Here is a 57,671-nt window from a genome sequence, read left to right as displayed (position 1 = left end):
CAGGGTGCGCACGAAGCCGACCGGGATCGGCTCGTCCTCGCCGGGCGCCTGCCGGTGGTCGAGGTAGACCTGCTGCTCCGGGCACATCACCACGTCGTGCCCGGCCTGCGCGGCGGCGATCCCGCCGCCGTAGCCGCGCCAGGACGACACGGCGGCGCCGGGGGCCAGGCCGCCCTCCAGGATCTCGTCCCAGCCGATCAGCCGGCGGCCGCGCTCGGCCAGCCAGCGGTCGAAGTGCCGGATGATGTGGCTCTGCAGCTCGTCCTCGTTGGCCAGGCCCAGCTCGCGGATCCGCTCCTGCGCGGCGGCGCTCTCCTTCCACTGCTCCTTGGGGCACTCGTCGCCGCCGAGGTGGATGAACTCGGACGGGAAGAGCTCCAGGACCTCCTCCAGCACCCCCTCAAGGAACCGCAGGGTGGCCTCGGAGGCGTTGAGCACATTGGGGCTGACGCCCCAGTCGGTCCACACGCCGAGCTCCGAGGTGTCCACCACGTCGGTGTTGCCCAGCTCGGGGTAGGCGGACACGACGGCCTGGGTGTGGCCCGGCAGGTCGATCTCGGGCACCACCGTGATGCCGCGCTCGGCCGCGTAGGCGACGATCTCGCGCAGGTCGGCCTGGGTGTAGAAGCCGCCGTGCGGGCGGTCGTCGCGGCGCTGGCCGGCCCGGTAGCCGACCATCGAGCGCTCGCGCCAGGACGCCTTCCCGGTGAGCGCCGGGTAGCGCTTGATCTCCACCCGCCAGCCCTGGTCGTCGGTCAGGTGCAGGTGCAGCACGTTGAGCTTGTGCGCGGACAGCTGGTCGATGAAGCGCAGCACGTCGGCCTTGGGCAGGAAGTGCCGGGCGACGTCCAGCAGCGCGCCGCGCCAGCCGAACCGGGGCGCGTCCTCGATGTCCACGCCGGGCAGCACCCACTCGGAGCGCAGCGGGGCGCGCCGGTAGGCGTCCGGGCCGAGCAGCCGGCGCAGTGTCTGGGCACCCCAGAGCGCGCCGGCCGGTCCGCCGGCGGTGATCACGGCGTGGCCGGGGCGCACCGAGAGCCGGTACGCCTCGGCGGCCAGCGTGTCGTCGTGGACCAGTTCGACGCCCTCGCCGGGCCGTCCGGGGGCGAGCGGCAGGCCGGTGGCGGCGGTCAGCGAGGAGCGCAGCCACCGTTCGGCCCCGGCCAGCTCGGGCGGCGCGGTGAGGGTGGTCGTCCGGTCGAGCGGGAAGTCCTGGTCCGGGAGGCGGACGGAACTCACGGGGGCGGGAATGAGGTCCATTGCGACATCCTCCCCCGGCCCGGAGGACTGGCATAGACCACCCCGGAATCGCCGTGCAATGCAAAACGGCGCCGCGGAGCGCGGAACGGACGGCCTACTGCTTGCCGCCGTCGTCGCCGCCCTGCGGCTTGCCGATGCCGTCGTAGATCTCCTTGCACATCGGGCAGACCGGGTACTTCTTCGGGTCGCGCCCGGGCACCCACACCTTGCCGCAGAGCGCCACCACGGGGGATCCGGAGAGCGCGCTCTCCATGATCTTGTCCTTCTGGACGTAGTGCGCGAAGCGCTCGTGGTCGCCGTCCCCGTGGGACACCTGCGGGACGGGCTCGACCAGGGTGCCGGTGCCGAGGCCGCGCTCGGGCTCAAGAGTGCTCATGGGTGCCAAGTCTATGGGCGCCCCGCGAAACCGGGCCAGTGTCGCGGCGCCCTGCACATGTCACGGTCGCGCCGGCCGGCCCCGCCGCCCCTCAGTTGAGCGTCGGATCGTCCGGATAGCTCGCCAGCAGGGCCAGCGGGCCGCGCTGGCGGCGCAGCACCGCGCGCCAGAGCCGCTCCGGCTCGGGGCTGGAGATGTCCCCCGGCTCGCAGTCCACCAGGTACCAGGCCCCGCTGGAGACCTCCGTCTCCAGTTGCCCCGGCGCCCAGCCCGCGTACCCGGCGAAGATCCGCAGCGCGCCGAGCTCGCCGGCCAGCACCTCGGGCGGCGCCTCCAGGTCCACCAGGCCGATCGCGCCGTGCACCCGCCGCCAGCCGAGCGGCTCGCCGGTGCCGGGCTCCCCCGGCGCCACCGCCAGGCCGAGCGCCGAGTCCAGGGCCACCGGGCCGCCCTGGAACACCACCGCCGGACGGCCGACCAGCACGCCCCAGCCGTCCAGCACGCTGCCGACCTCGACCGGGGTCGGCCGGTTCAGCACCACGCCGAGCGCCCCCTCGGCGTCGTGGTCGAGGAGGAGCACCACCGCCCGGGCGAAGTTCGGGTCGGTGAGCACGGGCGTCGCGACGAGCAGACGGCCGGTGTGGGACCGGCCTGCGTGCGAATGGGCCGCCGTCATGCCCACATGATCCCGCAGAACGCCCCGCGACGGACACCCGAGGACCGGCGGGCCGGGGAACGCGCCACGAACACCCGTACGGACGCGCCGACGCGCGCCGCGGGGCCCGGGGAGAGCACCATCACGGGAGAGGCTCACGGGAACCGTCGGCACGACCACTACCATCTACTGATGGTGGACGCCCGTCCACGGTGCCGATTCGGTCACGCCGGGGGCCCGACGCGCCCGTGCAACCGTTCCACCGCATGGCTCGTCGCCGAGCCGCACCCACTCCTCTGGCACCCCGGATTGCGAGAACGATGACCGACGACGTCCTGCTGGTCCACGGCGGAAACCCGCTCGAAGGCGAGATCCGCGTCCGCGGTGCGAAGAACCTGGTGCCCAAGGCCATGGTCGCCGCCCTGCTCGGGCAGGGCCCCAGCCGACTGCGCAACGTCCCGGACATCCGCGACGTCAAGGTGGTCCGCGGCCTGCTCCAGCTGCACGGCGTGACCGTGCGCACCGGCGACGAGGACGGCGAGCTCATCCTCGACCCCTCGCACGTGGAGAGCGCCAACGTCGCCGACATCGACGCGCACGCCGGCTCCTCGCGCATCCCGATCCTGTTCTGCGGCCCCCTGCTGCACCGCCTCGGCCACGCCTTCATCCCCGGCCTGGGCGGCTGCGACATCGGCGGCCGTCCGGTCGACTTCCACTTCGAGGTGCTGCGCCAGTTCGGCGCCACCATCGAGAAGCACCCGCAGGGCACCTACCTGGTCGCCCAGCAGCGTCTGCGCGGCACCAGGATCGAGCTGCCCTACCCCTCGGTCGGCGCGACCGAGCAGGTGCTGCTCACCGCGGTGCTCGCCGAGGGCGTCACCGAGCTGCGCAACGCCGCCATCGAGCCGGAGATCGTCGACCTCATCTGCGTGCTGCAGAAGATGGGCGCGATCATCACCCTGGGCACCGACCGCACCATCCTGATCACCGGTGTCGACGAGCTGGACGGCTACAACCACCGGGCGCTGCCGGACCGCCTGGAGTCGGCCTCCTGGGCCTGCGCGGCGCTGGCCACCAAGGGCGACATCTACGTCCGCGGCGCCCGCCAGCTGGAGATGATGACCTTCCTCAACACCTTCCGGAAGGTCGGCGGCGCCTTCGAGGTGGACGACGAGGGCATCCGGTTCTGGCACCCGGGCGGCGAGCTCACCGCGATCGCCCTGGAGACGGACGTGCACCCCGGTTTCCAGACCGACTGGCAGCAGCCGCTGGTGGTCGCGCTGACCCAGGCGACCGGTCTGTCGATCGTGCACGAGACGGTGTACGAGTCCCGGCTGGGCTTCACCGGCGCGCTCAACCAGATGGGCGCGCACATCCAGCTCTACCGCGAGTGCCTGGGCGCCACGCCGTGCCGCTTCGGCGCCCGCAACTTCCTGCACTCCGCGGTGGTCTCCGGCCCGTCCAAGCTGATGGGCTCCGAGCTGGTCATCCCGGACCTGCGCGGCGGCTTCTCGTACCTGATCGCGGCGCTGGCGGCCGAGGGCACCTCGACCGTGCACGGCATCGACCTGATCAACCGCGGCTACGAGAACTTCATGGACAAGCTGCGCGACCTCGGCGCCCACGTCGAGCTGCCGAGCGAGCGGGTCGGCGAGGAGCTGGTCGGCGCCTGACCGGCGCCCCCGCCGACGGCGAGAGGCCGGGCCCCCGCGACGGGGACCCGGCCTCTCGGGCGTTCAAGGGGTGGTTCAGGCGCCCTTGGCGGCTTCCTTCAGCTTGGAGCCGGCGCTGACCTTGGCGCTGTAGCCCTCGGGGATCTGGATCGGCTCGCCGGTCTGCGGGTTGCGGGCGGTGCGAGCGGCACGGTGGGTGCGCTCGAAGGTCAGGAAACCGGGGATGGTGACCTTCTCGTCGCCCTTGGCGACGACCTCGCCGACGATCTCGGCGAAGGCGGCCAGAACGGCGTCGGCGTCCTTGCGGGTCACCTCGGCGCGCTCGGACAGCGCGGCCACCAGCTCACTGCGGTTCATGTGTACTCCTGTGGTCTGTTCGCTTGCGGTGTGCGGGGGCCCATCGGTGCTCCCACCGGGGGGCACCCGGATGGGCCGCAGGTCCGCACACTGTGCTCATGCAGGCAATGCGTGGTCGCGAGCCGGGTCCGCACCCAGTGCCGCGCGCCGTGCCTTCGAAGGCCCGCCTGCCTGCCCGGATACGAATCCTGCCCCGACCGGCCCCGAGAATGCCAATCGGGCCCCGGCGGTACAACCCGAACAGCGCCCGCCCGCCGGAGGTGTGACGCTCCGTCGGCTCCGGCGGACCGGGCGCGGGCGGCGGTCGGGAGGACGCGCCGGAAGACCAGGGGGACGTTCCGTACTTGTCGGACACGCCTGCCCCGTGCAGGGCTACCGTACGCCCTAGGTCCGACAAGCCCAAACACGCCCCTCGCCCTTGTGTCGCAAGGGTTCGGGGCGGGAAGGGGCGGGTACGACCGTCAATCGGCCATTTGACCGATACGCGACACATTGCCACCGGCCGTCGTGGAAGCTCGACGCCGGGCCCGGCGCAGGGGCCCGGCGGTGCCGTCCGGCGTCAGAGCTTCACGGCGGGGAAGGAGGCGGTGTCGAGCGTGCCGACGATGCCCGGGGTCGGCCGGGGCGGCACGGGCGCCTCCGAGGCGGCGGCCAGGGCCGCCTCGCGGACGGCGGCGGCGACGGTCTTGGCGACGTCCTTGTGGAACACGCTGGGGATGATGTAGTTCGGGTTGCGCTCGTCGTCGCCGACGGTGGCGGCCAGGGCCCGGGCGGCGGCGATCATCATCTCGGTGTTGACCGTGCGGCTCTGGGCGTCCAGCAGGCCGCGGAAGACACCCGGGAAGACCAGCACGTTGTTGATCTGGTTCGGGAAGTCGCTGCGGCCGGTGGCGACCACCGCGGCGGTCTGCCGGGCCACCGCCGGGTCGACCTCCGGGTCCGGGTTGGCCAGCGCGAAGACGATCGCGTCCTCCGCCATGGTGGCCAGGTCGTCGCCGTCCAGCACGTTCGGGGCGGAGACGCCGATGAAGACGTCGGCGCCGGCCACGGCCTCCTTGAGGCTGCCGGTGCGGCCCGAGCGGTTGGTGTGCTCGGCGATCCAGCGCAGGCTGTCGTTGAGGTCGTCGCGGCCCTCGTGGACCACGCCCTTCACGTCCGCCACGGTGGCGTGCGCGACACCGGCCGCCATCAGCAGCTTGAGGATCGCGGTACCGGCGGCGCCGGCGCCCGACATCACCACCCGGATGTCGCCGATCTCCTTGCCGACCACCTTGAGCGCGTTCATCAGCGCCGCCAGCACCACGATGGCGGTGCCGTGCTGGTCGTCGTGGAAGACCGGGATGTCCAGGGCCTCGCGCAGCCGGGCCTCGATCTCGAAGCAGCGCGGCGCGGAGATGTCCTCCAGGTTGATGCCGGCGAAGCCCGGGGCGATCGCCTTGACGATGGCCACGATCTCGTCGGTGTCCTGGGTGTCCAGGCAGATCGGCCAGGCGTCGATCCCGGCGAAGCGCTTGAACAGGGCCGCCTTGCCCTCCATGACCGGCAGCGCGGCGGCCGGGCCGATGTTGCCCAGGCCCAGCACGGCGGAGCCGTCGGTGACCACGGCGACGCTGTTGCGCTTGATGGTGAGGCGGCGGGCGTCCTCGGGGTTCTCGGCGATCGCCATGCAGACCCGGGCGACACCCGGGGTGTAGATCATCGAGAGGTCGTCACGGTTGCGGATCGGCAGCTTCGAGGACATCTCGATCTTGCCGCCGAGGTGCATCAGGAAGGTGCGGTCCGAGACCTTGCCGATGGTGACGCCGTCGATCGCCCGGAGCTTCTCGACGATCTCCTCACCGTGCGCCACCGAGGCGGCGGCGACGGTGACGTCGATCCGCAGCGCCTCCAGGCCGGAGGAGGTCACGTCGAGGCCGGTCACCGAGCCGCCGGAGGACTCCACCGCCGTGGTGATCGCGCTGACGGCGTTGCCGCTGGCGGGCACCTCCAGCCGCACCGTGATCGAGTTCGAGACACTGGGCACCGTCGCCATCGACGTTCCTTCTTCCGTCCGTCCGCGAGTTCAACAGTCCGTTGAAGACCTCGCATGCGTCTGCTAGACGTCGATGGTCGCACCAATTCGGGCGTAGTCAGAAATAACGTTCATTGAGTGTGCGGACCCGACAACTTCTTGCCTCCACCGCCCGATGCGTTACATTGGACGGGACACCGGCTCGATCCAAGCCCCCGGGCCCAACCTTCGTCCCTTCGAGGGACCACTTGCCGCGAGGCGAGCATGGCGGGTCGGTGTCGTAGCTTCTGAAGGCCCCTCACCCGCCGGGTGGGGGGCCTTCGCCGTGGTCGCGGCGCGTCACGGCGTACGGCCGGCCCGGGGCGGGCCGGCCGTACGAACCGTCAGTGGCGCGGGTCAGTCGCGCAGCAGCGCGGGCACCCCGGCCGCGTCCGGCAGGTCGTCCGGACCGGACAGCACGGTCAGCCGCTGGGTCGCCCGGGTCAGCGCCACGTACAGCACCCGCAGACCCGCCTCCGACTCACCGGCGATCCCGGTCGGGTCGGCCACCACGGTCGCGTCGTACTCCAGGCCCTTGGCCTCCAGACTGCCCAGCGCCACCACCCGCCCGCCCAGCCCCTCGGCCCAGCCCGCGGCCTCGGCCCGCCGGTCCATCGGCACCACCACGGCCACCGTGCCGTCCACCTCGCCCAGCAGCCGCTCCAGCTCGGCCCGGACGCCCGCGCCGAAGGCCTCCGGCGACGGGTCGGTGACGGCCGCGAAGCGCGGCTCGACGCCCACGTGCCGCACCGCGCTCGGCGACGGCGTGCCCGGCGCCGCCAGCGCCAGCACCTTGGCCGCCACCTCGGCGATCTCGGCGGGGTTGCGGTAGTTCACGGTCAGCGTGAAGCGGCGGCGCGGCTTGCCGGACAGCACCTCGTCCAGCGCGGCCTGCGCCTCCTCGGGGAACGGCCAGGAGGACTGCGCGGGATCGCCGACGATGGTCCAGGTGGCCATCCGGGCCCGGCGACCGATCATCCGCCACTGCATCGGGGTGAGGTCCTGCGCCTCGTCGACGATCACGTGCGCGTACTCGACGCGCTCGACGGGCAGGCGCTCACGCTGCCGGGCGGACCGGTCGGCGAAGGTGGTGACCTCCTCCAGGCCGCTCAGCAGGTCCACCGCGTCCACCTCGCGGACCTTCACCCGGGCCGGCTCGCCGAGCAGCACCTGCAGCTCGTCCACCAGCGCCACGTCGTGCGCCGACAGGGCGCCCTCGCCGCGCTCCGACAGGTGCCGCCAGGACGCCGCCAGCAGCCGCGCCTCCTCCGGGGTGACCGCGCGACGGGCGATCCGGTTGATGTGCCGGGACTGCTTCAGCGTGCCGAGCACCCGGCGCGGGGTGACCGCGGGCCACCAGGCGTCCAGGAAGTCCAGGAACGGCGCCTCGTCCGAGACGTAGTCGTCGAAGGCCTCCTTCTCCTCCTGGCGCTGCTCGCGGGCGTAGTGGTCGGCGGGCTTGGGCAGGTGGCGGACGGCCTGCTGCCAGAGCGCGTCCAGCAGCAGCCGGCGGGCGCGCGGGCGCAGCAGGTTGAGCGGGGTGCCGCCGGAGCCGATGACGTTGCCGCGCACCGCCTTCAGCCGGCCCGCGTCCAGCCTGAGCACCTCGCCGCGGGCGACCACCTTCAGCTCCTGCGGCGCGCCCAGCTCCAGCACGCCCCGGGCGGCCCGGCGCAGCAGCTGGACCATCCGGGCCGAGCCCTTGATCCGGGCCGTCTCCGGGGTGTCGTAGGTGCCGGCCTCGATGCCGTCGACCAGCGAGCCGACCGCGCGGATGGCGACCTGGCCCTCCTCGCCGAGCGAGGGCAGCACGCCCTCGGTGTAGGAGACCAGCAGCGGGGTCGGCGAGACCACCAGGATGCCCCCGGCGTACCGGCGGCGGTCCTGGTAGAGCAGGAAGGCCGCCCGGTGCAGCGCGACGGCGGTCTTGCCGGTGCCGGGGCCGCCGGTGACCAGCGTGGCGCCGGCCGCGGCGGCGCGGATCACCTCGTCCTGCTCCTTCTGGATGGAGGAGACGATGTCGCGCATCGAGTGGCTGCGGGCGCGGCCCAGCGAGGCCATCAGCGCGCCGTCGCCGACCACCGCCAGCTCCTCGCCGTCCAGGGTGGGGGTGAGGTCGGGACGCAGCAGGTCGTCCTCGACGCCGATCACCTTGCGGCCCTTGGAGCGGATCACCCGGCGCCGGATGACCCGGCCGGGCTCCAGCGGGGTGGAGCGGTAGAACGGCGCTGCGGCGGGGGCCCGCCAGTCGATCACCAGCGGGCCGTACTCCGCGTCCAGCACCCCGAGCCGGCCGATGTGCAGGGTCTCGGCGACGGCCGGGTCGGCCGGGTCGAGCGGGGTGTTGGAGGGGATGCCGTGCTCCTCCGGGGCGTCGGGCCGCTGCAGGTCGATGCGGCCGAACAGGAAGTCCTCGAACTCGTTGTTGAGCCGCTGGAGGTGGGCGCCGGCCCGGTACACCTGGGCGTCGCGCTCGGCGAGCGCGCCGGGGGTACCGACGTGCACGCGCTTGGCGGCGTCCTCCAGGATGTACTCGGCCTCGGCGAGCTTCTCCTCCAACCGGTGGTACACCGTGTCGAGGTGGCGCTGCTCACCGGCGATCTCGCGCGCGCGCACGGTCTCGTGGTCGGTGGCGGTGGTGTCCGTGGTACTGGTGTCCGTGTTGCTCTGCATGGCCTCGGTGGTTGCGGCGGAATCCGGCTCCGGGAAACGAGCGGACGGACGATCCTACGCCCCGGCCCGGGGAAACGTGAAGGCCGCCCTCCGCAACGCGGTGGACGGCCTTCACTGTCAACATGGGGTGGTGGAGATGCCGGGAATCGAACCCGGGTCCAGTGGAGTTAATTCAGGGCTTCTCCGAGCGCAGTCCGCTGTGCTTTTCTCGGCCCTGGCGGTCACACGGACAAGCCGCCAACAGGCCCAGCTGCTGTTTGATTTCCCCTCCACCCCCGCAGCCCGGGTGGACGGTTGAGTTCCCTAGATTATGCCAGGGTCCGGGTCGGGAACTCCCCGGTCTGACACCCAAGCGCTATCGGTGCTTATTAGGCAGCGAGAGCGAACTGCTGGGAATCGCGCTTAGAGTTGGCGATTATTTTTTTGCGACACGTGGTTAACGAGATCATTGCCGCGTTCCTCGGCTCGCTTCCCCTGTTTCAACATCCCCTGTCGAAACCGATCATCCCCATGTTTTGTTGAGAAACAACGCGGACGGAAGCCCGTCCGTGGTGCTGGGCCCCATGGTACGCGAGGCGACCAGCGAGGGTCCAGCCGATTAACGCTGGCGTCGCCGGGCCGCCGCCACCGCGCGCGCGGTCTCGCGGGTGTCCTGCTTCTCCCGCAGGGTCTGCCGCTTGTCGTACAGCTTCTTGCCGACCGCGAGGGCCAGTTCGAGCTTCACCCGGCCGTCCTTGAAGTACAGCGACAGCGGGACGAGGGTGTGGCCGGCGTCCCTGACCTTCGTCTCGATCTTGCGGATCTCCAGCTTGTGCAGCAGCAGCTTGCGCTTGCGCCGGGCCGCGTGGTTGGTCCACGTCCCCTGGGTGTACTCGGGGATGAAGACGTTGTCGATCCACGCCTCGTGGTTCTGGATGTAGGCGTAGCCGTCGACCAGGTTGGCCCGCCCCTCGCGCAGTGACTTCACCTCCGTGCCGGTGAGCACGAGACCGCACTCATAGGTGTCGAGGATGGTGTACTCGTGTCGCGCCTTCTTGTTCTGCGCGATCAGCTTGTGTCCGGTTTCCTTTGCCATAGCGCGGTCATTCTCGCACCTCGGCCCGGTTCCGAGCAGCCCCTTTACGCGCGGCTGCCGAGACCGGCCAGCACCCGCAGGGCGAGCGCGGCGGCGTCCTCGGAGGCGCCCGCCGGGACGTCCGGGGCCAGTCCGGTGCCCTCCGGGGAGCGGCCGGCCGGGGTGAAGTAGCGGCCGACGGTCAGTTCCAGCACCGCGCCGTCGGCGAGCCGGCTGGGCTGCTGGACGGTGCCCTTGCCGAAGGTGCGCCCGCCCACCACCACGGCCCGGCCGCGGTCCTGCAGGGCGCCGGTGAGCAGTTCGGCGGCGCTCATCGTGCCGCCGTCGACCAGCACCACCAGCGGGGTGTGCTGGTCGCCGCCGGGCGGGGCGGTCAGCTCCCGGGTGCCGCCGCGGTCCTGGTACGAGCCGACCGGGCCGCCGTCCAGGAAGACCCCGGCGGTGTCGGCGGCCTCGTCGACCAGCCCGCCGGAGTTGCCGCGCAGGTCGAGCACCACGCCGGCCCGCGCGCCGCGCACGGCGGCGCGCACCTGCTCGGCCACGCCGGAGGTGAAGGCGCGCACGGCGATCCGCGCCACGCCGCCCGCCAGGTGCTCGACGGTCACCTGCTGGCTGTCCAGCAGCGCCCGGCGCAGCCGGACCTCGCGCTCCTCGCCGTCGTCGCGCCGCACGGCCAGGACGACCTCCGAGCCGGGCTGCCGCTCGGCTCCCTCGCGTCCGCGCAGCCGGGCGACCACCTCGGTGACCGGCAGCCGGTCGGCCTCGTCCTCGCCGATCCGCAGCAGCCGGTCGCCGACCGCGATCCCGGCGGCGGCCGCCGGCCCCGCGGCGCGCACCTGGGAGACGGTGGTGACACCGTCCTCGCCGCGGCCCACGGACAGCCCCACGCCCAGGTAGCGGCCCCCCAGGCCCTGGCTGAACTCGGCGTACTCCTGGGCGCTGTAGTACGCGCCCCAGCGGTCGCCGGCGGCCCCGATCAGGCGCTCGGCCTGCTGCTCGGAGAGGTCGGCGCCGGCCGGGTCCTGGCCGGCGCCGACGGTCGCGGCGGCGGCCTGCGCGGTGTCGGCGGACGGCGGACGCCCCGTCGTACCCGGTTCGCCCCAGGCGCCGGTGGCGGCCCCGGCCAGCAGGACCACGCCGAACACCACGCTGAGGGTGGCCACCTGACGCGCCGCGCGGGGAGTGACTGGCATGGTCCGGAGTCTAGGACCTCACGGAAACGCCCCGGCCCGCGAAGCGGTGCCGACGGAACGCCGACGGCCCCGGACGGCGCAGTGCCGTCCGGGGCCGTTCGGGACCGTTCGAGGCCGTCCGGGCCGTCGGGGCCTAGACCTTGAGGTACTTGCGGAGGGTGAAGAAGGCCGCGATGCCGGCCATGCCCATACCCACCACGACCAGCAGCGGTATCACCGCCAGCACCGAGGACAGGCCGATGAAGTGGATGAACTGCACCCGCTCGGCGAGCCAGTTCTGCACGAAGAAGTGACCGCCGAGCAGCAGGCCGGAGGCCATCACCGCGCCGAGCAGCGCGGAGAACGCCGCCTCCGCGATGAACGGCATCTGCACGTAGAAGTTCGAGGCACCGACCAGGCGCATGATGCCGGTCTCGCGCCGCCTGCTGTACGCCGACACCCGGACGGTGTTGACGATCAGCAGCAGGGCGACGAAGAGCATCAGCACCATGATGACGAAGGCCGCCGTCTGGAGGCCGTTCAGCAGGCCGAAGAGGTTCTCCAGGATCTTCCGCTGGTCCTCGACCGACTTGACGCCGGGTTTGCCGGCGAAGGCGCTCTGGATGACGTCGTACTTGGTCGGGTCCTTGAGCTTGACCCGCCAGGACTGCGGGATGGCCTCCGGGCCGAGGACGGAGATGAGCGGGTTGTCCGGGTTCATCTCCTTCCAGTGCTTGTACGCCTCGGCGGAGTTCTCGAAGGTCGAGGTCTGGACCACCGAGTCCATCTTGTCCAGCTGGGTCTTGATGTCGGCGATCTGCTGGTCGGTGGCCGCGCCCTTGTCGCACTGGGGCGAGTTCCGGGCGTCGGCCTTGGTGCAGAAGTAGATGCTCACCTCGACCTTGTCGTACCAGTACCCCTTCATCGAGTTGACCTGGTCGCGGACCAGGAGGGAGGCACCGGCGAGGGCGAGGGAGAGCGCGACGCTGACGACGACCGCGATGGTCATCGTCAGGTTGCGGCGGAGACCCACACCGATCTCCGACAGGACGAACTGGGCGCGCATGCGTTCAACAACTCCAGGGTCGGTACTGCTGGTCGGGCGAGGCGGGCGGGCGGCCCACGGGGTCAGCGCCGAAAGGTCAGTGCTGGTACCCGTAGACGCCGCGGGCCTGGTCGCGGACCAGCAGCCCCTTGTCGAGTTCGATGACGCGCTTGCGCATCTGGTCGACGATGGCCTGGTCGTGGGTGGCCATCAGCACGGTGGTGCCGGTGCGGTTGATCCGGTCGAGCAGCTTCATGATCCCGACCGAGTTCTGCGGGTCGAGGTTGCCGGTGGGCTCGTCCGCGATCAGCAGCATCGGGCGGTTGACGAACGCCCGGGCGATCGCCACGCGCTGCTGCTCACCACCGGACAGCTCGCCCGGCATGCGGTCCTCCTTGCCGCCGAGGCCGACCAGGTCGAGCACCTCGGGCACCACCTTGTTGATGGCGCTCTTCGGCTTGCCGATGACCTCCAGTGCGAACGCGACGTTCTGCGCGACCGTCTTGTTGGGCAGCAGGCGGAAGTCCTGGAAGACGGTGCCCAGCTGGCGGCGCATGTGCGGCACCTTCCAGTTGGACAGCTTGCCCAGGTCCTTGCCCAGCACGTGCACCTCGCCGTTGCTGGGGCGCTCCTCGCGCAGGCAGAGGCGCAGGAAGGTGGACTTGCCCGAGCCGGACGAGCCGACCAGGAAGACGAACTCACCCTTCTCGATCTCCAGCGAGACGTTGTCCAGGGCGGGACGGTTCTGCTTGGGATAGGTCTTGGAGACGTTGTCGAATCTGATCACGGCTGCATCACGGAGGCCATCCTAGGCGGCGCCAGTCCTGGGTCGGTCCGCCCCTCGGCATGCCCGGCCCGGGGCGGGCGAGGGGAGCGGTACGGCCGCTCCCGGCTTGGGACCATACGCGAACGGGCGCCCGGCCCGCAGGTTCCGACCGCGACAGCGCCGCGCAGCTGGGGGAGAATGACCGGATATGCCCCGAAAATTGGGAGCCATCTCACAGCCCGGGGGCCGGAACGCCGGGAACCTGGCACAGTGGAGGGTGCGGTCGGGCCCGACCGCTCCGCCGCACGGGGCACGAGAAGGAACCAAGGCCCGGTCCGGTGCGTTTGCAGTAGCAGCGAGGAGGAGATCGCATGACCTGCGACCATCTGGTGTGCGCCCACTGCAACGGCCGCGTCAGCGAGGGCCGCTGCCCCGCGTGCCGTGCCACCCGGGCCCGGCTGCAGGAGCAGCAGGGTCCGTTCGCCGCGCTCACGCCCGCGATGCTGCTGGCCGTACTGGCCGGACTGCTCGCGGTGGCGCTGATCGCGCGGCAGGCGCTGGCCTGAGAGACGAGAGCGAAGGCCCCCGACCGGTGAACCGGTCGGGGGCCTTCGCTCGTTCCGTCGTACGGGGGCGCGGGGGGCCGTCCCCCGTGACCGCTTACTGCGCGGCGGTCTCGCGCTGCTTGCGCCAGCGGATGCCGGCCTCGATGAAGCCGTCGATGTCGCCGTCCAGCACGCCCTGCGGGTTGCCGACCTCGAACTCGGTGCGGACGTCCTTGACCATCTGGTACGGGTGCAGCACGTAGGAGCGCATCTGGTTGCCCCAGGAGCTGCCGCTGTCCTTGAGCGCGTCCATCGCCGCGCGCTCCTCCTGGCGGCGCCGCTCCAGCAGCTTGGCCTGGAGGACGTTCATCGCGGACGCCTTGTTCTGGATCTGCGAGCGCTCGTTCTGGCAGGAGACCACCACGCCGGTCGGGATGTGCGTGATGCGCACCGCCGAGTCGGTGGTGTTGACGCCCTGGCCGCCGGGGCCGGAGGCGCGGTAGACGTCGATGCGCAGCTCCGACTCGTCGATGTCGACGTGGTCGGACTGCTCGACGACCGGGAGCACCTCGACACCGGCGAACGAGGTCTGCCGGCGGCCCTGGTTGTCGAACGGGGAGATGCGGACCAGGCGGTGCGTGCCCTGCTCGACCGAGAGGGTGCCGTAGGCGTACGGGGCCTTGACGGTGAAGGTCGCGGACTTGATGCCGGCCTCCTCCGCGTACGAGGTGTCGTACACCTCGGTGGGGTACCCGTGCCGCTCGGCCCAGCGCAGGTACATGCGCATCAGCTGCTCGGCGAAGTCGGCGGCGTCCACGCCACCGGCCTCGGCGCGGATGTTGATCAGCGCCTCGCGGGCGTCGTACTCGCCCGACAGGAGGGTGCGGACCTCCAGCTCCTCGACCGCCTTGGCGACGGCCGCCAGCTCGGTCTCGGCCTCGGCGCGGGTGTCCGCGTCGTCCTCGGCCTCGGCCAGCTCGAACAGGACGCCCAGGTCGTCGATGCGGCCGCGGAGGCCCTCGACCCTGCGCAGTTCGCCCTGGAGGAAGGAGAGCCTGCTGGTCACCTTCTGCGCGTTCGCCAGGTCGTCCCACAGGTCGGGGGCGGCTGCCTCCTCCTCCAGACGCGCGATGTCGGCCCGGATCTTGTCCAGGTCGAGGACGGCCTCGATCGACCCCATGGTCGTTTCGAGGTTCTTGAGCTCTTCGGAAGGATCGACGGCTGCCACGCCCCCAGGGTAATGGTTCCCGGGAGGCTTCTGACGACCGCGGGTGCGTCCGGCCCGCCCGTGACCGGCCGACGACCCGTCCACGACCGGCTCGGCCGGGCCCCGGAGCGCGCCCCGGGCTGCCCGCCGGGGGTCCGGCTACGGGGCCCGCGGCGCCGCGGAGGCGGTGGCCGGACGCGGCCCGGGGCCGGCGTCCGGGGCGGTGGCGGCGAAGGCGGTCCAGGCCGCGGCCGCGCCGGCCAGCAGCAGCACCACCGCCACCAGCACCGCCAGCACCCGGCGGCGGCGCAGCAGCGCCTGGCGGTCCCGGCGGTGGGCCGCCCCCGGGGCGGTCCGCTGGGCCCGCGACTCGGCCGCGTAGGAGGCCAGCTCATTCGCGGAGGGGCGGCGCAGGCTGGTGTGGGTGTCCCGGGTGGAGTCCGGGGCGACGCCGGGCACCAGCGGGACGGCCGGGCCGCGGCGGCGCTTGTGGGTGCCGGGGGCGGCGTCCACCTCCGCGTACACGGCCTCGCCCGGGGTCAGCTGCTCCTCGACGGGCGCCCGGCCCTGCTGCGGGACGGCCAGCACCGGCAGCCCCGCCAGGGCCGGCAGCTGCTCGCGCAGCCGGGCGGCCAGCTCGGCGGCGCGCAGCCGGGAGGCCGGGGCCTTGGCCAGGCACTCGGCGATGATCCGCCACAGGCCGTCGGGCAGACCGGGGATCGGCGGCACCTGCTCGGTGACGTGCCGGCGCAGCACCGCACCGGTGTGGCCGCCGCCGAACGGGGTGAAGCCGGCCAGCAGCTCGTACAGCACGGTGGCGAGGGCGTAGATGTCGACGGCGGCGCGCGGCTCCAGGCCCTCGATGATCTCGGGGGCGAGGTAGTCGGGGGTGCCGATGATCCGGGTGGCGCGGGTGCGGCGCGGGGCGTCGACCAGCCGGGCCACGCCGAAGTCGGTCAGCTTGGCACGCGGGGCGCCGCCCGGGCCGGGGGCGGCGGTGAGGTCGAGCAGCACGTTCTCCGGCTTGACGTCCCGGTGCACGATGCCGGCCGCGTGCGCGGCGGCCAGGCCGTCGGCGACGTCCGCGATCACCGAGGCGGCGATCTGCGGGGGCAGCGCACCGTCGCGCTCCAGCCGGGAGCGCAGGTCGGTGCCCTGGACCAGCTCCATCACCAGGGCGAGGTCGCTGCCGTCCACGACCATGTCGCGCACGCCGACCACCCGGGGGTGGTCGAGGCCGGTCAGCGCGGCGCGCTCCTGGACGAAGCGCCCGACCAGCACCTGGTCGGCGGCCAGGTCCTCGCGCAGCAGCTTGACCGCGACCGGACCGTCCGGGCCCTCGCCGAGCCAGACCGTCCCGGCCGAGCCGCGGCCGATCACCTGGTGGACGGTGTAGCGGCTGCCGATCTTGCGTGCCAATGCTGCTCCGTGGGCGGCGGGAGCGCTCCGGGAGGCTCCGGAGCGCTCGGTGGGGCGGGACAACAGCGACCAACCTACGCGCCCGAACACCCTCCGCGGGTCGTCCGGGGGTGCTCGGCGGGTACCGGGCGGCAGGAATTCCCGCGAATTGTCGACAAAGCGTCAATCCTGCCGACGGGAGGCTCGGACTCCCCGTCAGACCACGACGGCCGGCAGCGTCCAGCGCTGGCCCGCCGACCCGTCGCAGCCGGCCAGGTCGGCGCCGCCGCCCGGCGCGGTCCCGGCCGCGGGGTCGCGCAGGCAGCCCGCGGCGCCCTGGTTCCAGAGCGCGCCCGCCAGGCCGACCAGCCAGACGTGGTACGGCGAACCGTTGCAGGGGTTGAGCGACGCGGCGTTGCCGTCGGTGCCCAGGCACTTGCCCGCGTGCCGCAGCGTGCCGTCGGTCTCCACGGTCCACTGCTGCTCGGGCGAGCCGTCGCAGGCCAGCAGTGCGACCGGCTCCGGCCCGCCCGCGACGCTGCCGGGCAGGTCGGCCAGGCACTGGCCGCCGGGCGCGCCGACCGGGCCGGTGGGACGCCCCGGCCGGACGTCGGTGGCGAAGGAGTCGGTCCGCAGGCCGGCACCTCCGCTCCAGAGCTCGAAGCCGGCCTCGATCGAGACCAGGTACCACTCCGGCCTGACCACGCCGCGGGCCACCGCGTCCCGGACGAAGGCCCGCAGGTCGAGATCGGTGACCGAGTCGACCGGGGTCTGCGCCTGGTAGGCGACCATCGGCCACTGCCGGTCGTTGGCGGCGATGGTGAGCTGCCAGCTGGTCCAGCCGGTCCCGCCGACGTACGCGGTGGACCCGGTGGGACCGGACCCGGCCGGACGGCGGTCCAGCCAGATCATCAGCTCGGCCCCGTCCGGCTGGCCGTTGGCCTCGGGGGTGGCCGGGGAGGTGTGGAACCACAGGTCGTAGGCCACGTTGAAGTCGCCCGAAGCGGGCAGCGTGGTGGACCAGCTGCTGGTCGCCCGCCCCAGCTCGGAGACCCGCAGCGGCAGCGCGCTGCCGGTGGAGCAGGTGTTCCAGTGGCAGCCGTCGAAGATCTCCGGGTAGGCGACCGGGCCGGCCGGCGGACTCGCGGCGGCGTCCGAGGAGTGCACGGTGAACCCGGCGCCGCCGTCGGTGGCCAGGCAGGTGTTCGTCCCCGGGCCGTAGGCGTTGTTGTCCACCACGTACCGCCCGCCGGCCACCGGCACCGTCTCGTACCGGCCGCAGTGCACGCTCTGCGCCGTCTGCGCCGCCACCGCCGGACCGGCCGGCAGCAGCGCCCCCAGCACGGCGAGCAGCAGGCCGGGCAACGCCGCTCCCGGCCGTCCGGACCTGTGTCGCACCCTCATCGAAAGCCCCCTCCGCGATCCGCCGGTCCTGCGTGTCCGTCAGTTCTTGGTACTGCCGAACAGCTCCGTCACCCAGTCCTTCGCGCTGGAGAACCAGTCCTGGACGTTGGCCCAGTAGTCCGGCAGCGGGGTGAAGTTCCACAGCGCCAGCACGGCCACCGCCAGCACCAGCAGCACCATCAGGCAGCCCTTGAGGCAGCCCAGGCCCGGGATGTACATCCGGTTGCGGCTGCGCGGACGCGGCTCGCGGCGCGGAGCCTCCCGGGGTGCCTCGCGCGGCGGCTCGGCGCGGCGCTGCGGGGGCTCGCGGTGCTGCGGCGCGGGCGGCTCGGCCCGGCGCGGCGGGGCGGCCGGGGCCGCCTGCCGGGGGGCCAGGTGCTGCGGGGCCGGGGCGGGCGCGGAGCGGTGGCCGCCGGGCGGGGCGGCCGGGGGCTGCTGCTGCGCCCGCTGCGGGCGGCCGTACGGCGGGGCCGGCTGCGGGGGCTGGTTGTAGCCGCCGGGCGGCTGCGGGCGTCCACCGGCCTGGCCGGGTCCGCCGCCGTGACCGCCCTGGCCACCGTGGCCGCCCTGGTAGGGCGGCGGGGCGACCGGCGGACGCTGGGCGTAGCCGGGCGGCGGGGCCTGCCGGTAGCCGCCCGGGGGCTGCTGCCCCGGCTGCTGGTAGCCCTGCGGAGCGCCCTGGGGCGGGCGGCCGCCCGCCTGGTAGGGCGGCGGGGCGACCGGCGGCTCCTCGAAGTCCTCGGGCCCGTAGTAGGCGATCTCGGTCTGCTGGTTGCGGTCCCGGGCCGCCCGCAGCTGGGTCTGCCACGGGTGCGGGGCCTCGGCCTGCGGCGGGCCGGGCAGGGGCGGCGGCGCGGCGGCGGGCGGCATCACCCGGGTCGCGGCCGCCGGGTCGTACGGGGGCGGCTGGGCGCCCATCACCCGGGTCGCCGCCGCCGGGTCGTACTGGCCCGGCTGACCGGGCTGCTGGTCGTACTGGCCCGGCTGACCGGGCTGCTGGCCGGCCGGGAGCACCTGGGTGCGGTCCTCGGCGCCGAACGGCGCGTCCGCCGACAGCCCGGGCACGCCCACCGGCCCGCCCGGCACCGCGGCCGGCTGCGGGTCCGGCACCAGCAGCGCGCCGACGGCCAGCGCCGCGTCCACCGCCGCCGGGGAGGCGTGCACGCCCACCCCGGCCGCGACCACCCGCAGGGCGCCCGCCAGCGACACCGCGCTCGGCCGCTGCGCCGGGTCCTTGCGCAGGCAGCGCTCGATCACCGTCCAGAGCGGCTCCGGCATGGTGGACGGCCGCTGCGGCTCCTGGGCGAGGTGCGCCTGCAGGACCGCCAGCGGGTTGTCGCCCTGGAACGGCTGGCGGCCGGTGACCAGCTCGTACAGCATGATCCCGGCGCCGTAGACGTCCACCGCCGAGGTCTGCGGCCGGCCCTCGGCGGACTCCGGCGCGACGTACGCGGGGGTGCCGACGAACTCGTGGCTGCGGGTGATCCCCGGGGAGTCGGCGAGCCGGGCGATGCCGAAGTCGGTCAGCATCGGATGCATCTGCTCGGTGCCGTCGACGACGGCGGTGGCGAGCAGCACGTTGGCCGGCTTGAGGTCGCGGTGCACGATGCCGTCGACGTGGCTGGCGGCCAGCGCGTCGGCGACCTGGGCCATCAGCAGCGCGCCGGCGATCGGGCTGAACGGGCCGTTGCCGCGCAGGTAGCGGGCCAGGTCCGGGCCGTCCACCAGGTCCATCACCAGGGCCAGCAGCTCGCCCTCGACGACCAGGTCGCGGACCTTGACGATGTTCGGGTGGGTCAGCCGCAGCAGCACCGAGCGCTCCCGCAGGAAGCGCATCACCACGTCCGGGTCGGCGGCGAGCTCCTCGCGCAGGATCTTGATCGCCACCAGCTGCCCGGGCGCGCTGCCGGGGACCTCGACGTCGGCGCGGACCCGGCCGCGCCACACGGTGCCGGTGGCGCCCCGTCCGAGGGGGTTCTCCTCCAGCAGATACTTGCTGCCGACTGGCCGCACCTGTCGCACTCCTCGTCGTGCCGCCCGCGCGGGGCGCTCCTCCGCCGGTGCGGTGAGCCTGCCGGGCCCGTGTATTCGGGCCACTCTAACGGGGTCCGTCGACGTTTTCGGGGCGACCGGCAGGGGCTTTCGCCCGGGTTGGGGGACATCCCCTACGGGAAGACCCGGAGCGTTCGCGGACGGTTCCACGGGAGCCTCGGGGTCTGCCCTTCCGGGCGCCGGTTGACCTGATTCCCCGTCGCCTCCACCATGGCGATGATCGCAAGATCGTCAAATCCGGTACGGTGCGCGGACTGTCCGTGACGGATGGCAGGATGACACTCGCCACTCCTGTGGCCCAAGCGGTGTCGCGGCCACCCTCCGCACCCCCGCGGCGGCCCCGGACAACGGCACAAGGCGTCACACCAGCAGAAGGGACCGCGGGCGAGATGCAGATCCGGCTGACCGTCCTCCGACCGCGCAGCGGCCCGGCAGCCGCCGGCTCCGCCATCCCCTACGTGGACGTGCTGGTCACCGCCCCCGTCGGCACCGCGCTCGGCTCCCTGGCGGGTGCCCTCGCCGGCGCCGTGGGCGTGCGCGGACCACGGGCCGCGACCCATGTGCACCTCTACGCCGGGGCGCACCGGGTCGACGAGCACACACTGCTCGGCCACCCACCGCTGCTCGACGGCGCCGTGCTCTCGCTCAACGAGCCCGACCCGACGGCCGACGACCCCGACGACACCCCGGCCGCCGCCGAGCTGCGCGTCGTCGGCGGCCCCGACGCCGGCGGCGTGCACCGCCTGCACGGCCGGGAGATCCGGGTCGGCCGCTCCGGCGAGGCCGACGTGCCGGTCGACGACCCCGACGTCTCCCGGCTCCACCTCGCCCTGCACCTCGCCGACGACGGCACGGTGACCGTCCGCGACCTCGGCTCCACCAACGGCACCACGGTCGATGGCCGGATCGTCCCGCCCGGCCCGCCCGAGGAGGCCGTCCCGCTGGACGGCACCGGCCTGCTGCGGATCGGCGAGACCACCCTGCGGATCGTCGCCCCGGACCCCCGCGACGGCTCCGGCGCACCCGTCCGCGCCGCGCTGCCCGACGGCCACGGCCACCTCCAGCTCGCCGCCCCCGCCCCGGTCCGCCCCGCCCCGCCCGCCGCCGAACCGCCGGCCGCCCCCGAGCCACCCGCCGGGCGCGGGCGCGGCCTGCTCTCGCTGCGCCTCGGCCGCTCCGCCGCCGAACCGCCCGAGGAGAGCGCCGAGCGCCACCACGCCGCCGTCCGCACCCGGCAGGCCGCCGCCCAGCGCGAACGCTGGCCCGACCTCGCCACCCTGCTGCTCAACGCCCTCGGCCCCGGCCCCCGGCTCTGGGAGCGCGGCCCCGGCCACCCCGACGCGCTCACCCTGCGGCTCGGCACCGCCGACCGGCCCGGCGGCCCCGGCACCTCCCCCGGCACCGTGCTGCCCGCCGTCCCGGTCACCGTCGACCTGCAGACCGCCGGCAGCCTCGGCCTCAGCGGCCCGCGCGAGCGCCTCGACGCGCTCACCCGCGCCGTCGTCGCCCAGCTCGCCGCCCTGCACCCGCCGACCGGGCTCAGCCTGGTGGTGGTCGACGCCGACCCGCTCCGCACCCCGCAGGACCGCGCCGACACCTGGGCCTGGTCCCTGTGGCTGCCCCACCTGCGGCCCGCCGAGGGCCAGGACTGCCGGCTGCTGCTCGGCCTCGACGACGAGCAGGCCACCGCCCGGCTCACCGAGCTCACCGCCCGGCTCAGCGGCCCGGTCGGCCTCGGCGGCCACCCCGCCACCGTCGTCGTGGTCGACGGCCGCCCGGGCACCGAGTCCGCCCGGCTGGCGCTCGACCTGCTGCTGCGCCAGGGCCCGGCGGTCGGGATCTTCCCGGTCTGCCTCGCCGAACAGCCCGAACTGCTGCCCCGCGGCCTCGGCGCCACCGCGCTGATCACCGGCGAGGTCGGCACCCAGCTCTCGATCGACCGCCCGGGCCCGGTCGCCCGCGGCCGGGAGACCCTGCACGAGGTGTCGCTGGACGCCGTCTCGGACGCCTGGGCCGAGCGGCTCGCCCGGGTCCTCGCCCCGCTGCGCGAGGCCACCCCGGCCAACCGCGGACCGCTGCCGGACGCGCTGCGCCTGCTCGACCTGCTCCAGCTGGACACCGTCACCCCGGCCAAGCTGTCCGCCCGCTGGGCCGCCCACGCCGGCGGCATCGGCGCCGCCACCGCGCTGCTCGGCACCACCCGCGACGAGCTGTGCGTCCTCGACCTCGCCGACCCCGAGCTCACCCTGCCGTCCCCCGACCCGGGCGGGCCACACCTGCTGATCGGCGGCGCGCGCGGCTCCGGCAAGACCGAGCTGCTGCGCACCCTGGTCGCCTCGCTGGCCGCCTCCGAGCGGCCCGAACGCCTCGCCGTCACCATCGTCGAGGGGCGGGCCACCGAGGACGGCCTCGCCGGGTGCGGCGAGCTGCCGCACGTCACCGGCCGGGTCAACGCCGCCGCCGACCCGCGTGCCGCGCTGCTCGCCGCCGAGGCACTGGAGGACGAGCTGACGCTGCGCGAGCGGCTCTTCGACGGGCTGGACTTCGCCTCCTGGCACGCCGCCCGGATCCTCGACGGGGAGCCCGTCCCGGTCCCCGCCGCGGTCGGCGCCCCGACCGGCCCGGCCGCCCCGGCCACGCCCCGCGTCATCCACCCGCGCAGCCCCGAGTCCCCCGCCGCCCCGATGGCCGTCCCCGGGCCGTGCCCGCCCCGGCTCGTCGTCGTGGTCGACGACTACGACGCCCTGCTCTCCCCCACCTCCCCGGCCGGCCGCCCCCTCGCCCGCGCCCTCGCCGCCGTCGCCCGCCGCGGCGGCCCGCTCGGCATCCACCTCGCCGTCACCACCGGGCGTCCCGACGAGACCACCGGCACCGAGGTCGACGACGCCGCCCTGCTGCGGATCGCCCTGCGCACCGACGACCCGGCCGACTCCGACCTCCTCATCCACCTCGGCGACGCCGCCGCCCTCCCCGACACCACCCCCGGCCGCGGCTACCTCCGCCTCCCCGACGGCGGCGTCACCGCCTTCCAGGCGGCGCGCATCAGCGGCCGCATCCCCCGCACCGCCACCCTGCGCCCCACCGTCGTCGCCATAGACCCCCACACCCTCGGCGCCCCACCCGCCCGCCGCCCCGTCCGCGAGCTCGGCAACGGCCCCACCGACCTCGCCCTCCTCGCCAGCGCCCTCCAGCGCGCCGCGGCGCGGTGACGTAGAAGAGGCTGAACGGCCATCCGCCCCCGCCGCGATCACTGTCGCGGCGGGGGCGGACGGCCGTTGAAGGTCAGGTTCGAGGGATACGAAGCGGTGGGCCGATTCAGCGCGTGTAGTGGAAGCGAGCCTGGTGAATGATCAGCTCGCCGGCGGTCGGCTCGTAGACCAACCGATGCTCGTCAGAGATACGACGCGACCAGAGTCCCGCGAGATCACCTCTGAGTGGTTCCGGCTTCCCGATCCCTCTGAACGGATCACGAATCGTGTCCCTGATCAGCTCGTTGACCTTCCGAAGGGCTTTCTTGTCGGCTGTCTGCCAGTAGAGGTAGTCGTCCCAGCCCTCGGAGGTAAAGGCCAGCTTCACTCGGAGTCCGCCAGCTCGCGGTACTCGAACCGCCCCTCGGCAGCAGCCCGCCGGGAAGCAAGCAGGCGTCGGGCGTTCTCCGGCGAACTCAGGAGGTAGTCCGTCTCGTCAGCCCCCTCAGCCTGCTCGACCTCGACGGTCTTCACCAGACGCAGGGCATGACGTCGCAGTTCCTCGACCTGCTCGGGCTCCAGCCGCTCGAGGATCTTGTAAAGGTCGCTGTAGTCGGGCGCGGTGGCCATCCGGACTCCTTCGATGGGCGACTCCCACCAACCATAGCTCCGGCGGCCGCACCGGAGACACGGGAGAACGGCGGGCCCGCACGCCGGGCACTCCCTCCGCGACCCAGATGCTGGACAGGTGTTCGCGCTCGTCGACGACGTCCCGGAACACGTACAGGATCGGCCGCGCCATCACGGCTTCCCGTCCGCCCACGGCCCTGCGGCCGTACTCCACCATCCGAACGCTTCGCACGCTGCGTGGTTGATGTGCTACGTTCCGCATTATCAACAGAACAAAGAAGACCCCGGCGGTGCTACCAACACCCCGGGGCCCGGCACCAGGAGCAGCAACTCCAGATGCAGATTCATCGTAGCGCCCACGCGCGCTCGTTCACCGTGCTTCCCAACGGCCTGTTGCAGGACCGCCGCCTCAGTTTCACCGCTCGCGGACTGCTCGTCGACCTCCTCTCGCGCCCCGACGGGTGGCGCGAGGACGGCCGGCACATGGCGGACACCAGCACCCAGGGGCGCGGCGCCGTTCGGCGGGCGCTCAAGGAGCTCACCGAGGCCGGGTACTACCGGGTCGTCCGTGTCCGGCTGCCCGACGGGACCATCCGCTCCGAGGCCCACGTCTTCGACGTCCCGCAGCTCCCGCCGCCACCGGGTGTCCCCTGTCCGGTCGCCGGTGGACGGGAGACCGGCCGCCCTGACGCCCCTCCCGAAAAGAACCCGGAAGAAGTACCCACCCTCCCCGGCGAGTTGCCCGACGAGCAGACCCGGGCGGCGGTGGCGGCGCTGTTCCGCGCGATCCGGCCCGAACCGCGTCTGCGGCTCGGGCTCGCCGAGGCGCGGACGCTCGCGCCCCTCGTCGGCCAGTGGCTCGAACGCGGCAGCACCGCGGCCGACCTGGCCCACGCCCTGATCCCCGGCCTGCCCGTGCCCCTGCACTCGCCCGTCGCGATCCTGCGCGACCGCCTCCAGCGCAAGCTCCCGCCGCCACGCGCCGAGGCCCCTCCCCCGGCCTACGCCGAGTGCTCCGGGTGCCACGATCCGGTCCCGCGCCCCGGCCTCTGCCGCCCCTGCGCCGGCCTCGCTCCGAGACCCGCCGCCGCCCCCACCGACACCACCGGCACCGGCGCCGCCCGCGCCCGCGCCGCCCTACGCAGCCAACGCACCCTCACCGCGGTGCCCGGCCATTGAGAACGGGCCCGGGGTCCCCCGATCCCCGGGCCCGCGTGCGCTGATCAGATCAACACGGCACCACGGCGTCGAGGGTGACCGGCGTCGATCCCCAGCCGGGCTTGGTCACGCTGAAGCTGCCGTGCACGGTGGAGCCGCACGCCACGGTCCCGCCGACGCCGCGCACATCGGTCCTGGTGAGGTTGAACCGCGTCCACCGGTTGACCGAGCCGAGCGAGGCGCCGCCCACCACCTGGCCGTCGAGCACGGTCACGAGGTCCTCGGGCTGCGGGTAAGGGCCGCCCGGGCTCGGCGGACCGGCCAGGTAGATCCAACCCACCAGCTGCACGTCACTGCCGTTCACCTCGGCACAGAGCCAGGTCGCCAGCCCGGCCTGCAGCTTGGTCGAGCTGCAGATCTCCGTGGTGGCGGTCGTGCCCGTAGCGCCGGTCTGAGCGGCACCCGCCTGGGTCGGCGCCGCCAGCATCGCCACCGCACCGGCGGCACCGGCCAGCGTCAGGGCAAGTCGGTTCGTTCGCATCGTCCTACTCCTCCTCTGCTTCGTCTTCGGAATATCGAGGCAAAAGAAATGCCATATATGACATTTCATCTATCTCGTGGCGGTTACTCTGGCACGCATTGCAAAGGTCCCGCAGTTGATCGGCCTTGGGATCTATCAACAGACCGGAAACTGACCTTCGATGGCGCGATCGCCGCCGCTTGACACGCGGCGGCGGTCTGATTCAACGGCGCACGCAGCGAGGCGCACGCCCCACGAAATCGCCGCTCGACGGCCGACAGGATCCGGCAAGAGTCCGCCCCCGTCGCAAGGTGCTCGCGGCGGGGGCGGACCGTGGCATTCGGCTACTCGACGACGGCCGGAACGGGCTCGCGCGCGGCCGGAGCGACGACCGGAGCGGCAGCGGCCCCACAGCGTCACCTGTCCTTCAACGAGCCCTCGGCTCAGGCGTTCTTCTGCTGGGGCTCCTCCCCGGGCTGCTCGACGACGGTGCGGGCGAGGACGGCGGAGTGGCCGGTCACGGTGCCCGGCTTGCCGAACGCGTTGCCCTCGGAGGCGACGACGGTGCGCTCGCCCAGGAACTCGTGGGTCTTCGGGTCGAAGATCCACTCAGTGCGGATGCCGCCGTCCACGCGCGCCACGGCCACGCCGTGGCGGCCGGAGGCGTCCACGGAGTCGTCCACGACGGTGACGCCGGGGATCTTCGCGGCGGCCCGGTAGAGCGCGGCACTGACGGCCGGCGGGGCGAGCTGCTCGCGCAGCAGGTCGCCGATCGTCACGAAGGCCTCCTCGTCGGGGCCCGGGCCCATGCCCTTGGTCTCGGCGTAGATCTTCTTCAGCAGCGCGTCCGGGTCGGTCGGCAGCGTGGCCAGGTACGCATACGTCGGGGCGTTGAGGCCCGGCTTGGTGTTCGGGTCGAGCCACATTCCGCCGTCGGTGCGCGGCGCCGGATCCCCGGGCTTGACCTTCTCCGGGGCGTAGGGCTTGCCGTCCTGCTCCCGCTCCTCCTTGAGCACGCCCCACTGGCTGCCGTCCACCGAGAGCCAGATCTGGCGGCGGTGCGCGGGGTCGACCTTCGACTCACCGGTGGTCATGTTGACGCCGGAGAAGGCCACCAGGCTGTCCACGTACACGAACTGGTTCTTGCCCGGCTTCGGGTCGGGCTTCCCGGCGGCGGTGTCGGCCGCCTGGGTCAGCAACTGGACGGCGCCCACGGGGGCGGCGTTCAGCGTGGTCGTGTCCTGCTGCGGCGCCTGCTGGGCTTGCGGCGCCTGCTGCTGCGGCGCGGGCGTGCCGTCCGCGCCGCCGTTGCTCAGCACCAGCGCCAGTGCCAGTCCACCCGCCAGGGCGGGCACCGCCACCCAGCCGAGCCTGCCGCGACGGGCCCGCGCGGGCTTCGTCTCCCGGATCTCACTCATCAGATGTCCCCTCAACAACCGGTGGCGGTCGGCGGAGAGTTCGGGCCTCGCCGGGCCCGGCACCAGCCGGTCCAGCTCGGCGCGTTCGTCCTCGTTCATCGGTTCGTCTCCCGTATCGACCGGGCCGCTCCGACGCGGCCACCCCGTACCTGTCCGGGGACCGGGCGCAGTTCCCGGCCGTTCCTCAGCTCCTCGTCGGCGAGCGCGCGCAGCTTGGTGCGGGCGCGCGAGAGCCGTGAGCGCACCGTGCCGATCGGCACCCCCAGGGCCTCGGCCGCGCTCGCGTAGTCCAGCCCCGCCCAGACGCAGAGCCCGAACACCTCCCGCTCGGCCTTCCGCAGCCGGCCGAGCGCCCGCCGGGCGGCGGCCAGCTGGGCGCTGTCGTCCAGCCGCCCCACCAGCTCGTCGGCGAAGTCCGGCACCGTGTCCCGGGCCGGCAGCCGCTCCATCGCCACCCGGTGCCTGCGCGCCGCCCGGGCGGTGTTGCGCAGCACGTTCGCGGCGATCCCGAACAGCCAGGGCCGCACCGCCCCGTCGTCCTCCCGCAGCTTGTGCCGCAGCCGCCACGCCTCCAGGAAGGTCAGCTGGACGACGTCCTCCGCGACCGCCCAGTCCCCGGTGGCCCGCACGGCGTACCGGTAGAGATCACCCGCCGCCTCGTCGAACAGCTCCCCGAACGCCCACTGATCGCCATCCCGTATCCGTCCCCGCTGCGACAGTTCCACACCTCCACCTGTCCGCGGGCCGGAGCGAGTTCCCCGGCGCCCCGCCGGACTCAGTCGACGCGGAAGCCGCCGCGGCCCGCGGTCTCCCGGAGCCAGCCGAGCCAGAGCGGCCAGACCACGCCGCCGCCCTCCAGCTCGGCGCGCACGCCCGCGGGCGCGGCCTCGTACCGGCCGAGCGCCTCGCCGATCTCCTCCGGGCCCACCGACCACGGGCCGCTCTCGCGCACCTTGAACTCCGGGATCCCGGCCATCCCGGGCACCCGGTACGCCCGGGCCGCCCGGTCGGCGGCCTTGTGGGCGTCGCGCACGTCCTGCGGCGCGGCGTACCACTCGGCCGTGGTGGCGAACGGCCAGTCGGGGAACTCCGGTTCCTCCGCCGGGTAGCTCATCCCGGTCCGCCGCATCCCCTCCCGGCAGACCCCCAACTGGTGGCCGTCCAGCACCATCTGGTACTCCCCGACGGCCGCCTCGTACGGCTCGCGGCAGTGCGGCGCGTGCGGACACTCCGGATGGTGCTCCAGGCAGTCCTCGTACCGCCCCCGGGCGGACGCCGCCGGCTCCGGCAGCTCCTCCCACTCCAGCGAGAACTCCACACCCTCGTCGAACCCGTGCACGACGCCTCCCCCTCCGAGCGGGCGAACAGCATAACGGCGGGCCCGCGTCCACCAGGGACGCGGGCCCGCCGTTCGCTGTTTCAGCCGGCTGTCAGCGCATCGAGCCCGTACGGAGCAGGGTGCGGATGACGCGCATCGCGACGGAGAGGCTGGACAGCTCGTAGTTGTCCGAACCCCTTATGTCGTCGAGGGTGCTCTTGGCGCGGTTCAGCAGGGTGGAGTTGAGGTCCGCCCAGGCCGTGTAGCGCTCCTCGGGGACGGCGGCCTCGGGGCCGCAGGCGAGGATGTCGGCGGTCAGCGCCGCGTGGGCCGCGAAGAGGTCCTCGCGGATGGCGGCACGGGCCATCGACGACCAGCGGTCGGTGCGCGGCAGCTCGATGATGCGGTCCAGCAGGTGGGTGATCTGCAGGCGGTCGGCGAGGTCGTAGTAGAGCTCGGCGACCTGGGCGACGTCCTTGCCGGAGCGGTCCGCGACCTCGGTGATGTCCAGGGTCGGGAAGGTCGAGGACAGGCCCGCGATCCGGGTGGCGAGCTCCTCCGGCACGCCGGCCTCGGTGAGGTCGTTGTAGACCTTCTCGAACCAGACGAGGTCGTCGCCGCGCAGCGGCTTGGGCAGCGAGCCCCAGACCTGGTTGACCCGGTCGTGGAAGAACTCGATGGTGCCGGCGATGTCCAGCGGCTGGCGCCGGTTGTTGAGCATCCACCGGGTGGCGCGCTCGACGAGACGGCGGGCGTGCAGGCGCATCTTGGTCTGGGCAGGGGCCGGGACCCGGTTGTCCAGGCCCTCGATCTCCGACCAGATCTCCTCCAGGCCGAAGACGGCCCGGGCGGCGGCGTGGGTGCGGGCGACCTCTTCGTAGGTCGCGCCGGTCTCCTCCTTCAGGCGGAAGGCGAAGGTGCAGCCGCCGCGGTTGATCGTGTCGTTGACGATCAGCGTGGTGATGATCTCGCGGCGCAGCGGGTGCCGGTCGATCTGCTCGGCGAACCGGGCCCGCAGCGCGCTCGGGAAGTACTCGTGCAGCGCGGTGCGGAAGAACGGGTCGTCGGGCAGATCGGTGGCGAGCAGTTCCTCGGCCAGGGTGATCTTGGTGTAGGCCAGCAGCACCGACATCTCGGGCTGGGACAGGCCCCGGCCGCTCTGCTGGCGGTCGCGGATCTGCCGCTCGGTGGGCAGGAACTCCAGGGCCCGGTCGAGCCGGCCCTCCGCCTCCAGGCGGTTGATCATCCGGGAGTGGACGTTGACCATGCTGTGCGCCTGGGCGACCGCGTTGGCCAGCACCACGTTCTGCGCGTAGTTGTTGCGCAGCACGAGGTGGCCGACCTCGTCGGTCATCTCGGCGAGCAGGGTGTTGCGCTGCTTGACCGTCATGTCGCCGTCGGCGACCACCTGGTTGAGCAGGATCTTGATGTTGACCTCGTGGTCCGAGGTGTCCACACCGGCCGAGTTGTCGATGGCGTCGGTGTTGATCCAGCCGCCGACGCCCTCGGGGCCGCCGTTGGACGCGTACTCGATGCGGCCGAGCTGGGTGCAGCCGAGGTTGCCGCCCTCGCCGACGACGCGGGCGCGGACCTGCTCGCCGTTGACGCGGATGGCGTCGTTGGCCTTGTCGCCCACCTCGGCGTTGGTCTCCGTGGAGGACTTGACATAGGTGCCGATGCCGCCGTTCCAGAACAGGTCGACCGGCGCCTGCAGCACGGCCTTCATCAGCTCGGCGGGGGTGAGCCGGGTGTCGGAGACCCCCAGCACGGCCCGGACCTGCGGCGAGAGCTGGATCGACTTGGCGCTGCGCGGGAAGACGCCGCCGCCCGCCGAGATCAGCGACTTGTCGTAGTCGTCCCAGGAGCTGCGGGGCAGCTCGAAGAGGCGGCGGCGCTCGGCGTAGGAGACGGCCGCGTCCGGGTTGGGGTCGAGGAAGATGTGCCGGTGGTCGAAGGCGGCCACCAGGCGGATGTGCTCGCTGAGCAGCATGCCGTTGCCGAAGACGTCACCGGACATGTCGCCGATGCCGACGACGGTGAAGTCCTCGGCCTGGGTGTCGTGGCCCAGCTCGCGGAAGTTGCGCTTGACGGACTCCCAGGCGCCGCGGGCGGTGATGCCCATGCCCTTGTGGTCGTAGCCGGCCGAGCCGCCGGAGGCGAACGCGTCGCCCAGCCAGAAGCCGTAGGACTCGGCGACACCGTTGGCGATGTCGGAGAAGGTCGCGGTGCCCTTGTCGGCGGCGACGACCAGGTAGGTGTCGTCCTCGTCGTGGCGGACCACGTCGGCCGGGTGCACGACCTCGCCGCCGACCAGGTTGTCGGTGATGTCCAGCAGCCCCGAGATGAACGTCTTGTAGGACGAGATGCCCTCGGCCAGCCAGGCATTGCGGTCGACCGACGGGTCCGGCAGCTGCTTGGCGACGAAGCCGCCCTTGGAGCCGACCGGCACGATGACGGTGTTCTTCACCATCTGCGCCTTGACCAGGCCGAGGATCTCGGTGCGGAAGTCCTCACGCCGGTCGGACCAGCGCAGACCGCCGCGGGCGACCTTGCCGAAGCGCAGGTGCACGCCCTCGACCTGCGGCGAGTAGACCCAGATCTCGAACGCCGGGCGCGGGGCCGGCAGGTCCGGGATGGCCTTCGGGTCGAACTTCATCGACACGTAGGAGTGCCACACGCCCGAGCCGTCGTGCTGGAAGAAGTTGGTCCGCAGGGTGGCCTTGATGAGGTGCAGGAAGGAACGCAGGATGCGGTCCTCGTCCAGCGAGACGACCTCGTCCAGCGCGCCGGACAGCTCCTCCAGGATGCCCTCGGTCAGCTCCAGCGCGCCCTGCTGGTGGCTGGGGCTCAGCCGGGCCTCGAAGAGGTTCACCAGCAGGCGGGTGGTGTGGGTGTTGTTGCGGAGCGCGTCCTCCATGTAGTCCTGGGAGAACGTGGAGCCCGCCTGGCGCAGGTACTTGGCGTACGCGCGCAGCATCATCGCCTGGCGCCAGGTCAGCCCGGCGGTCAGGACCAGCTCGTTGAAGCCGTCGTTCTCGGCCTTGCCGGTCCAGGTGGCGGCGAAGGTCTCCTGGAAGCGGTCGCGGGCCTCGTCGGTCAGCTCGACGGCCTCGCGCAGCCGCAGGCCGAAGTCGTAGACCCAGGCGGTGGTCTGGTCGGAGCGGGTCAGCGCGTACGGGTGCTCGTCGAGCACCTCGACGCCCAGGCGCTGGAGGACCGGCAGCACCTCGGTGAGCGAGATCGGGCCGCCCACCCGGTAGATCTTGAAGCGGCGCTCGTCGTCGCCCGCGCCGACCGGCTGGTACAGGTTGAGCCGGAAGTCGCCCTCGCCGTGCAGCGACTCGATCTGCTTGAGGTCGGCCACGGCGGTGCGCGCGGTGAAGTCGGCGCGGTAGCCGTCGGGGAAGGCGTTGGCGTACTTGCGGGAGAGCTCGGCCGCCTTCTCCTCGCCCAGCTCGACGTGCAGCTGGTCGTTGAAGCCGTCCATCCAGAACCGGGCGGCCTCGGCCAGCTTGGCCTCGATCCGCTCGACCTCGGCCTCGGTCAGGTGCGGCAGCTCGCTGCCGGGGGTGACCCGGACGACGAAGTGCAGACGGGTCAGCACCGACTCCGTCGACCAGACCGTGTAGTCGATCGAGGCGCCGTTGAGCTCCTGCATCAGGATGTCCATGAGGCGCAGCCGGATGCGGGTGGTGTAGCGGTCGCGCGGCAGGTAGACCAGCGCGGAGAAGTAGCGCCCGTACTCGTCCTGGCGCAGGAACAGCCGCAGCCGGCGGCGCTCCTGCAGGTAGAGGACGCTGGTGGCGATCTGGAGCAGCTCGTCGGCCTGGGTCTGGAAGATCTCGTCCCGGGGGAAGGTCTCCAGGATCTGCAGCAGGTCGCGGCCGTCGTGACTCTCGGTGGAGAAGCCGGAGTCGGCGATGACGTCCTGCACCTTGCGGCGGACCACCGGGATGCGGCTGACCGACTCGGTGTAGGCGGCGGCCGAGAACAGGCCCAGGAAGCGGCGCTCGCCGATGACCTCGCCGTTGGCGTCGAACTTCTTCACGCCGACGTAGTCGAGGTAGGAGGGGCGGTGCACGGTGGCCCGGCTGTTGGCCTTGGTGAGGACCAGCAGCTTCTTCTCGTGCGCCTTGGCGCGCACCGGCGCGGAGAGCCGGCCGAAGGCCTCGCTGACGGCGTGGTGCTGCTCGTCGCGGGTGACCGGGTCGGAGCGCAGGATGCCGAGGCCGGTGCCGGCGACGGCCCGCAGGACCTCCTCGCCCTCGTGCTCGACCAGGTCGTACTCGCGGTAGCCGAGGAAGGTGAAGTGGTCGTCGGCGAGCCAGCGCATCAGCTCCCAGGCCTCGCCGACCTCCTGCTCGGGCAGGCCGACGGGGGGCTGCTCGGCCAGCTCGTCGGCCAGGCGCAGCGCGGAGTCGCGCATCTTGGTCCAGTCCTCGACGACCTCGCGGACGTCGCCGAGCACGCGGCGCAGGTTGGTCTCGATCTCGCGCAGGTCGTCGCGGTCGGTCTCGCGGTCGATCTCGATGTGCATCCACGACTCGACGGTCGCGTCGGCCGGCCACTCGGTGCCGGCGGCCTGGCTGCGGGCGCAGGCGTCGACGTCGAGGATCTCCAGCAGCTTGCCGGTGATGTCACGGCGGACGACCAGCTGGGGATGGATGACGATGTGGATCGCGCGGTCCTGGCGGGACAGCTCGTTGGTGACCGAGTCGACCAGGAACGGCATGTCGTCGGTGACGACCTCGACCACGGTGTGGCCGCAGGACCAGCCGTTCTCCTCGACCGAGGGGGTGTGCACCCGCACCTCGGCGGTGCCCTGCGGGCGCTTGAGGCCCAGGCGGTAGTGCGAGGCTGCCGCGCCGTAGACGTCGACCGGGTCGCGGTCGACCAGGTCCTCGGGCGCGGTGTGGAGGTAGTAGTGGTGCAGGTACGCGGACAGAGCGCCGTTGCTCAGTCCCTCCCCCGGCGCCGCTCCCCCCACCTGGCTGTTCTCAGCGGCTGCTGCTGCCTTCCTGAGCAGTTCGGCCTTGGCTGCGTCCAGCTTGGTCTGCATGACTTCTTGGCTCCTGTCGCGCGCCGTTGCGTGACTCGGTGATGGTCTCGCTTCACACCGCCGGGTCTCCCGCAAAATACTGCCGCACCGTCCTGCTGAAAGGGCTCCATGGCACGCATGGAACACCTCTGCAGCGGGTAGGACGAGACGTTCGGCCTGCGGAGTCACCCGACGACGCCAGCCAGCCTAACGGGATCAATCGAAGGTGTCAGGGGACAACCAGGCGCAAACCTGCAGGAACATGGAGCCGTCCTGGACAGCTTGTCCAATCAGCCTGCCGGTTTGCGCCGAAAGCCGAACCTTCGTACGGAGTGGCGTGCGGAATCCGTGTGCGGAGCGTGGACGCTCAGCCCATGTGCGGGTGAACGTGCGAGGTCGGCGGGACGAACGTCTCCTTGATCGACCGGGCCGAGGTCCAGCGCAGCAGGTTCTGCGCGGCGCCCGCCTTGTCGTTGGTGCCCGACGCCCGGCCGCCGCCGAAGGGCTGCTGGCCGACCACCGCGCCGGTCGGCTTGTCGTTGATGTAGAAGTTCCCGGCCGCGAACCGCAGCGCCTCCACCGCCTGCGCGATGGCGTAGCGGTCCTGGGCCACCACCGAGCCGGTCAGCCCGTACGGCGCGCCCGCGTCGACCCGGCCGAGCACGTCGTCCCAGCGGGAGTCCTCGTAGACGTGCACGGCCAGGATCGGGCCGAAGTACTCGGTGCGGAACATCTCGTTGCGGAAGTCCGAGGAGACCAGCACGGTCGGGCGGACGAACCAGCCGATCGCGTCGTCGTACTGGCCGCCGGCCGCCAGCTCCACCGTCGGGTCGGCCTTGGCCCGGTCGATGGCGTCCCGGTTCTTCTCGAACGCGCGCCGGTCGATCAGCGCGCCCATGAAGTTCGACAGGTCGGTGACGTCGCCGACGGCCAGCGCGTCCACCTCGGCCAGGAAGTCGTCCTTGATCCGCTGCCAGAGGCTGCGCGGCAGGTAGGCGCGGGAGAGCGCCGAGCACTTCTGGCCCTGGTACTCGAAGGCGCCGCGGATCAGGGCGGCCTTGAGGATCTCCGGGTCCGCCGAGCGGTGCGCCAGCAGGAAGTCCTTGCCGCCGGTCTCGCCGACGATCCGCGGGTACGTCCGGTAGCCGCCGATGTTGGCGCCGAGGGTCTGCCAGAGCGAGCGGAAGGTCTTGGTGGAGCCGGTGAAGTGCAGTCCGGCCAGCGCGGGGTCGGCCAGCGCCACCGCGGACAGCTGCTGGCCGTCACCGGTGACCAGGTTGACCACGCCGGGCGGCAGCCCGGCCGCCTCCAGCAGCCGCATCAGGTGGTGCGCGGCCAGCGTCTGGGTCGGCGCGGGCTTCCACACCACCGTGTTGCCCATCAGCGCGGGCGCGGTCGGCAGGTTGCCGGCGATGGCGGTGAAGTTGAACGGGGTGATCGCGTAGACGAAACCTTCCAGCGGGCGGTGGTCGGTGCGGTTCCACACCCCCGGCGAGGAGACCGGCTGGTCGGCCAGGATCTGCCGGGCGAAGTGCACGTTCCAGCGCCAGAAGTCGATCAGCTCGCAGGCCGAGTCGATCTCGGCCTGCTGCGCCGTCTTGGACTGCCCGAGCATGGTCGCCGCGTTCAGCGTCTCCCGCCACGGGCCGGCCAGCAGGTCGGCGGCGCGCAGGAACACCGCCGCCCGGTCGTCGAAGGACAGCGCCCGCCACTCCCGCCCGGCCGCCAGCGCGGCGTCCACCGCAGCCCGGGCGTCCTCCCGGGTGGCGTTGCCGAGCACACCCAGCCTGGCCGCGTGGTGGTGCGGCTGGACGACGTCGATCCGCTCGCCGCCGCCGAAGCGCTGCTCGCCGCCGATGGTCATCGGCAGCGGGATCTGCTCGGCCGCCAGCTCGTCCAGCCGGCGCACCAGACGCTCCCGCTCCGGGCTGCCGGGCGCGTAGCCGAGCACCGGCTCGTTGCCCGGGACCGGGACCTGGGTGACTGCGTCGATGGGCATGGCTGGCTCCGCTTCCTCGTCACGGCGGCCGGCCCGTTCCGACGACGGGCCCGGCACCCGTCCAGCCTGACCAGCGGCGGGCCGCTTCGCCCGCCCGGACACGCCAACGGTGGACGTGGTCCGCGACACGCCCGGCGCCAGGTGCGGGCCCGGCGGGCGTGTCAGCCGGCCAGCCGCCCGGCCAGCTCCACCGCCTCCGCCAGGGTGTCCACCACCGGGACGCCGACCGGCTCCAGCTTCTCCCTGGTGTGCGAGCCACCGGTGTACAGCACCGCGTGCGCGCCCGCGTCCAGGGCGGCCAGCGCGTCGTCCGCCGCGTCGCCGATCAGCACCGTACGGGCCGGGTCCACCCGCTCGCCGAGCGCGGCCAGGTGCCGGACCAGGTGCTCGGCCTTCTGCCCGCCGGCCGGGCCGCTGCGCCCGTCCACCCGCAGGAACTGGGGGGTCAGACCGAAGCCCTCGACCACCGGCAGCAGCCGGTCGTGCTCGTACATGGAGAGCAGCGACTGGCTGCGCCCGGCCGCCCGCCAGCCGTCCAGCAGCTCGCGGGCGCCCTCGGTGAGGCCGCAGGCGGTGCTCAGCTCGCGGTAGCTGTCGTGGAACGCGTCGTCCAGGCGCAGCCACTCGGCGTCGGAGGGCAGCCGGCCGAGCAGCCGCTGGTAGAACCGGGGGATCGGGATCTCGTACTGCTCGCGGTACTCCTGCAGCGTCATCGGGCCGACGCCGATGGTCGCGAAGGCGGCATTGCTCGCGCCGAGCACCGCTTCCATGTCGTGGAAGAGCGTTCCGTTCCAGTCCCAGACGATATGAGTGCGCACGTGTTGAACGGTAGCGCCGGGCGGTGCCGGACCGGTAGGACGGGGCTCACCCCCGGGCCGCGCACGGACCTCCGCGCACGGACCGGTGAGTTGGGCCTCAGGCCAGCAGGGCGGCGATCTCCTGGGTGGCGAACCAGAGCAGGTCGTGGTCCTCGGCGCCGTCCACGGTGAACTGGGCGTCCTGGTCGCCCGCGTCCGCCGCCGTCACCGCCTCGACGGCCGCCGCCACGTCGGCCACCACGTCCACGTCGGCGACGTCCGCGTGCACCGAGGCCGCCTTGGCGAGCTTCACCGGGCCGGCCAGCACCACCCGGCCGAGCGAGGCCTGGTCCTGGTACTCGTCGCCGGGGAACGGCTTCACCGCCGAGTCGGCGACATCGAGCGCCACGACGACGCGGCGGCGCGGGGCGTCCGACTCGGCGGCCAGCAGGCGCAGCGAGGACTGGGCGGCCCGGTTCAGCGCCGCGTACTCCAGCTCCTCCAGGTCGTCGCTGACGTACCACTCGCGCAGCGCGGGGGTCACGGCGTACGCCGCGGACTGCTCCAGCGCGCCGCCCGCGTGCGCCGCCGCCAGGCCGGTCAGGGTGGTGGGCACGTACACGCGCATCGGTGGCACTCTCCGGTTCGTCCAGCGGCACAGCTTCCAGCGCCCCAAGAATAAGCGCCGGACGGCGGGCCGTGATCACCCGCACGCCGTCGGCCCGGGCGCCGGCCCCTCCGGAGGCGGTCAGCGGGCGGCCTCCAGGGTGCGGCGGCAGGTGTCCAACGCGCTCTCCAGGACGGGTCCGCGGCGGGCCGGGTCCATCATGTTCGGGCCCATCACCGCCAGGTCGGCGGGGGTGGGAGCGAGCAGGTGCACGCGCACGCCGCTCGCCCGCAGCAGTCCGGCCTCGCGCAGCAGCCGGCGGGTCACCGTCCGGCGGTAACGGGCGACCAGTTGGGCGAGCACCCCGCTCGGGCGGTCCCGCTCGCGCGGGGCGTGCAGCCAGTCCCGCACGCGCCGGGCGCGCGTGGCGGCGGACGCGCCGTTATCGGACTCCGGGCGCCCGGGCGGGTCGGGGCGCAGCGCCATCGGGGCGAGCACGTAGACCTCGTCGAGGCCCCGGTCCAGCAGCAGGTCGGCGTTGGTGGCCGACCAGCAGCCGCCGTCCACGTACGCGGTGCCGCCGACCGGGACGGGCGCGAACCAGCCGGGGATCGCGCAGGAGGCCGTCACCGCCTCGTCGACCCGGGCGGGGGGTGCGCCGGGGTCGCCGAAGACCACCCGGCGGCCGGTGCGGTAGTCCACCGCGACGACCCGCAGCACCGAGCCCGCCGGCCAGCCGTCCGCGCCGTCGAACAGGCCGCCGACCAGCGCGCCGACCGACGCCAGCGAGCCCCGGCCGTGCGGCGCCATCGCCGAGACCATGGTGAGCCAGGGGTAGGTGCGCGGGTGCCGGACGGCGTCCCGCAGCAGGCCCGGCGAGCCGATGCCGACCCGGGGCCGCGGCGGCAGCGCGCCGCCGACCGCCGTGTCGTAGTCGAACTCGATCCCGGCCAGCGGACCGGAGCCGATCGGCAGGCCGCACTGGTGGTCGCGGAGCTGGCCGGTGTCCGCCCCGGCCGCCAGCAGCGCGCCGAGGATGGCACCCGCCGAGGTGCCGAGCAGCACCTCCGCATCGCCCGGCGGCCGCCCGGTCGCCTCCTCGACGGCGCGCAGCGCACCGACCGTCCAGGCCGCGCCGAGCATGCCGCCGCCACCCAGCACCAGGCCGCGCCGGGGAGCGTCCCCGGTGCCCGGGGTTGCCGGACGCGTCCCCGATACCCATGTCGTCATACCGGCCGCCTGTCCTCGTCGGGGCGGTGCTGGTGCGCTGCCGGGCGGACGCCGCACGAGGCCCGCGAGGCGTACGGCCCGGCCTTCGATCCTGCGCGCCGACCGGCCGGGGGCGCAACGTCCGTCCTGGCGAACGGACCGTCCCCTTTCGGGCCCTCCCGGCCTCCCCGGCGCGTCAACCCCGGGCCGACGGGGGTGCCCGGAAGCCTGCCACCGCACGGGCCGACTCACCCGGATAGGTGAACTTCGAGGCCGTCGGGGAGGCCGTGGGAAACCCGTTGCCGCCCCGTGCGGGGGCCACTAGCAAGGACCCGTCCGTACCCGCACCAGCCTGCTTCCCGACCCCGTCGCCACCCCCGGCGACAGCCCCCGTCCAGCCCCGCCCAGGCCCCGCGCCGACCGCCCCCGAGGAAGGCCCATGACCACGTGCCCGAACCGCGCCGCACCGCCGCCCGCCCCGCCCGCCGTGCTCTCCGCGCGCCCCTACCGCTCGCGCGGCACCGCCCGGGACCACCACCCGGCGCCGCCGCGCCGGCCCCGCCACCCCCGGACCGCGTGCACCGGCGGTGCGGACCGCGAGCCGCTCGACGGCCTCAGCACCCGGTTCGCCCACCGGCTGGTCGAGGTGCTCACCGGCGCCCGGCCGTCCGGCCAGTTGCTGCGCCACACCACGCTGGACTGCTACGGCCAGCTCTCCGCCCTGGTCCGGGCCGGCACCCTGCGCCGGGCGCGGGCCGGCGAGCGGCCCCGGCTCGGCCCGGTGCACGACCGCTCCCCCTCGCCGGGCGCCGTCGAGGCCTGCGTCCGGGTCGACCTCGGCACCCGGCACCACATGGTGGCGTTCCGGCTGGAGCCGCGCGGCCCGTCCGGCCAGTGGCAGTGCACCGCCGTGGAGGCCCGGTGACCGCCGTCGCCCGCACCGCGCCGCCGCCCGCCGACCCGCCGCCGCCGACCCGCGGTCCGCTGGGCACGCCCCCGGAAACGGCACGGGGCGCCGCCCCCGTACGGGAGCGGCGCCCGGCCCTGCGGCGGGCCGGTCCGACGCGCGGACCGGCCACCGGCCTCGTCTCAGCCCTTGCGGCGGCGGCCCTTGGCCGACTTGGCGGCCTTGCGGCGCTCGGCGCGGGTCAGCCCGTCGCCCTCGTCCTCCGCACCGAGGTCCTCGAAGTCGCCCTCGACCACACCGCCGCCGACCTCGTCCGAGGGGGCCGTGTAGTGCAGCCGCTGCGGCTTGGGGGCCTCCAGGCCCTTGGCCTTGATCTCCGGACGGGCGGCGTCCTTCTCCAGCTTGTCGAGCACGACCTGGGCGTCCTCGACCGGGACCTCCTCGACCTGCTGCTCGACCTGGACCTCCAGGTTGAACAGGTAGCCGACGGACTCCTCCTTGATGCCCTCCATCATCGCGGTGAACATGTCGAAGCCCTCGCGCTGGTACTCGACCAGCGGGTCGCGCTGCGCCATGGCCCGCAGGCCGATGCCCTCCTGGAGGTAGTCCATCTCGTAGAGGTGCTCGCGCCAGCGGCGGTCCAGCACCGACAGCACGACCCGGCGCTCCAGCTCGCGCATGATCTCGGTGCCGAGCTGGTCCTCGCGGGCGCCGTACTGCGCCTGGACGTCCTCCTGGACGACCTTGGTGAGGAACTCCGGGGTGAGGCCCGCGGTGCCGCCGGCCTCCTCCTCCAGCTCCTCCAGGTCCAGGGTGACCGGGTAGAGCTGCTTGAGCGCGGTCCAGAGCTTCTCGAGGTCCCAGTCGTCCTCGAAGCCCTCGCCGGTGGCGGCCCGGACGTACGCCTCGACGGTGTCGTCCATGAAGTGGCCGACCTGCTCCTGCAGGTCCTCGCCCTCCAGGACCCGGCGGCGCTCGCCGTAGATGACCTCGCGCTGGCGGTTCAGCACCTCGTCGTACTTGAGGACGTTCTTGCGGATCTCGAAGTTCTGCTGCTCGACCTGGGTCTGCGCGGAGGCGATGGCCCGGGTCACCATCTTCGACTCGATCGGCACGTCCTCGGGCACGTTGGCCATCGAGAGCACGCGCTCGACCATGCCGGCCTTGAACAGGCGCATCAGGTCGTCGCCCAGCGACAGGTAGAAGCGGGACTCGCCCGGGTCGCCCTGACGGCCGGAACGGCCGCGCAGCTGGTTGTCGATCCGGCGGGACTCGTGGCGCTCGGTGCCGAGGACGTAGAGGCCACCGGCCTCCTTGACCTCGTCCTGCTCCGCCTTGACCGCGGCCTTGGCCTTCTCCAGCGCGGCCGGGAACGCGGCCTCGTACTCCTCCGGGGTGTCCACCGCGGAGAGCCCGCGCTGGGCCAGCTCGGCGGCCGCGAGGTGGTCGGCGTTGCCGCCGAGCATGATGTCGGTACCGCGGCCGGCCATGTTGGTGGCGACGGTGACGGCGCCCTTGCGGCCGGCCTGGGCGACGATCTGCGCCTCGCGCTCGTGGTGCTTGGCGTTCAGCACCTCGTGCGGGATGCCGCGCTTGCGCAGCTCCTGCGACAGGTACTCGGACTTCTCGACCGACACGGTGCCGACCAGCACCGGCTGGCCCTTCTCGTGCTTCTCGGCGATGTCCTCGACCACGGCGGCGAACTTGGCCGGCTCCGACTTGTAGATCAGGTCGGGCTGGTCGATGCGCAGCGGCGTCTTGTTGGTCGGGATCGGCACCACGCCGAGCTTGTAGATCTGGTGGAACTCGGCCGCCTCGGTGGTACCGGTACCGGTCATGCCGGCCAGCTTGTCGTACAGGCGGAAGAAGTTCTGGAGGGTGATGGTGGCCAGCGTCTGGTTCTCGTTCTGGACCTCCACCCCTTCCTTGGCCTCGATCGCCTGGTGCATGCCCTCGTTGTAGCGGCGGCCGGCCAGGATGCGGCCGGTGTGCTCGTCGACGATCATGACTTCGCCGTTCATGACGACGTAGTCCTTGTCCGCCTTGTAGAGCTCCTTCGCCTTGATGGCGTTGTTCAGGAAGCCGACCAGCGGGGTGTTCACCGACTCGTAGAGGTTGTCGATGCCGAGGTAGTCCTCGACCCGGGTGACGCCCTCCTCCAGGATGCCGACGGTGCGCTTCTTCTCGTCGACCTCGTAGTCGCGGTCGATCTTCAGGCGCAGCACCAGCTTGGCGAAGTCGGCGTACCACTTGGTCGCCTGGTCCGCCGGGCCGGAGATGATCAGCGGGGTACGGGCCTCGTCGATGAGGATCGAGTCGACCTCGTCGACCACCGCGAAGTAGTGGCCGCGCTGGACGAGTTCGTCCTTCGACCAGGCCATGTTGTCGCGCAGGTAGTCGAAGCCGAACTCGTTGTTGGTGCCGTACGTGATGTCCATCCCGTACTGGCGCTTGCGCTCGGCGGGCGTCATGTTGCCGAGGATCACGCCGACCTCGAGGCCGAGGAAGCGGTGCACCCGGCCCATCCACTCCGAGTCGCGCTCGGCGAGGTAGTCGTTGACCGTGATGAGGTGCACGCCCTTGCCGGTGAGCGCGTTGAGGTACGCGGGCAGCGTGCCGACCAGGGTCTTGCCCTCACCGGTGCGCATCTCGGCGACGTAGCCGAAGTGCAGCGCGGCGCCGCCCATGAGCTGGACGTCGTAGTGCCGCTGGCCCAGCACGCGCTTGGCGGCCTCGCGGACGGTGGCGAACGCCTCGGGGAGGATGTCGTCCAGGCTCTCGCCGTCGGCGATCCGCTGCTTGTACTCGTCGGTCAGTGCGCGCAGCTCGGCGTCGGTGAGGTTGACGAAGTCCTCTTCGATGGAGTTGACCTGGGCGGCAATCCGCTGCAGCTTGCGAAGGATCTTGCCTTCGCCGGCGCGCAGGATCTTGTCGAAGACGGACACGTGAGCGGGCTCCTTGCCTGTATTGGCACTGGACGACTGCACGGTGGATCCACCCCACCGCACGGGCCATCGTATGCGAGGAGCCCAATGCCCCGGGAGGTGCGTCAGCACGGTATTCCCGTGTCACCCGCGCGAGCACATCCGACGATAGTCGCTCGCACCGGGGCAAACCGGGCGGATGTCCGGCTGGTTGAACGAGTCGATCCGTTAATCGGATGCTCTGCTTTCTCTCTGCACGGAATAATCCGTCCATGGATGAGCAGCCGAAGCAGTCGCAGCAGTCGGGGCAGCAGAACGGGCCGGACCCGACGGAGCCCGTCGTCCTCACCACCGACCGCCTGGTCCTGCGCGCCCCGGGCGAGGGCGACGTCGACGCGGTCTTCGCCGCCTGCCAGGACGAGGAGATCCAGCGCTGGACGGTCGTCCCGGTCCCGTACCGCCGCCAGGACGCCGAGTACTTCGTCCACGACCTCGCCGCCGAGGGCTGGCGGACCGGCGGCAACCGGGTCTGGTGCGTGTTCGAGCGCGAGTCCGCAGCGCTGGTCGGCAGCCAGGGGCTGACGGCCGTCCCCGGCCGGCCCGGCACCGCCGAGGTCGGCTGGTGGGCGGCCAAGGAGTTCCGCGGCCGCGGCTACACCGCGGAGGCCGCCGCCGCGGTGGCCCGCTACGGACTGCGCGAACTGGGGCTGCGCCGGCTGGAGTGGCTCGCCTACACGGGCAACGAGGGCTCCCGCGCGGTGGCCGAGAAGGTCGGCTTCCGCTTCGAGGGCACCCTGCGCTCCTACTCCGAGCAGCGCGGCCGGTTCCTCGACACCTGGATCGCCTCGCTGCTCGCCGAGGACCTCGCGGACTGAACCGCCGGGCCCGGGCGGACGGCCCCACGGACCGCGCGGCCCCGGTGGGCGGCCGGCCCGGGCGGCCGGCCCGGGCCGGTTGTCGGTGCCCCCGTCTAGGCTCGCCGGCATGACCGCCTCGACCCCGCGCCGGGCCGCCGGCCCCACGCTCGCGACCCCCGCCCCGGTGACCGTCCTCGGTGCCGACGACGCCCGCCGGATCGCCCTGCGCGCCCAGGGACTGCTCGGTGTCCCGGACCGCCGCAGCGGGGTGCGCGGGGTGCTGCGCCGGCTCGGCTCCGTCCAGCTCGACACCATCTCGGTGCTGGCCCGCTCGCACGAACTGGTCCCGTACGCCCGGCTCGGCGCGGTCGGCCGCCCGGCGGTCGAGACGGCGTTCTGGGGCTCCGGCGCGAGCTTCGAGTACTGGTCGCACGCGGCCTGCGTGCTGCCCGTCGAGGAGTGGCCGCTGTTCGCCTTCCGGCGGCGGAGCTACCGGGCCAAGGCCCACGTCTGGGGCAAGCAGGTCGACGCGGCGACGTACCGCACCGTGCTCGACAAGCTGCGCGCCGAGGGCCCGCTCACCTCCACCGAGTTGGGCGGAGCCAAGCGGACCGCCGACTGGTGGGACTGGTCGGACACCAAGATCGCGGTGGAGCGGGCGCTGGCCTTCGGCGATGTGGTCTGCACCGATCGCCGGAGCTGGAAGCGCGTCTACGCGCTGGCCGAACAGGCCGTCCCCGCCGAGCTGTTCGCTGCCGAGCCGGACGACGCGGAGTGCCTGCGCACCCTGGTCGCACAGTCCGGCGCGGCGCTCGGCGTGGCCACCCGGGCCGACCTGCTGGACTACCACCGGCTGCGCGCCGACCAGTTGGACGCGGCGCTGCCCGAATCCGGTCTGGTCCCGGTCCAGGTGGCCGGCTGGGGCCCGGACGGCTCGCCCGGCGCGGCCTGGGCCGACCCGGCGGCGCTCGCCGCGGCGCCGCGCGGGCGCCACCGCACCACGCTGCTCTCGCCGTTCGACTCGCTGGTCTGGGACCGCCCGCGCACCGAGCGGATCTTCGGCATGTCCCACCGGCTGGAGGCCTACACGCCCAAGCACAAGCGGGTGCACGGCTACTTCGCGATGCCGCTGCTGACCGGCGGGCAGCTGGTCGGCCGGGTCGATCCGGCCCGCGAGGGACGGACGCTGGTGGCCCGTCAGGTCTCGCTGGACTCCCCCCGGCACCTGGAGGCGCTGGCCGGGGCGCTGCGCGAGGCGGCCTCCTGGGTGGGCTGCGACGCCGTCCGGGTCGAGACGCTGCACGACGAGGCGCTCCGCCCGGCACTGGAGAAGCTGCTCGGCTGAGCGCACCCCGAGGGACCCGCCGCTCACCCTATTTCGAGGATCTTCTCCCGCATCGCGTAGACCACGGCCTCCATCCGGGAGTGCAGCTGCAGCTTCTCCAGGATGTTGCGCACGTGGTTCTTCACGGTGTTCTCGCTGATGAACAGCTCCTTGGCGATCTCCCGGTTGTTCATCCCGGTGGCCACCAGCTTCAGCACCTCGAGCTCCCGGTCGGTCAGTCGCGGCGCGGGCACCAACTCGCGCTCGTCGGACCGGCGCTGGATCATCGACTTGAACTCGGTGAGCAGCTTGGACGCCATCGAGGGGCTGATCTGGGACTGCCCGTCGGCGACCGCGCGGATCGCGGTGGCGACCTCGTCGGTGGAGATCTCCTTGAGCAGGTACCCGGTGGCGCCCGCCTTGATCGCCTCGTAGAGGTCGGCCTCCTCGTCGCTTATCGTCAGCATGATGATCTTGGTGCTGGGCGCGACGTCCTTGATCGCGGTACAGGCCTCGATCCCGCTGCGGCGCGGCATCCTGACGTCCATGAGGATGATGTCCGGCAGCAGGTCGGCGGCCTTGAGCACCGCCTCGGCGCCGTCCCCGGCCTCGCCGACGACGGTGATGTCCTCCTCCTCGGCCAGCACGATCTCCAGGCCGCGGCGGAACAGCGCGTGGTCGTCCACCACCAGGACGCGGATCGGCTCCCCCCGGCGGGTGCCGTAGCCGGGGTCCTCCCCCCGGCCCGGTGGCCCCCCCGCGACCGGCCCCGCCGCGGGCCCCAGCCCGAAGTGATCCCCCATCCGCTCCTCCCCCGTCGCCGGTCGTCGTGGGCCAATCATTCCACGGCCGGAGCCCCCTCCGGTCACCCTCCGGCGCCGATCGCCCCGCATCGGGTGACCTGCGGGGCGGCCCGACGGCACACCGGCCCGCCCCGGAACGCCGGTGACCCCGGCGGCACCGGCCACCGGGGTCACCCTCCCATGCTGCTCGGACGGTCAGTCCTCGTCGTCACCCGCGCCGATCGCACCGCCGGCGCCACCACCCTCGACGGTCGAGCCGTCGGCCTTGAGGTGGATCACGCCGTAGTGGTAACCGTGCCGGCGGTAGACCACGCTCGGCAGGCCGCTGTCCTTCTCCACGAAGAGGTAGAAGTCGTGGCCGACCAGCTCCATCTCGTAGAGCGCCTGGTCGAGCGCCATCGGGGCGGCCGGGTGCGTCTTCTCCCGGACCACCAGCGGGCCTTCGCCCTCCACTTCCAGGGTTCCCATCATGGTCTTGCGGACGGCCCCGTTGGTGCTGCTCTCCGACGGCTTCGGCTCGGGCAGCGCGGCCAGGGCCGCGGTCGCCTCGGCGACGCTGATCGGGGTGCGGCCGTTGCCGCCCTTGTGGACCCGACGCCGGTCCGCGGACTTGCGCAGCTGGGCGTCGAGCTTCGCCGAGGCCAGGTCGAGCGCCGCATAGGGGTCCGCGGCGGCGGCCTCCGCCCGGATCACCGGGCCACGGGTACGGAGAGTGATCTCCACGCGGTCGGACCGGTCGGCCTGCCGCGGGTTGTGTTCCTTGGACACCTCGACATCGAGGCTGATCGCCTTGGTGTCGAACTTCTGGACCTTCTCCAGCTTCTCGGCCACGTGATCCCGGAACCTCTTGGGCACCTCGGTCTTGCGGCCCTTGACAACGATGTCCACGCAGAACTCCGATCCCTCGTTCTGTCGCCGGTCCGGGTGCTACCGGACCGGACTGAGACCAGCCGGACCAGCCAATCCTTCCGCCGGCCCTCCGTCCCACCGGCAACGGCGGGAACGACTGGCCCTCACCTCACTTCCTCCCCACCAGGGACGGTTGAAACCCCCTGGGGCTCATCGAACACCTCACACGGAGTTTTCGCCTCCCCAGCGGAGAGTTGGGGTATGACGGACTAATGGGGCGTGGCGGTCAAGCCGTAGCCCCCTGTCTACCCTCCTGCGAGTGAAACACAGGTAAATACCTGGACAACACCCCCCGTACGGCGCATTCTTTGCTCACTCTCCGTTCGCAAGCCGGGAGGAGCAGCCGTGCCGCCGACCTCCGCACCGCCCCGACCGCCGTCCGCCCAAGGGCCGTTCGCCCACGCCCTGGCCGGTCTGCTCGACGTGCTGGTCCCGTCGCCCTGCGCGGGCTGCGGCACCGAGCGCGGCCAGCTCTGCCCGGACTGTCGGCGTGTCCTCGCCGCCGCCCGGCCCGCGCCCTCCGCCGCACTGCCCTGGGCGCACGCCTGCGCGCCGTACGACGGCCCGGTCCGCCGGCTGCTGCTCGCGCACAAGGAGCGCGGCGCGCTCCGGCTGGCCGGCCCGCTCGGCGAGGTCCTCGCCCGCGCGGTGCGCTCCGCGCTCGGCCCGCGGGCCGGGCAGGCCCCGCTGCTGCTCGTCCCGGTACCCTCGGCCCGCGCGGCCGTCCGCGCCCGGGGCCACGACCCGACCCTGCGGCTGGCGGGCGCCGCCGCCCGCGTCCTGCGCCGGGAGGGCCTGGACGCCCGCGCCGCACCGCTGTTGCGGCACACCCGCCCGGTCGCCGACCAGGCCGGGCTCCCGGCCGCCGAGCGCCGGCGCAACCTGCACGGCGCGCTCACCGTACGGCCGCTCGCACACCGCCCGCCCGCGCTCCGGCCGGTTCTGGTGGACGACCTGGTGACCACCGGCGCCAGCCTCGCCGAAGCGGCCCGGGCGCTGTCGGCCGCCGGGCTGCCGCCCTGCGCGGCCGCCACCGTCGCGGCGGCCGGCGCGGACCGGCACCCCTGCGGCGACCCGCACACGCCCGAGCACCGGTCCGAGGACCACCTCTGAGAGCAGCCCGAGCACCGGCCCGGAGATCAGCCCTGGATCAGCCCGGGTAGATGAACGAGGAGACCCCGTAGAGCAGTCCCCCCAGCTCCCGCCACTGGTTGTTGACCAGCCGGTACGGCTTGCCTCCCACGCCCTGCAGCGCCAGCACCGGCGGCACCACCGGCGTAGTGCCGCCGCCGTTCACCCGCGACTCCGACGCGGCCACCGTGACCATCTCGCCACCGCTCTGCAACCGCGCGTCCGAGTTCGGGGACCCGTCCGTGCTGATGTAGTGCAGCTGCTGCAGCTTGTCCTTCTCCTTGCCCAGCACCAGCAGTTGGTCCGCCTCCGCCCAGGAGACCGAGGCCACCTCCTGGAACGCCGGGTTGGCCTCCTGCAGACCGGTGATCCGCACGGTCGGCGCTTCCTTGGTGCCTCCGTGGACCAGCAGCCCCAGCCAGAGCTTCTGGTCCTTACCGTCCTTGCCCTCCTTGAGCAGCAGGGCCACCCGGACCCCGTCCGAGGAGACCTTGATGCCCTGCACCGAGCGGCCGTCCAGCTTCGCCACCGGCACCTCGACGACCGTCTTGTCGCGGACCATCAGCACCCTCGGGCCCTGCGGGTCCCGGTCCACCACGTAGAGGTCGCCGCGCCCGTCCCAGGTCGGCGAGGTCAGCCCGTCCTCGGCCTTCGCGCCCGGGCGGGCCGTGGTGGTCAGCACCGGCTGGGGCATCGCGCCCGCCGCCGTGTTCTCCGCGAACGGCACGGTGTAGAGCTGGTGGCCGTCCCCGCTGATCGCCGCGGCCCGCTCACCGTCCCGGGCCACCGCGATCGCGCCCAGCCGCCGACCGCTCTGCTGCGGGCGCCCCAGCGGACCGCGCACCGGATCGGAGACGTCATCGGCCGCGCGCGTCTCGTACAGGACGCCGTTGTCCTCCCGCTGGTAGAACTGCCGGGTGGCCATCTGGCCGGCCAGCGAGCCGGGCCCGATCGCGGGCTCGTCGATGCGGGTCGCCAGGCAGCTCTGGCCGCCGTGCTGCCCCTTGAGTTCCAGCTTGTCCACCTGCCCGGTGCCCTGGTCGGCGAGGGTGTAGAGCAGCTGGGTGGCCATCTGCCGGCAGGCGGTGGCACTGCCCAGATCGACCCCGGTGAGCCCCACGTGCCCGGTGTGGTTGTCGTCCACGGTGACCGACTCCACCTTCGTCCCGGCCGGGAAGGCCGAGCGCACCACCGGCTCCAGCCAGCTCGACGGCCCGCTGACCAGCGCGTCGGCGGCCGAACCCAGCGGGTTTATTCGGCGCCGCAGGTAGACCGGGTCGGCGATCAGCACGTCCTGGTTGGTCACCGCCGTGGCGGTCGGCGCGGACGGGTCGGGCGCGGCGAAGAAGAACCGGTCGACCTGGCGGTAGCTGTTGCGGAAGTTGACCTCGTTGAGGATCAGGCCGTCGGGGAGCTCGTTGATCCGCCACTCCTCGCCCTTCTCCCGCACGAAGGAGAAGTTGAACTGGAGCTGCGGGTTGGTCGGCTTGATCCGGTACGAGTGCCGCTCGTCCACCTCGGCCACCAGCTGCCCGCTGACCGGGATGGAGACGTCGGTGTCGGCGTCGGTCACGCTCACGTCGGCCTGGCTCGGCTTGCCGCCGAGCACCTTGACGCCCGCCTCGGCGTTCCACCGCGCGGCGGCGGCGGACGTCAGGTACTTGCGGGCCGTGCCGTAGCTGTCGTCGGCGGTGAGCGCGTCCAGGAACCCGGTCAGCAGCTCCTGCGGCTTGGCGCCCTTGGCGGGCTCCACCGGGAAGACCCTGACCTGCAGGTTCTTCTCCGCCGAGCTCTTGGACTGCTCGATCCTGGTGACGCCCCCGGAATCCGGCATCGCCGCGCAGCCGCCGGCCAGCAGGCTGCCCAGCAGGGCACCGGCCACCCCGGCCAGCCGAGGCTCAGTCCTGCCGCTGGTCCTTCGCACCCCGCGACCCCTCCGTGTCGGTTCCACCCGTGCCGTCCACCCCGGCGGCCTCGTCCGGCCCCGCGGTGCGCTGCGCCACCGACGGCCGGCCCGGCGCCGTGTCCACCATGACCTGCGCGCCGGTCGCACCGTACCCGGCACCGGCCGGCAGCAGGTCCGACGGGTCGGCCCGCGGGGCGTCCGGCGAGCGGCGGCCGAGACCCGGGCCGATGCTCAGCACGCCGCCGAGCCCGCTGCCGAAACCGCTGCCGGAGGCCTCCGGGGTCTCCGGGACGGCCGTCTCCTCCGCCGCGCTCAGCGCCGTCGAGCCGCCCGGACGGATCGCCCGCCGGTACGGCGTCCCGTACGTGCCCAGCCCCCGGTTGTTGCGGGAGTCCTCCGGCTCCAGTCGGAACGGCGCCCGGTTGATCTCGCCGCCGCGGGTGCGCGGCAGGGTGAGCCGGAAGTGCGAGCCGCCGCCCGGCTCGCCCCAGGCCTGGAGCCAGCCGCCATGCAGGTGCGCGTCCTCGACCGCGATGGACAGGCCCAGGCCGGTGCCGCCGGTGGTCCGCACCCGGGACGGGTCGGCCCGCCAGAACCGGTGGAACACCCGGGACGCCTCGCCCGGCTTGAGGCCGATGCCGTAGTCGCGCACGCCGACCGCCACCGCGCCGTCCTGCGAGCCCAGCCGGACCACGACGTCCCGGCCCTCGCCGTGCTCCAGCGCGTTGACCACCAGGTTGCGCAGGATGCGCTCGATCCGCCGGGAGTCGACCTCGGCCACCACCGGCTCGCCGTCGCCGCGGATCACCACCGCGCTGCCCTTGGCCTGCGCCAGCGGGTCCGCGGCCTCGACCACCCGGCCGACGATGTCGCGCAGGTCGACCGGCTCGGCGTCCAGTACGGCCGCGCCCGCGTCGAACCGGCTGATCTCCAGCAGGTCGGCGAGCAGCGACTCGAAGCGGTCCAGCTGCCCCTGGAGCAGCTCGGCGGAGCGGGCCGCCATCGGGTCGAGGTCCTCGCGGCTGTCGTAGATCAGGTCGGCGGCCATCCGGACGGTGGTCAGCGGGGTGCGCAGCTCGTGCGAGACGTCCGAGACGAAGCGCCGCTGCACCCGAGACAGCTCCTCCAGCTGGCGGATCTGCGCCTGCAGCGCGTTGGCCATCCGGTTGAACGACTCGCCGAGCCGGGCGATGTCGTCCGTACCGGTGACCTTCATCCGTTCTTCCAGGTGCCCGGCGGCCAGCCGCTCGGAGATTCCGGCGGCCATCCGGACCGGCGTCACCACCTGGCGCACCACCAGCCAGGCGATGCCGCCCATCATGATCACCACGAACACGCCGGCGGTCGCCAGGGTGCCGGTGATCAGGTTGAGGGTCTTGGTCTCCTGACCGAAGGAGAAGACGTAGTACAGCTGGTAACTACTGCCGTCCGGGCCGGTGAACTGCTGGCCGAAGACCAGGCCCGGCTCGGTCTTCCCGCCGCTCTCCACGGAGCGCTGGATCCGGGTGGGCTGGCTGAAGGTCTGACCGGCCTCCTGCGCGACCCGGGCCCGCAGCGCGGCCGGGACGCTGTCCGGCGAGATGTCGCCCGAGTAGCGCGGGCCGTAGCTGATCCGGTCCTTCGCCGGCTGCACCGTCTGACCGGTGGCCGGCAGCATCGCGATCACCGAGTAGACGTTCTGCCCGCTGGCCGCCAGCTCGCCGACCTGCCGCAGCAGCCAGGTCCCGGGCTCCTCGGGCGCCGGGTCGGCGGCCGCGCCGGTGCGCACCCGCAGGTCCTTCGCCTCGTCGATCTTCTTGAGCTCGGTCTGGAAGCCCGCGATCGCCTGGTCGCGCGCCGCGGCCCGCTTGGTGTCCAGCAGCCCGGTCCGCACCTGGGCCACCACGACGACGCCCAGCACCAGCACCACCAGGACCGACAGCAGCAGGGTCGCCGCCACCACCCGCAGCTGGATCGACCGCCGGTACAGCGCCGCCACCCGGTGCACGGGGCGGCGCAGCTGACGGACCACCGGCGCGAACGGGGCCGCGAGGCCACGCCGGCGGCGGTTGCGGACGGTCGAACTCAGCACGTCCCCGCGCACGGCGGAGCCGCCCCCGTCGGTCGCGCCGGCCGCCGGGGTCTCGTCGGACTGGTCGCTCACGTCAGCTGGGCCCGGCCTTGTAGCCGACGCCGCGGACGGTCACCACGATCTCGGGGCGCTCCGGGTCCTTCTCGATCTTGGAGCGCAGACGCTGCACATGGACGTTCACCAGCCGGGTGTCCGCCGCGTGCCGGTAACCCCACACCTGCTCCAGCAGCACCTCGCGGGTGAACACCTGCCAGGGCTTGCGGGCCAGCGCGACCAGCAGGTCGAACTCCAGCGGGGTCAGCGGGATGCCCCGCCCGTCCCGCTTCACCGAGTGGCCGGCCACGTCGATCACCAGATCGCCGATGGTCAGCTGCTCCGGGGTCGGCTCCTCGGCACGGCGCAGCCGGGCGCGCACCCGGGCCACCAGTTCCTTGGGCTTGAACGGCTTGGTCACGTAGTCGTCGGCACCCGACTCCAGACCCACCACGACGTCCACCGTGTCGGTCTTGGCGGTCAGCATGACGATCGGGATCCCTGACTCCGCCCGGATCTGCCGGCAGACGTCGATGCCGTCCCGGCCGGGCAGCATCAGGTCGAGCAGGACCAGGTCGGGCTTGGTCTCCCGGAACGCGGCTAGCGCCCTGTCCCCATCCGCGACGAAAAACGGCTCAAAACCCTCACCACGCAGCACAATGCCGAGCATCTCGGCCAGTGCGGAGTCGTCATCAACGACGAGGACGCGTCCCTTCATGGGTCCATCTTCTCATTACCGGATTGTGACCTGCCGCACAGCAGTCCCATTGCTCCAGATCGGCCAACTGGCGGCCCGGCGAATTCCGGCCATACCGGGCGAAAGCCCCGGCCCGACCCGGCCCCGGAGACCCCGGGGCGGACCACCGGCCGTCCGCGGAGCGGCCGTTGCCGTTCAGCAACCGGATCCCCCTGGGGCGCGTCCGACCACCATGGCACGATGGGCGCTGCGCCCATGTGAAGATCCACCCGGCGCCGCGAACCCTGACGCCCTCCGAGGAGCAGTGATGACCGACACCCCGGGCTGGGCCTCGCCCGGCTCGTCCGAGCCGCCCCGCGACGGTGCCCGGCCCCCGGCCGACGCGCCCGCCGCCGTGCCCGGCCAGTCGGCACCGCCCCACGACGCCCCGCCCGCCTGGGGCACCGCCCCCGGCGCACCGCAGCCCCCGTACGGGCAGCAGCCCCTGTACGGCCAGCAGCCGCCGTTCGGACAGCAGCCGCCGCCGTACGGGCCGCCCGGCGGGCAGTTCGGATGGGGTGCCCCGCCCAGTCCCAAGCCCGGCGTCATCCCGCTGCGCCCGCTCGGCCTCGGCGAGATCCTCGACGGCGCGGTCTCCACCGTCCGCAAGCACTGGCGGGTCGCCCTCGGCCTGTCCTTCGGCGTCGCCGTGGTCCAGCAGGGCGTCGCGCTCGGCGCCCAGCTCGCCGTCCAGGGCGACACCGGCGAGCTCACCCCGGTGCTGACCTCCCTGGTCAGCCTCCCGCTCGCCGGGCTGCTCAGCGTGATCGCCTCGGCCCTGCTGACCATGGTGGTCAGCCGGGCCATCCTCGGGCAGTCCGTCACGCTCCGGGAGGCCTGGCGCGACGCCCGGCCCCGGACGCTCCAGCTCATCGGCCTCACCCTGCTGAACGCCCTGATCCTCGGCGGCATCGTCCTGCTGGGCTTCACCCCGCTGATCGGCTACGCGCTGTCCGGCGCGGCGGAACCGGCGATCACCGCCCTGCTCGTCATCGTGGGCATGCTCAGCCTCCCCGTGGCCGTCTGGCTCGGGATCCAGCTCAGCCTGGCCGCGCCCGCGCTCATGCTGGAGAAGCAGGGCGTCATCGCCGCCCTCTCCCGCTCCCGGCGTCTGGTCCGCGGCTCCTGGTGGCGGATCTTCGGCATCACCCTGCTCAGCACGGTCATCGCCTGGGTCGTCTCCAGCGTGATCAACACCCCGTTCACCGTCATCGGCATGATGCTGGGCTGGAGCGACCTCACCAGCCAACTCGACGCCGGTGACTCCGCCTCCATGCCCGCCGCGATGCTGGTCACCCTCGCCATCGGCGGCATCCTCTCGTCCACCATCACGCTCCCCTTCACCGCCACCATCGGCGTGCTGCTCTACGTGGACCAGCGGATCCGCCGCGAGGCCCTCGACATCGAGCTCGCCCGCGCCGCCGGCCTGCCCGAGTACGGCGGCACCGGCTGGGGCGGTCAGGGCGGCCCCGCCCCGGCAAGGCTCTGAGCCCGATGCCGACCTGGGGGGAGATCGTCGTGCTCGCGGGCGGGGCCCCGGTCACGACGCCGCGTGACCCGGCGCGCGACGCGGCCCGCGACGAGTTGGTCAAGGCCGACTACCACCGCCATGACCCGAGCATCCAGGAGCGGGTCGTCAACTGGGTCATGGACCGGATCGACGACGCGCTCGGCGCGCTCGCCGGCGGCGGCACCACCGGCACCACCGGGCTGATCCTCTTCCTGGTGGTCGCCCTGGTGATCGGCGCCGCCCTCTGGTGGCGCCTCGGCGCGCCCAAGCGGGCGGCCCGCACCGACCTCGGCGTCTTCGGCGGCACCGGCCCGCGCAGCGCCGCCGAGCACCGGACCGACGCCGAGCGGCACGCCGCCGCCGGCCAGTGGGCGGACGCCGTCCGCGAGCAGATGCGAGCCCTGGTCCGGGCGCTGGAGGAGCGCACCCTGCTCGACCCCCGGCCCGGTCGCACCGCCGACGAGGCCGCCGTCGAGGCCGGCCGCGCACTGCCCGAGCACGCCGGCGCGCTGCTCGCGGCCGCCCGTGCCTTCGACGACATCGCCTACGGCGAGCGCACCGCCGACCAGGCCGCCTACCAACTGCTGCGCGACCTCGACCGGACCCTCGAACGCGCCCGCCCGGTCCTCGCCCCGGCCGCCGGAGGAGCCGCATGACCAGCGCCACCCCCGCCCCGCCGGCGCCGTCGCACCCGACCGCGCCCGCGGCAGGCCCCGGCGGGTCCGATCCCGCCGCGGCCGGTCCCGTCGCGACCGGCACCAGCCTCGCCCCCACCGGCCGCGGCCTGTGGCAGCGCGCCCGCTGGTACCTGCTCACCATCGTCCTGGCCCTGCTCGCCGCCGTCGTCCTGGCCGCCGCCAACGACGAACGCCAGTACCCGCCGCTGGACCCGCGCTCCTACGACTCCACCGGCGGCCACGCCCTGGTCGCCCTGCTGGAGCGCCAGGGCCTCACCGTCGACGTCACCACCGACCCGACCGGCCGCCCCACCGGCGCCGACACCCTGGTGCTGCCCGAACCCGACCTGCTCACCCCCGAGCAGCTGGCCGCCGTCGCCGCCGCCCGGCACAGCCGGCTGGTCCTGATCTCCCCCGGCCCCGCCGCGCTCAGCGCGCTCGCCCCCGGCGTCCGCATGTCCGACGAGAACGGCGGCGTCCCCTACGCCCGCGTCCGCAGCACCGACCCGGGCTGCTCGCTGCCGGAGGCCGTCCGGGCCGGCAGCGCCCACGTCGGCGGCCTGCTCTACACCGCCGGCAGCCACGGCGAGGGCTGCTACCCGCGCGGCCACGGCTACCCCGTGGTCACCGTCCCCACCGGCCGCGGCACCGACGTCGTGGTCCTCGGCAGCGGCGAGTTCCTCACCAACGAGCTGCTCAAGAAGGACGGCAACGCCGCCCTCGGGCTCGGCCTGCTCGGCGCCCAGCCGCACATCGGCTGGCACCTGCCCGACTACACCGCCCCGGTCGCCGAGGGCGGGCGGAAGAGCTTCCAGGACTTCATCCCCGAGGGCTGGACCTGGGCCGGCTACCAGCTCGCCGTCGCCGTCGTGCTCGCCGCGCTCTGGCGCGCCCGCCGCCTCGGCCCGGTCGTCAGCGAGAACCTTCCTGTGGTGGTCCGCGCCTCCGAGACCACCGAGGGCCGCGCCCGGCTCTACCGCCGTGCCAGGGCCCGCGGCCGCGCCGCCGACGCCCTGCGCCGCGCCGCCGCGCACCGCATCGCCCCGGCCCTGGGCGTCCCGCCCGTGGCCGGCGCGCCCGACCCCTCCGCTCTCTGCGCGGCCGTCGCCGACCGCCTCCCCGAGCGGCCCGCCGGGGACGTACGGGCCCTCCTGTACGGCCCGCCCCCGACCGACGACGCCGCGCTGCTGCGGCTCGCCGACGACCTCGACGCCCTCGAAAGGCAGGTACGGAAGCCGTGACCGAGAAGGCCACCACCCAGCTCCGCATCACCCCCGGCACGGCACCCGCCACCCCCGGCACCACCGACCCGCGAATCGGCGACGCCCGGCCCGTCGACGCTCCGAACGTCGACGCGCGCGAGGCCCTGACCGCCCTGCGCGCCGAGATCGCCAAGGCCGTCGTCGGCCAGGACGCCGCCGTCACCGGGCTCGTCGTCGCCCTGCTCTGCGGCGGCCACGTGCTGCTCGAAGGCGTCCCCGGCGTCGCCAAGACCCTGCTGATCCGCACCCTCTCCACCGCGCTCAGCCTGGGGACCAAGCGCATACAGTTCACCCCCGACCTCATGCCCGGCGACGTCACCGGCTCGCTGGTCTACGACGCCCGCACCGCCGAGTTCTCCTTCCAGCCCGGCCCGGTCTTCACCAACCTGCTGCTGGCCGACGAGATCAACCGCACCCCGCCGAAGACCCAGGCCGCCCTGCTGGAGGCCATGGAGGAGCGGCAGGTCACCGTCGACGGCGAACCGCGCCCCCTGCCGGTCCCGTTCCTGGTCGCCGCGACCCAGAACCCGGTCGAGTACGAGGGCACCTACCCGCTGCCCGAGGCCCAGCTCGACCGCTTCCTGCTCAAGCTGATCCTCCCGCTGCCCGACCGCGACCAGGAGTTCCAGGTCCTCGCCCGGCACGCCGCCGGCTTCGACCCGCGCGACCTCTCCGCCGCGGGCGTGCGCCCCGTCGCCGGTCCCGAGCACATCACGGCCGCCCGGGCGCAGATCGCCAAGCTGACCGTCTCCCCCGAGGTCCTGGCCTACATCGTCGACCTCTGCCGGGCCACCCGGCAGTCGCCCTCGCTCTCCATCGGCGTCTCCCCGCGCGGCGCCACCGCGCTGCTCGGCGCCTCCCGGGCCTGGGCCTGGCTGGCCGGCCGCGACTACGTCACCCCCGACGACGTCAAGGCCCTCGCCCTGCCCACCCTGCGGCACCGCGTCGCCCTGCGCGCCGAGGCCGAGATGGAGGGCGTCACCGCCGACTCCGTCATCCAGGCGGTGCTCGCCCAGACGCCCGCCCCGCGCTGAGCCCACCCCGCCCGCCCGCACCTCTGGCCGGCTCACCCCCGGCCCCGACGAAGGAACGCACCGCATGGCCCTCACCGGGCGAACCGCCCTGCTCGCCGCGCTCGGCGCCCTCGTCACGGGTCTGCTGCTGCCTTCCTGGGCCGGGATCGGCGCCGTCACCGGTGCGGTCCTGCTCGCCGTCGTCGTCGACCTGGTGCTCGCCGCCCCCGTCCGCAGTCTGCGGATCACCCGGGGCGGCGACACCAAGGTGCGGCTCGGCGAGCCCGCCGGCGTCGAACTGACCGTCACCAACCCGTCCGGACGCCTCCTGCGGGCCCGGATCCGCGACGCCTGGGCCCCGTCCGCCTGGCGGCCCGGCACCGAGACCGCCGCCTCCCGGCACACCCTGCCCGTGCCCGGCCACGAACGGCGCCGCGTCACCACCGTCCTCACCCCGGCCCGGCGCGGGGACCACCACGCCCACAAGGTGACGATCCGTTCGCTGGGCCCGCTCGGCCTGGCCGGCCGTCAGGGCTCGCACCTCGTCCCCTGGACGGTCCGCGCGCTGCCCCCGTTCGCCAGCCGCAAGCACCTGCCCTCCCGGCTCGCCCGGCTGCGCGAACTCGACGGCCGCACCTCCGTCCTGACCCGCGGCCAGGGCACCGAGTTCGACTCGCTGCGCGAGTACCTGCCGGGCGACGACGTCCGCTCCATCGACTGGCGGGCCAGCGCCCGCCGCCACACCGTCGCCGTGCGCACCTGGCGCCCGGAGCGCGACCGGCACATCCTCGTCGTCCTCGACACCGGCCGCACCTCGGCCGGCCGGGTCGGCGACGCCCCCCGCCTGGACGCCTCCCTGGACGCCGCACTGCTGCTCACCGCCCTCGCCACCAAAGCCGGCGACCGGGTCGACCTGCTCGCCCACGACCTGCGCACCCGGGTCTCGGTGGCCGGCCGCTCCCCGAACGAGATCCTCCCGGCCTTCACCAACGCGATGGCCGTGCTGGAGCCCGCCCTCTACGAGACCGACATGCGCTCACTGGTCGCCACCGCGCTCAAGATGGCGCCGCACCGCTCGCTGATCGTCCTGCTCACCGGCCTGGACGCGGCCCCGGTCGAGGACGGCCTGCTCCCGTTGCTGCCCCTGCTCACCAAGCGGCACGAGGTCGTGCTCGCCTCCGTCTCCGACCCCCACCTCGACGAACTCGCCGCCGGTCGCGGCACGGTCGAGGCCGTCTACGGAGCCGCGGCCGCCGAACAGACCCGCGCCGACCGCCGCCTCACCGCCGACCGCCTCACCCGCGCCGGCATCACGGTCATCGACGCCCCGCCCGCCTCCGTCGCCCCCGCCCTGGCCGACATCTACCTCGCCCTCAAGGCCGCCGGCCGGCTCTGACCGCGGCTCAGCGCCCCGACCTCCGGGGCCGGTTCACGATCCGGTGCACTGCTCGGCCGCGTCGAAGGCCGGCGCGAGCGGGGCCGGCGCCGCGCGGAGCTGGTCCGCCAGGGACCCGGACGGTACGACCAGCCCGGCGTCGTCGGCGTTCCCGGTCGGCCGGAGCCAGCCCTCCAACGCGATGCGAACCGCCGCGGCCACGCTCGCCGCGAGAACGCGGGCCGTGTGCACTCCGGCGCCGCCCAGCCGTTCGGCGAGAACCGCCGCGAGAGGGGGCTCGATGTCGGCGGTGCTGCCTCGGAAGGCGTCACACAGCGCGGTCCGGCCGGTGATCAGCAGCAGCGCCTCGCGCGTCGCCTGCTTCTTCCCGGACGGCGACCCCAGGGACGACCTGGACCGGGCCGGCCTGGGCATCGTCAAACTCCTCGAAGGACGCCGGGGAGAGACCTACCCCGACATGGACTGGGAGCCCCAGGAGGCCTTCACGGCGGTGGCCGAGCGGTATCGGAGGTGACCGGCCTCCCCTGAACGCAAAGAACCCCCGCCGGATAACCGGCGGGGGTTCTTCTCACAATTTGTTCGGCGGCGTCCTACTCTCCCACAGGGTCCCCCCTGCAGTACC

General features: G+C 73.4%; 43 protein-coding genes, 1 other RNA gene and 2 pseudogenes (1 of these 46 running past the window's edge). 13 read left to right on the top strand and 33 right to left on the bottom strand.

The window, feature by feature from the left end; translation table 11 throughout:
- The 3 genes from ABZW10_RS31915 to ABZW10_RS31905 all read right to left on the bottom strand — a co-directional run.
- Window positions 1-1,260: the 5' portion of a beta-N-acetylhexosaminidase gene (locus ABZW10_RS31915; protein ID WP_355372923.1), read on the bottom strand. 348 nt of this gene lie to the left of the window's left edge; only the first 1,260 of its 1,608 coding nucleotides appear in the window; its start codon is at window positions 1,258-1,260; the stop codon falls past the left edge of the window.
- A 94-nt stretch (window positions 1,261-1,354) separates the two neighbouring features.
- Window positions 1,355-1,636: a DUF3039 domain-containing protein gene (locus tag ABZW10_RS31910; RefSeq protein WP_355372920.1), complete on the bottom strand. Its 282-nt coding sequence runs from the start codon at window positions 1,634-1,636 to the stop codon at window positions 1,355-1,357.
- A gap of 91 nt (window positions 1,637-1,727) precedes the next feature.
- On the bottom strand, window positions 1,728-2,312 hold the full coding sequence (locus ABZW10_RS31905) for a YqgE/AlgH family protein (RefSeq protein ID WP_355372917.1): 585 nt from the start codon (window positions 2,310-2,312) through the stop codon (window positions 1,728-1,730).
- Between the two features lie 299 nt (window positions 2,313-2,611).
- Here ABZW10_RS31905 and murA point away from each other — a divergent pair, with 299 nt between their 5' ends.
- Window positions 2,612-3,964 (top strand): UDP-N-acetylglucosamine 1-carboxyvinyltransferase, encoded by a 1,353-nt coding sequence (murA, locus tag ABZW10_RS31900; RefSeq protein WP_355372915.1) that lies wholly within the window; start codon window positions 2,612-2,614, stop codon window positions 3,962-3,964.
- Window positions 3,965-4,039: 75 nt separating this feature from the next.
- Here the strand turns inward: murA and ABZW10_RS31895 are convergent, their stop codons facing one another.
- The 8 genes from ABZW10_RS31895 to ftsE all read right to left on the bottom strand — a co-directional run bounded on the left by ABZW10_RS31895 (window position 4,040) and on the right by ftsE (window position 13,123).
- A complete protein-coding gene (locus ABZW10_RS31895) occupies window positions 4,040-4,321 on the bottom strand; it encodes an HU family DNA-binding protein (RefSeq protein ID WP_030308200.1) in 282 nt (93 codons plus the stop codon).
- Window positions 4,322-4,880: 559 nt separating this feature from the next.
- The gene (locus ABZW10_RS31890; RefSeq protein WP_355372912.1) at window positions 4,881-6,353 is read right to left on the bottom strand and encodes an NAD-dependent malic enzyme; all 1,473 of its coding nucleotides are present in this window, start codon (window positions 6,351-6,353) and stop codon (window positions 4,881-4,883) included.
- A 375-nt stretch (window positions 6,354-6,728) separates the two neighbouring features.
- Complete coding sequence (locus tag ABZW10_RS31885) at window positions 6,729-9,044, bottom strand: UvrD-helicase domain-containing protein (protein ID WP_355372910.1); 2,316 nt, start codon at window positions 9,042-9,044, stop codon at window positions 6,729-6,731.
- Window positions 9,045-9,172: 128 nt separating this feature from the next.
- Window positions 9,173-9,554: a transfer-messenger RNA gene (gene ssrA, locus ABZW10_RS31880) on the bottom strand.
- An 88-nt stretch (window positions 9,555-9,642) separates the two neighbouring features.
- Window positions 9,643-10,119, bottom strand: coding sequence for an SsrA-binding protein SmpB (gene smpB, locus ABZW10_RS31875; RefSeq protein WP_350544683.1), 477 nt, complete (start codon window positions 10,117-10,119; stop codon window positions 9,643-9,645).
- A gap of 44 nt (window positions 10,120-10,163) precedes the next feature.
- Window positions 10,164-11,312 (bottom strand): S41 family peptidase, encoded by a 1,149-nt coding sequence (locus tag ABZW10_RS31870; RefSeq protein ID WP_355372907.1) that lies wholly within the window; start codon window positions 11,310-11,312, stop codon window positions 10,164-10,166.
- A gap of 133 nt (window positions 11,313-11,445) precedes the next feature.
- Window positions 11,446-12,357, bottom strand: a complete 912-nt coding sequence (ftsX, locus tag ABZW10_RS31865; RefSeq protein WP_355372904.1) for a permease-like cell division protein FtsX — start codon at window positions 12,355-12,357, stop codon at window positions 11,446-11,448.
- A 76-nt stretch (window positions 12,358-12,433) separates the two neighbouring features.
- Window positions 12,434-13,123 carry a cell division ATP-binding protein FtsE gene (ftsE, locus tag ABZW10_RS31860; RefSeq protein ID WP_344325128.1) on the bottom strand — a complete coding sequence of 230 codons (690 nt, stop codon included), beginning with the start codon at window positions 13,121-13,123 and terminating at the stop codon, window positions 12,434-12,436.
- Window positions 13,124-13,473: 350 nt separating this feature from the next.
- Between ftsE and ABZW10_RS31855 the strand changes: the two genes are divergently transcribed.
- Window positions 13,474-13,668 carry a hypothetical protein gene (locus tag ABZW10_RS31855; RefSeq protein ID WP_355372902.1) on the top strand — a complete coding sequence of 65 codons (195 nt, stop codon included), beginning with the start codon at window positions 13,474-13,476 and terminating at the stop codon, window positions 13,666-13,668.
- A gap of 94 nt (window positions 13,669-13,762) precedes the next feature.
- Here the strand turns inward: ABZW10_RS31855 and prfB are convergent, their stop codons facing one another.
- The 4 genes from prfB to ABZW10_RS31835 form a co-directional block, all read right to left on the bottom strand.
- Entirely contained in the window at window positions 13,763-14,875 is a 1,113-nt protein-coding gene (gene prfB / locus ABZW10_RS31850) for a peptide chain release factor 2 (protein WP_355372900.1), read from the bottom strand.
- Between the two features lie 138 nt (window positions 14,876-15,013).
- Window positions 15,014-16,273 (bottom strand): serine/threonine-protein kinase, encoded by a 1,260-nt coding sequence (locus tag ABZW10_RS31845; protein ID WP_355372897.1) that lies wholly within the window; start codon window positions 16,271-16,273, stop codon window positions 15,014-15,016.
- Between the two features lie 195 nt (window positions 16,274-16,468).
- Window positions 16,469-17,617 (bottom strand): ricin-type beta-trefoil lectin domain protein, encoded by a 1,149-nt coding sequence (locus tag ABZW10_RS31840; protein WP_355372895.1) that lies wholly within the window; start codon window positions 17,615-17,617, stop codon window positions 16,469-16,471.
- A 78-nt stretch (window positions 17,618-17,695) separates the two neighbouring features.
- Window positions 17,696-19,669 (bottom strand): serine/threonine-protein kinase, encoded by a 1,974-nt coding sequence (locus tag ABZW10_RS31835; protein ID WP_355372893.1) that lies wholly within the window; start codon window positions 19,667-19,669, stop codon window positions 17,696-17,698.
- A 428-nt stretch (window positions 19,670-20,097) separates the two neighbouring features.
- Here ABZW10_RS31835 and ABZW10_RS31830 point away from each other — a divergent pair, with 428 nt between their 5' ends.
- Window positions 20,098-22,917, top strand: a complete 2,820-nt coding sequence (locus ABZW10_RS31830; RefSeq protein WP_355372890.1) for an FtsK/SpoIIIE domain-containing protein — start codon at window positions 20,098-20,100, stop codon at window positions 22,915-22,917.
- A 106-nt stretch (window positions 22,918-23,023) separates the two neighbouring features.
- On the opposite strand, the gene ABZW10_RS31825 is transcribed toward ABZW10_RS31830, so the two are convergent.
- Window positions 23,024-23,284 (bottom strand): Txe/YoeB family addiction module toxin, encoded by a 261-nt coding sequence (locus tag ABZW10_RS31825; protein WP_355372888.1) that lies wholly within the window; start codon window positions 23,282-23,284, stop codon window positions 23,024-23,026.
- Window positions 23,281-23,526 (bottom strand): hypothetical protein, encoded by a 246-nt coding sequence (locus ABZW10_RS31820; protein ID WP_355372885.1) that lies wholly within the window; start codon window positions 23,524-23,526, stop codon window positions 23,281-23,283. Before ABZW10_RS31820 ends, ABZW10_RS31825 begins: the two co-directional genes overlap by 4 nt.
- A gap of 336 nt (window positions 23,527-23,862) precedes the next feature.
- Between ABZW10_RS31820 and ABZW10_RS31815 the strand changes: the two genes are divergently transcribed.
- Window positions 23,863-24,705 (top strand): hypothetical protein, encoded by an 843-nt coding sequence (locus tag ABZW10_RS31815; protein ID WP_355372882.1) that lies wholly within the window; start codon window positions 23,863-23,865, stop codon window positions 24,703-24,705.
- A 49-nt stretch (window positions 24,706-24,754) separates the two neighbouring features.
- Here the strand turns inward: ABZW10_RS31815 and ABZW10_RS31810 are convergent, their stop codons facing one another.
- The 9 genes from ABZW10_RS31810 to ABZW10_RS31770 form a co-directional block, all read right to left on the bottom strand.
- On the bottom strand, window positions 24,755-25,225 hold the full coding sequence (locus ABZW10_RS31810; protein WP_355372880.1) for a hypothetical protein: 471 nt from the start codon (window positions 25,223-25,225) through the stop codon (window positions 24,755-24,757).
- 422 nt (window positions 25,226-25,647) lie between these two features.
- Entirely contained in the window at window positions 25,648-26,721 is a 1,074-nt protein-coding gene (locus ABZW10_RS31805) for a CU044_5270 family protein (RefSeq protein WP_355372877.1), read from the bottom strand.
- Window positions 26,718-27,347 carry an RNA polymerase sigma factor gene (locus tag ABZW10_RS31800; RefSeq protein ID WP_355372875.1) on the bottom strand — a complete coding sequence of 210 codons (630 nt, stop codon included), beginning with the start codon at window positions 27,345-27,347 and terminating at the stop codon, window positions 26,718-26,720. Before ABZW10_RS31800 ends, ABZW10_RS31805 begins: the two co-directional genes overlap by 4 nt.
- A 50-nt stretch (window positions 27,348-27,397) precedes the next feature.
- The gene (locus ABZW10_RS31795; RefSeq protein WP_355372872.1) at window positions 27,398-27,961 is read right to left on the bottom strand and encodes a hypothetical protein; all 564 of its coding nucleotides are present in this window, start codon (window positions 27,959-27,961) and stop codon (window positions 27,398-27,400) included.
- A 91-nt stretch (window positions 27,962-28,052) separates the two neighbouring features.
- Window positions 28,053-32,999 (bottom strand): NAD-glutamate dehydrogenase, encoded by a 4,947-nt coding sequence (locus ABZW10_RS31790; protein ID WP_355372869.1) that lies wholly within the window; start codon window positions 32,997-32,999, stop codon window positions 28,053-28,055.
- Between the two features lie 346 nt (window positions 33,000-33,345).
- Window positions 33,346-34,971: an L-glutamate gamma-semialdehyde dehydrogenase gene (gene pruA / locus ABZW10_RS31785; protein WP_355372939.1), complete on the bottom strand. Its 1,626-nt coding sequence runs from the start codon at window positions 34,969-34,971 to the stop codon at window positions 33,346-33,348.
- A gap of 167 nt (window positions 34,972-35,138) precedes the next feature.
- The gene (locus ABZW10_RS31780; RefSeq protein ID WP_355372867.1) at window positions 35,139-35,795 is read right to left on the bottom strand and encodes an HAD family hydrolase; all 657 of its coding nucleotides are present in this window, start codon (window positions 35,793-35,795) and stop codon (window positions 35,139-35,141) included.
- A 97-nt stretch (window positions 35,796-35,892) separates the two neighbouring features.
- On the bottom strand, window positions 35,893-36,402 hold the full coding sequence (locus ABZW10_RS31775; RefSeq protein ID WP_355372865.1) for a hypothetical protein: 510 nt from the start codon (window positions 36,400-36,402) through the stop codon (window positions 35,893-35,895).
- Between the two features lie 120 nt (window positions 36,403-36,522).
- Complete coding sequence (locus tag ABZW10_RS31770) at window positions 36,523-37,611, bottom strand: patatin-like phospholipase family protein (RefSeq protein ID WP_355372862.1); 1,089 nt, start codon at window positions 37,609-37,611, stop codon at window positions 36,523-36,525.
- Window positions 37,612-38,029: 418 nt separating this feature from the next.
- Between ABZW10_RS31770 and ABZW10_RS31765 the strand changes: the two genes are divergently transcribed.
- Entirely contained in the window at window positions 38,030-38,515 is a 486-nt protein-coding gene (locus tag ABZW10_RS31765) for an Rv3235 family protein (RefSeq protein WP_355372859.1), read from the top strand.
- A gap of 164 nt (window positions 38,516-38,679) precedes the next feature.
- On the opposite strand, the gene secA is transcribed toward ABZW10_RS31765, so the two are convergent.
- Entirely contained in the window at window positions 38,680-41,442 is a 2,763-nt protein-coding gene (secA, locus tag ABZW10_RS31760) for a preprotein translocase subunit SecA (RefSeq protein WP_355372856.1), read from the bottom strand.
- 251 nt (window positions 41,443-41,693) lie between these two features.
- On the opposite strand from secA, the gene ABZW10_RS31755 reads away from it, so the two are divergent.
- Together ABZW10_RS31755 and ABZW10_RS31750 are read left to right on the top strand one after the other, a co-directional pair.
- Complete coding sequence (locus tag ABZW10_RS31755; RefSeq protein ID WP_355372853.1) at window positions 41,694-42,296, top strand: GNAT family N-acetyltransferase; 603 nt, start codon at window positions 41,694-41,696, stop codon at window positions 42,294-42,296.
- A gap of 109 nt (window positions 42,297-42,405) precedes the next feature.
- Complete coding sequence (locus ABZW10_RS31750; protein ID WP_355372851.1) at window positions 42,406-43,623, top strand: crosslink repair DNA glycosylase YcaQ family protein; 1,218 nt, start codon at window positions 42,406-42,408, stop codon at window positions 43,621-43,623.
- Window positions 43,624-43,646: 23 nt separating this feature from the next.
- Here the strand turns inward: ABZW10_RS31750 and ABZW10_RS31745 are convergent.
- Together ABZW10_RS31745 and raiA are read right to left on the bottom strand one after the other, a co-directional pair.
- Window positions 43,647-44,309 (bottom strand): annotated as a pseudogene (locus tag ABZW10_RS31745) (response regulator transcription factor); the annotation flags it as partial.
- 291 nt (window positions 44,310-44,600) lie between these two features.
- Window positions 44,601-45,293 carry a ribosome-associated translation inhibitor RaiA gene (raiA, locus tag ABZW10_RS31740; protein ID WP_355372848.1) on the bottom strand — a complete coding sequence of 231 codons (693 nt, stop codon included), beginning with the start codon at window positions 45,291-45,293 and terminating at the stop codon, window positions 44,601-44,603.
- Between the two features lie 366 nt (window positions 45,294-45,659).
- Between raiA and ABZW10_RS31735 the strand changes: the two genes are divergently transcribed.
- Window positions 45,660-46,427, top strand: a complete 768-nt coding sequence (locus ABZW10_RS31735; RefSeq protein WP_355372846.1) for a ComF family protein — start codon at window positions 45,660-45,662, stop codon at window positions 46,425-46,427.
- Between the two features lie 37 nt (window positions 46,428-46,464).
- Here the strand turns inward: ABZW10_RS31735 and ABZW10_RS31730 are convergent, their stop codons facing one another.
- The 3 genes from ABZW10_RS31730 to mtrA form a co-directional block, all read right to left on the bottom strand.
- Complete coding sequence (locus ABZW10_RS31730) at window positions 46,465-48,369, bottom strand: LpqB family beta-propeller domain-containing protein (protein WP_355372843.1); 1,905 nt, start codon at window positions 48,367-48,369, stop codon at window positions 46,465-46,467.
- Window positions 48,344-50,362: an MtrAB system histidine kinase MtrB gene (gene mtrB, locus ABZW10_RS31725; RefSeq protein WP_355372937.1), complete on the bottom strand. Its 2,019-nt coding sequence runs from the start codon at window positions 50,360-50,362 to the stop codon at window positions 48,344-48,346. The genes ABZW10_RS31730 and mtrB overlap by 26 nt, the downstream gene beginning before the upstream one ends.
- 133 nt (window positions 50,363-50,495) lie before the next feature.
- A complete protein-coding gene (gene mtrA / locus ABZW10_RS31720) occupies window positions 50,496-51,173 on the bottom strand; it encodes an MtrAB system response regulator MtrA (RefSeq protein WP_030247322.1) in 678 nt (225 codons plus the stop codon).
- A 286-nt stretch (window positions 51,174-51,459) separates the two neighbouring features.
- Here mtrA and ABZW10_RS31715 point away from each other — a divergent pair, with 286 nt between their 5' ends.
- The 5 genes from ABZW10_RS31715 (at window position 51,460) to ABZW10_RS31695 (ending at window position 57,049) form a co-directional block, all read left to right on the top strand.
- On the top strand, window positions 51,460-52,680 hold the full coding sequence (locus ABZW10_RS31715) for a hypothetical protein (protein ID WP_355372840.1): 1,221 nt from the start codon (window positions 51,460-51,462) through the stop codon (window positions 52,678-52,680).
- Window positions 52,681-52,685: 5 nt separating this feature from the next.
- Entirely contained in the window at window positions 52,686-53,357 is a 672-nt protein-coding gene (locus tag ABZW10_RS31710; protein WP_355372838.1) for a DUF4129 domain-containing protein, read from the top strand.
- Window positions 53,354-54,619: a DUF4350 domain-containing protein gene (locus tag ABZW10_RS31705; protein ID WP_355372835.1), complete on the top strand. Its 1,266-nt coding sequence runs from the start codon at window positions 53,354-53,356 to the stop codon at window positions 54,617-54,619. Before ABZW10_RS31710 ends, ABZW10_RS31705 begins: the two co-directional genes overlap by 4 nt.
- Before the next feature lie 74 nt (window positions 54,620-54,693).
- The gene (locus ABZW10_RS31700) at window positions 54,694-55,674 is read left to right on the top strand and encodes a MoxR family ATPase (RefSeq protein WP_355372934.1); all 981 of its coding nucleotides are present in this window, start codon (window positions 54,694-54,696) and stop codon (window positions 55,672-55,674) included.
- A gap of 64 nt (window positions 55,675-55,738) precedes the next feature.
- Window positions 55,739-57,049: a DUF58 domain-containing protein gene (locus tag ABZW10_RS31695; RefSeq protein WP_355372833.1), complete on the top strand. Its 1,311-nt coding sequence runs from the start codon at window positions 55,739-55,741 to the stop codon at window positions 57,047-57,049.
- Between the two features lie 33 nt (window positions 57,050-57,082).
- Here the strand turns inward: ABZW10_RS31695 and ABZW10_RS31690 are convergent.
- A pseudogene (locus ABZW10_RS31690) lies at window positions 57,083-57,397 on the bottom strand (TetR family transcriptional regulator); the annotation flags it as partial.
- Between the last annotated feature and the right edge of the window lie 274 nt (window positions 57,398-57,671).

Source organism: Kitasatospora sp. NPDC004723 (genome assembly GCF_040609255.1).
Lineage (GTDB): Bacteria > Actinomycetota > Actinomycetes > Streptomycetales > Streptomycetaceae > Kitasatospora.
This window is presented reverse-complemented; position numbering and strand designations above follow the sequence as displayed.

Coding starts and splice junctions, on each gene's coding strand:
- ABZW10_RS31775 (WP_355372865.1), bottom strand. CDS start 36,402: ATGCGCGTGTACGTGCCCACCACCCTGACCGGCCTGGCGGCGGCGCAC.
- ABZW10_RS31820 (WP_355372885.1), bottom strand. CDS start 23,526: ATGGCCACCGCGCCCGACTACAGCGACCTTTACAAGATCCTCGAGCGG.
- ABZW10_RS31815 (WP_355372882.1), top strand. CDS start 23,863: ATGCAGATTCATCGTAGCGCCCACGCGCGCTCGTTCACCGTGCTTCCC.
- ABZW10_RS31870 (WP_355372907.1), bottom strand. CDS start 11,312: ATGCCAGTCACTCCCCGCGCGGCGCGTCAGGTGGCCACCCTCAGCGTG.
- ABZW10_RS31770 (WP_355372862.1), bottom strand. CDS start 37,611: ATGACGACATGGGTATCGGGGACGCGTCCGGCAACCCCGGGCACCGGG.
- ABZW10_RS31715 (WP_355372840.1), top strand. CDS start 51,460: ATGACCGACACCCCGGGCTGGGCCTCGCCCGGCTCGTCCGAGCCGCCC.
- ABZW10_RS31910 (WP_355372920.1), bottom strand. CDS start 1,636: ATGAGCACTCTTGAGCCCGAGCGCGGCCTCGGCACCGGCACCCTGGTC.
- ABZW10_RS31805 (WP_355372877.1), bottom strand. CDS start 26,721: ATGAACGAGGACGAACGCGCCGAGCTGGACCGGCTGGTGCCGGGCCCG.
- ABZW10_RS31790 (WP_355372869.1), bottom strand. CDS start 32,999: ATGCAGACCAAGCTGGACGCAGCCAAGGCCGAACTGCTCAGGAAGGCA.
- ABZW10_RS31750 (WP_355372851.1), top strand. CDS start 42,406: ATGACCGCCTCGACCCCGCGCCGGGCCGCCGGCCCCACGCTCGCGACC.
- ABZW10_RS31765 (WP_355372859.1), top strand. CDS start 38,030: ATGACCACGTGCCCGAACCGCGCCGCACCGCCGCCCGCCCCGCCCGCC.
- ABZW10_RS31695 (WP_355372833.1), top strand. CDS start 55,739: ATGGCCCTCACCGGGCGAACCGCCCTGCTCGCCGCGCTCGGCGCCCTC.
- mtrA (WP_030247322.1), bottom strand. CDS start 51,173: ATGAAGGGACGCGTCCTCGTCGTTGATGACGACTCCGCACTGGCCGAG.
- ftsX (WP_355372904.1), bottom strand. CDS start 12,357: ATGCGCGCCCAGTTCGTCCTGTCGGAGATCGGTGTGGGTCTCCGCCGC.
- ABZW10_RS31890 (WP_355372912.1), bottom strand. CDS start 6,353: ATGGCGACGGTGCCCAGTGTCTCGAACTCGATCACGGTGCGGCTGGAG.
- ABZW10_RS31905 (WP_355372917.1), bottom strand. CDS start 2,312: ATGACGGCGGCCCATTCGCACGCAGGCCGGTCCCACACCGGCCGTCTG.
- smpB (WP_350544683.1), bottom strand. CDS start 10,119: ATGGCAAAGGAAACCGGACACAAGCTGATCGCGCAGAACAAGAAGGCG.
- murA (WP_355372915.1), top strand. CDS start 2,612: ATGACCGACGACGTCCTGCTGGTCCACGGCGGAAACCCGCTCGAAGGC.
- ABZW10_RS31755 (WP_355372853.1), top strand. CDS start 41,694: ATGGATGAGCAGCCGAAGCAGTCGCAGCAGTCGGGGCAGCAGAACGGG.
- ABZW10_RS31895 (WP_030308200.1), bottom strand. CDS start 4,321: ATGAACCGCAGTGAGCTGGTGGCCGCGCTGTCCGAGCGCGCCGAGGTG.
- ABZW10_RS31830 (WP_355372890.1), top strand. CDS start 20,098: ATGCAGATCCGGCTGACCGTCCTCCGACCGCGCAGCGGCCCGGCAGCC.
- ABZW10_RS31855 (WP_355372902.1), top strand. CDS start 13,474: ATGACCTGCGACCATCTGGTGTGCGCCCACTGCAACGGCCGCGTCAGC.
- ABZW10_RS31710 (WP_355372838.1), top strand. CDS start 52,686: ATGCCGACCTGGGGGGAGATCGTCGTGCTCGCGGGCGGGGCCCCGGTC.
- ABZW10_RS31705 (WP_355372835.1), top strand. CDS start 53,354: ATGACCAGCGCCACCCCCGCCCCGCCGGCGCCGTCGCACCCGACCGCG.
- ABZW10_RS31885 (WP_355372910.1), bottom strand. CDS start 9,044: ATGCAGAGCAACACGGACACCAGTACCACGGACACCACCGCCACCGAC.
- ABZW10_RS31810 (WP_355372880.1), bottom strand. CDS start 25,225: ATGCGAACGAACCGACTTGCCCTGACGCTGGCCGGTGCCGCCGGTGCG.